General features: G+C 65.5%; 53 protein-coding genes and 1 other RNA gene (1 of these 54 running past the window's edge). 16 read left to right on the forward strand and 38 right to left on the reverse strand.

Features of this window, described 5'->3' with window-relative positions; genetic code table 11:
* The 3 genes from ACAD63_RS18105 to ACAD63_RS18115 all read right to left on the reverse strand — a co-directional run.
* The coding region (locus ACAD63_RS18105) for an ABC transporter transmembrane domain-containing protein (protein ID WP_434034017.1) at nt 1-564 on the reverse strand (564 nt) is incomplete at its 3' end.
* A 112-nt stretch (nt 565-676) separates the two neighbouring features.
* Nucleotides 677-1,450, reverse strand: coding sequence for a glycosyltransferase family 25 protein (locus tag ACAD63_RS18110; protein ID WP_133094040.1), 774 nt, complete (start codon nt 1,448-1,450; stop codon nt 677-679).
* The gene (locus tag ACAD63_RS18115) at nt 1,447-2,742 is read right to left on the reverse strand and encodes an O-antigen ligase family protein (RefSeq protein ID WP_240745933.1); all 1,296 of its coding nucleotides are present in this window, start codon (nt 2,740-2,742) and stop codon (nt 1,447-1,449) included. Before ACAD63_RS18115 ends, ACAD63_RS18110 begins: the two co-directional genes overlap by 4 nt.
* 211 nt (nt 2,743-2,953) lie before the next feature.
* Here ACAD63_RS18115 and ACAD63_RS18120 point away from each other — a divergent pair, with 211 nt between their 5' ends.
* Nucleotides 2,954-3,724 carry a glycosyltransferase family 2 protein gene (locus ACAD63_RS18120; RefSeq protein ID WP_133094038.1) on the forward strand — a complete coding sequence of 257 codons (771 nt, stop codon included), beginning with the start codon at nt 2,954-2,956 and terminating at the stop codon, nt 3,722-3,724.
* Between the two features lie 27 nt (nt 3,725-3,751).
* Nucleotides 3,752-4,822 (forward strand): glycosyltransferase family 4 protein, encoded by a 1,071-nt coding sequence (locus tag ACAD63_RS18125; protein ID WP_135704803.1) that lies wholly within the window; start codon nt 3,752-3,754, stop codon nt 4,820-4,822.
* Nucleotides 4,823-4,841: 19 nt separating this feature from the next.
* Here the strand turns inward: ACAD63_RS18125 and dnaE are convergent, their stop codons facing one another.
* Nucleotides 4,842-8,357, reverse strand: a complete 3,516-nt coding sequence (gene dnaE / locus ACAD63_RS18130; protein ID WP_135704802.1) for a DNA polymerase III subunit alpha — start codon at nt 8,355-8,357, stop codon at nt 4,842-4,844.
* A gap of 216 nt (nt 8,358-8,573) precedes the next feature.
* Between dnaE and ACAD63_RS18135 the strand changes: the two genes are divergently transcribed.
* On the forward strand, nt 8,574-9,419 hold the full coding sequence (locus ACAD63_RS18135; RefSeq protein WP_135704801.1) for a sulfurtransferase: 846 nt from the start codon (nt 8,574-8,576) through the stop codon (nt 9,417-9,419).
* A gap of 21 nt (nt 9,420-9,440) precedes the next feature.
* On the opposite strand, the gene ACAD63_RS18140 is transcribed toward ACAD63_RS18135, so the two are convergent.
* From ACAD63_RS18140 to rpsP, 5 genes are all read right to left on the reverse strand, one after another.
* The gene (locus ACAD63_RS18140; protein ID WP_133094034.1) at nt 9,441-10,121 is read right to left on the reverse strand and encodes a CoA pyrophosphatase; all 681 of its coding nucleotides are present in this window, start codon (nt 10,119-10,121) and stop codon (nt 9,441-9,443) included.
* Between the two features lie 150 nt (nt 10,122-10,271).
* Nucleotides 10,272-10,664, reverse strand: a complete 393-nt coding sequence (gene rplS / locus ACAD63_RS18145) for a 50S ribosomal protein L19 (RefSeq protein WP_133094033.1) — start codon at nt 10,662-10,664, stop codon at nt 10,272-10,274.
* Between the two features lie 75 nt (nt 10,665-10,739).
* On the reverse strand, nt 10,740-11,522 hold the full coding sequence (gene trmD / locus ACAD63_RS18150; RefSeq protein WP_133094032.1) for a tRNA (guanosine(37)-N1)-methyltransferase TrmD: 783 nt from the start codon (nt 11,520-11,522) through the stop codon (nt 10,740-10,742).
* 43 nt (nt 11,523-11,565) lie between these two features.
* Nucleotides 11,566-12,150: a ribosome maturation factor RimM gene (gene rimM, locus ACAD63_RS18155; RefSeq protein WP_434034018.1), complete on the reverse strand. Its 585-nt coding sequence runs from the start codon at nt 12,148-12,150 to the stop codon at nt 11,566-11,568.
* A gap of 139 nt (nt 12,151-12,289) precedes the next feature.
* Nucleotides 12,290-12,541 carry a 30S ribosomal protein S16 gene (gene rpsP, locus ACAD63_RS18160; RefSeq protein WP_133094031.1) on the reverse strand — a complete coding sequence of 84 codons (252 nt, stop codon included), beginning with the start codon at nt 12,539-12,541 and terminating at the stop codon, nt 12,290-12,292.
* A gap of 153 nt (nt 12,542-12,694) precedes the next feature.
* On the opposite strand from rpsP, the gene ACAD63_RS18165 reads away from it, so the two are divergent.
* From ACAD63_RS18165 to ACAD63_RS18180, 4 genes are all read left to right on the forward strand, one after another.
* Complete coding sequence (locus ACAD63_RS18165) at nt 12,695-13,813, forward strand: PQQ-dependent sugar dehydrogenase (RefSeq protein ID WP_135704799.1); 1,119 nt, start codon at nt 12,695-12,697, stop codon at nt 13,811-13,813.
* Nucleotides 13,814-13,995: 182 nt separating this feature from the next.
* Nucleotides 13,996-14,400, forward strand: a complete 405-nt coding sequence (locus ACAD63_RS18170) for a hypothetical protein (protein ID WP_135704797.1) — start codon at nt 13,996-13,998, stop codon at nt 14,398-14,400.
* 285 nt (nt 14,401-14,685) lie between these two features.
* Nucleotides 14,686-14,844, forward strand: coding sequence for a hypothetical protein (locus ACAD63_RS18175; protein WP_165971452.1), 159 nt, complete (start codon nt 14,686-14,688; stop codon nt 14,842-14,844).
* A gap of 123 nt (nt 14,845-14,967) precedes the next feature.
* Nucleotides 14,968-15,459, forward strand: coding sequence for an NINE protein (locus ACAD63_RS18180; RefSeq protein WP_195428355.1), 492 nt, complete (start codon nt 14,968-14,970; stop codon nt 15,457-15,459).
* Between the two features lie 414 nt (nt 15,460-15,873).
* Here the strand turns inward: ACAD63_RS18180 and ACAD63_RS18185 are convergent, their stop codons facing one another.
* Together ACAD63_RS18185 and ACAD63_RS18190 are read right to left on the reverse strand one after the other, a co-directional pair.
* Nucleotides 15,874-17,091 (reverse strand): PA0069 family radical SAM protein, encoded by a 1,218-nt coding sequence (locus ACAD63_RS18185; RefSeq protein ID WP_434033109.1) that lies wholly within the window; start codon nt 17,089-17,091, stop codon nt 15,874-15,876.
* A gap of 33 nt (nt 17,092-17,124) precedes the next feature.
* On the reverse strand, nt 17,125-17,628 hold the full coding sequence (locus ACAD63_RS18190; protein ID WP_133094028.1) for an Lrp/AsnC ligand binding domain-containing protein: 504 nt from the start codon (nt 17,626-17,628) through the stop codon (nt 17,125-17,127).
* 108 nt (nt 17,629-17,736) lie between these two features.
* Between ACAD63_RS18190 and ACAD63_RS18195 the strand changes: the two genes are divergently transcribed.
* A complete protein-coding gene (locus ACAD63_RS18195) occupies nt 17,737-19,041 on the forward strand; it encodes a D-amino acid dehydrogenase (protein WP_133094027.1) in 1,305 nt (434 codons plus the stop codon).
* Between the two features lie 184 nt (nt 19,042-19,225).
* Here the strand turns inward: ACAD63_RS18195 and ACAD63_RS18200 are convergent, their stop codons facing one another.
* The 7 genes from ACAD63_RS18200 to ACAD63_RS18230 form a co-directional block, all read right to left on the reverse strand.
* Complete coding sequence (locus tag ACAD63_RS18200; protein WP_029045693.1) at nt 19,226-20,161, reverse strand: electron transfer flavoprotein subunit alpha/FixB family protein; 936 nt, start codon at nt 20,159-20,161, stop codon at nt 19,226-19,228.
* 18 nt (nt 20,162-20,179) lie between these two features.
* Nucleotides 20,180-20,929, reverse strand: a complete 750-nt coding sequence (locus ACAD63_RS18205) for an electron transfer flavoprotein subunit beta/FixA family protein (protein ID WP_029045694.1) — start codon at nt 20,927-20,929, stop codon at nt 20,180-20,182.
* Nucleotides 20,930-21,167: 238 nt separating this feature from the next.
* Nucleotides 21,168-21,965 carry a MetQ/NlpA family ABC transporter substrate-binding protein gene (locus ACAD63_RS18210; protein ID WP_434033110.1) on the reverse strand — a complete coding sequence of 266 codons (798 nt, stop codon included), beginning with the start codon at nt 21,963-21,965 and terminating at the stop codon, nt 21,168-21,170.
* Nucleotides 21,966-21,998: 33 nt separating this feature from the next.
* Nucleotides 21,999-22,652, reverse strand: coding sequence for a methionine ABC transporter permease (locus ACAD63_RS18215; protein ID WP_434033111.1), 654 nt, complete (start codon nt 22,650-22,652; stop codon nt 21,999-22,001).
* Nucleotides 22,642-23,676, reverse strand: coding sequence for a methionine ABC transporter ATP-binding protein (locus ACAD63_RS18220; protein ID WP_133094023.1), 1,035 nt, complete (start codon nt 23,674-23,676; stop codon nt 22,642-22,644). Before ACAD63_RS18220 ends, ACAD63_RS18215 begins: the two co-directional genes overlap by 11 nt.
* 164 nt (nt 23,677-23,840) lie before the next feature.
* Nucleotides 23,841-24,644: an enoyl-CoA hydratase gene (locus tag ACAD63_RS18225; RefSeq protein WP_195428272.1), complete on the reverse strand. Its 804-nt coding sequence runs from the start codon at nt 24,642-24,644 to the stop codon at nt 23,841-23,843.
* A gap of 12 nt (nt 24,645-24,656) precedes the next feature.
* Nucleotides 24,657-25,580 (reverse strand): histone deacetylase family protein, encoded by a 924-nt coding sequence (locus ACAD63_RS18230; RefSeq protein WP_135704790.1) that lies wholly within the window; start codon nt 25,578-25,580, stop codon nt 24,657-24,659.
* A gap of 178 nt (nt 25,581-25,758) precedes the next feature.
* On the opposite strand from ACAD63_RS18230, the gene mltB reads away from it, so the two are divergent.
* The gene (mltB, locus tag ACAD63_RS18235; protein ID WP_434033112.1) at nt 25,759-26,865 is read left to right on the forward strand and encodes a lytic murein transglycosylase B; all 1,107 of its coding nucleotides are present in this window, start codon (nt 25,759-25,761) and stop codon (nt 26,863-26,865) included.
* A gap of 118 nt (nt 26,866-26,983) precedes the next feature.
* On the opposite strand, the gene cysM is transcribed toward mltB, so the two are convergent.
* From cysM to cmk, 11 genes are all read right to left on the reverse strand, one after another.
* Nucleotides 26,984-27,886, reverse strand: coding sequence for a cysteine synthase CysM (cysM, locus tag ACAD63_RS18240; RefSeq protein WP_133094019.1), 903 nt, complete (start codon nt 27,884-27,886; stop codon nt 26,984-26,986).
* Nucleotides 27,887-28,008: 122 nt separating this feature from the next.
* Nucleotides 28,009-29,310, reverse strand: a complete 1,302-nt coding sequence (locus ACAD63_RS18245) for a solute carrier family 23 protein (RefSeq protein WP_133094018.1) — start codon at nt 29,308-29,310, stop codon at nt 28,009-28,011.
* A 252-nt stretch (nt 29,311-29,562) separates the two neighbouring features.
* Nucleotides 29,563-29,943 carry a ComEA family DNA-binding protein gene (locus tag ACAD63_RS18250; protein WP_135704788.1) on the reverse strand — a complete coding sequence of 127 codons (381 nt, stop codon included), beginning with the start codon at nt 29,941-29,943 and terminating at the stop codon, nt 29,563-29,565.
* 171 nt (nt 29,944-30,114) lie between these two features.
* The gene (gene rfaD, locus ACAD63_RS18255; protein ID WP_135704786.1) at nt 30,115-31,110 is read right to left on the reverse strand and encodes an ADP-glyceromanno-heptose 6-epimerase; all 996 of its coding nucleotides are present in this window, start codon (nt 31,108-31,110) and stop codon (nt 30,115-30,117) included.
* 27 nt (nt 31,111-31,137) lie between these two features.
* A complete protein-coding gene (rfaE1, locus tag ACAD63_RS18260) occupies nt 31,138-32,082 on the reverse strand; it encodes a D-glycero-beta-D-manno-heptose-7-phosphate kinase (protein ID WP_133094015.1) in 945 nt (314 codons plus the stop codon).
* A 78-nt stretch (nt 32,083-32,160) separates the two neighbouring features.
* The gene (locus ACAD63_RS18265; RefSeq protein ID WP_434033113.1) at nt 32,161-33,564 is read right to left on the reverse strand and encodes a UDP-glucose dehydrogenase family protein; all 1,404 of its coding nucleotides are present in this window, start codon (nt 33,562-33,564) and stop codon (nt 32,161-32,163) included.
* A 37-nt stretch (nt 33,565-33,601) separates the two neighbouring features.
* Complete coding sequence (gene lapB / locus ACAD63_RS18270) at nt 33,602-34,813, reverse strand: lipopolysaccharide assembly protein LapB (RefSeq protein ID WP_133094013.1); 1,212 nt, start codon at nt 34,811-34,813, stop codon at nt 33,602-33,604.
* Nucleotides 34,814-34,816: 3 nt separating this feature from the next.
* Nucleotides 34,817-35,164, reverse strand: coding sequence for a LapA family protein (locus tag ACAD63_RS18275; RefSeq protein WP_133094012.1), 348 nt, complete (start codon nt 35,162-35,164; stop codon nt 34,817-34,819).
* 274 nt (nt 35,165-35,438) lie between these two features.
* Entirely contained in the window at nt 35,439-35,849 is a 411-nt protein-coding gene (locus ACAD63_RS18280) for an integration host factor subunit beta (protein WP_133094011.1), read from the reverse strand.
* Between the two features lie 30 nt (nt 35,850-35,879).
* Nucleotides 35,880-37,574 carry a 30S ribosomal protein S1 gene (gene rpsA / locus ACAD63_RS18285; protein WP_133094010.1) on the reverse strand — a complete coding sequence of 565 codons (1,695 nt, stop codon included), beginning with the start codon at nt 37,572-37,574 and terminating at the stop codon, nt 35,880-35,882.
* Nucleotides 37,575-37,744: 170 nt separating this feature from the next.
* Nucleotides 37,745-38,413 carry a (d)CMP kinase gene (cmk, locus tag ACAD63_RS18290; RefSeq protein WP_063237076.1) on the reverse strand — a complete coding sequence of 223 codons (669 nt, stop codon included), beginning with the start codon at nt 38,411-38,413 and terminating at the stop codon, nt 37,745-37,747.
* 125 nt (nt 38,414-38,538) lie between these two features.
* Between cmk and ACAD63_RS18295 the strand changes: the two genes are divergently transcribed.
* The gene (locus ACAD63_RS18295; RefSeq protein WP_434033114.1) at nt 38,539-38,775 is read left to right on the forward strand and encodes a DUF2061 domain-containing protein; all 237 of its coding nucleotides are present in this window, start codon (nt 38,539-38,541) and stop codon (nt 38,773-38,775) included.
* Here the strand turns inward: ACAD63_RS18295 and aroA are convergent.
* The 7 genes from aroA to gyrA all read right to left on the reverse strand — a co-directional run bounded on the left by aroA (nt 38,765) and on the right by gyrA (nt 48,196).
* Nucleotides 38,765-40,069, reverse strand: coding sequence for a 3-phosphoshikimate 1-carboxyvinyltransferase (aroA, locus tag ACAD63_RS18300; RefSeq protein WP_434033115.1), 1,305 nt, complete (start codon nt 40,067-40,069; stop codon nt 38,765-38,767). The two genes, ACAD63_RS18295 and aroA, sit on opposite strands and share 11 nt — an antisense overlap.
* Nucleotides 40,070-40,105: 36 nt before the next feature.
* Nucleotides 40,106-41,005, reverse strand: coding sequence for a prephenate dehydrogenase (locus tag ACAD63_RS18305; RefSeq protein ID WP_133094007.1), 900 nt, complete (start codon nt 41,003-41,005; stop codon nt 40,106-40,108).
* 105 nt (nt 41,006-41,110) lie between these two features.
* Nucleotides 41,111-42,238, reverse strand: a complete 1,128-nt coding sequence (gene hisC / locus ACAD63_RS18310) for a histidinol-phosphate transaminase (RefSeq protein WP_434033116.1) — start codon at nt 42,236-42,238, stop codon at nt 41,111-41,113.
* A gap of 42 nt (nt 42,239-42,280) precedes the next feature.
* Nucleotides 42,281-43,429 carry a prephenate dehydratase gene (pheA, locus tag ACAD63_RS18315; RefSeq protein WP_133094005.1) on the reverse strand — a complete coding sequence of 383 codons (1,149 nt, stop codon included), beginning with the start codon at nt 43,427-43,429 and terminating at the stop codon, nt 42,281-42,283.
* 103 nt (nt 43,430-43,532) lie between these two features.
* The gene (gene serC, locus ACAD63_RS18320) at nt 43,533-44,690 is read right to left on the reverse strand and encodes a 3-phosphoserine/phosphohydroxythreonine transaminase (protein WP_133094004.1); all 1,158 of its coding nucleotides are present in this window, start codon (nt 44,688-44,690) and stop codon (nt 43,533-43,535) included.
* 177 nt (nt 44,691-44,867) lie between these two features.
* A complete protein-coding gene (locus tag ACAD63_RS18325; protein WP_029045717.1) occupies nt 44,868-45,431 on the reverse strand; it encodes a DUF2059 domain-containing protein in 564 nt (187 codons plus the stop codon).
* A 113-nt stretch (nt 45,432-45,544) separates the two neighbouring features.
* On the reverse strand, nt 45,545-48,196 hold the full coding sequence (gene gyrA, locus ACAD63_RS18330; RefSeq protein WP_133094003.1) for a DNA gyrase subunit A: 2,652 nt from the start codon (nt 48,194-48,196) through the stop codon (nt 45,545-45,547).
* A gap of 433 nt (nt 48,197-48,629) precedes the next feature.
* On the opposite strand from gyrA, the gene ompA reads away from it, so the two are divergent.
* The 6 genes from ompA (at nt 48,630) to ACAD63_RS18360 (ending at nt 53,288) form a co-directional block, all read left to right on the forward strand.
* On the forward strand, nt 48,630-49,283 hold the full coding sequence (gene ompA, locus ACAD63_RS18335; protein ID WP_029045719.1) for an outer membrane protein OmpA: 654 nt from the start codon (nt 48,630-48,632) through the stop codon (nt 49,281-49,283).
* A gap of 110 nt (nt 49,284-49,393) precedes the next feature.
* A complete protein-coding gene (gene ubiG / locus ACAD63_RS18340; RefSeq protein ID WP_133094002.1) occupies nt 49,394-50,140 on the forward strand; it encodes a bifunctional 2-polyprenyl-6-hydroxyphenol methylase/3-demethylubiquinol 3-O-methyltransferase UbiG in 747 nt (248 codons plus the stop codon).
* The gene (gene gph / locus ACAD63_RS18345) at nt 50,137-50,811 is read left to right on the forward strand and encodes a phosphoglycolate phosphatase (protein ID WP_133094001.1); all 675 of its coding nucleotides are present in this window, start codon (nt 50,137-50,139) and stop codon (nt 50,809-50,811) included. Before ubiG ends, gph begins: the two co-directional genes overlap by 4 nt.
* 88 nt (nt 50,812-50,899) lie before the next feature.
* Nucleotides 50,900-51,258: a transfer-messenger RNA gene (gene ssrA, locus ACAD63_RS18350) on the forward strand.
* Between the two features lie 334 nt (nt 51,259-51,592).
* Complete coding sequence (locus tag ACAD63_RS18355; RefSeq protein ID WP_133094000.1) at nt 51,593-51,994, forward strand: hypothetical protein; 402 nt, start codon at nt 51,593-51,595, stop codon at nt 51,992-51,994.
* Nucleotides 51,995-52,394: 400 nt separating this feature from the next.
* A complete protein-coding gene (locus ACAD63_RS18360; protein WP_255519762.1) occupies nt 52,395-53,288 on the forward strand; it encodes a fimbrial protein in 894 nt (297 codons plus the stop codon).
* A 27-nt stretch (nt 53,289-53,315) separates the two neighbouring features.
* Here the strand turns inward: ACAD63_RS18360 and ACAD63_RS18365 are convergent, their stop codons facing one another.
* Entirely contained in the window at nt 53,316-53,822 is a 507-nt protein-coding gene (locus ACAD63_RS18365; protein ID WP_240745930.1) for a DUF1854 domain-containing protein, read from the reverse strand.
* Nucleotides 53,812-56,012, reverse strand: the 3' portion of a protein-coding gene (locus tag ACAD63_RS18370) for an ABC transporter ATP-binding protein (RefSeq protein WP_434033117.1). It continues 94 nt past the right edge of the window; 2,201 of the gene's 2,295 nt are visible here — the last part of the coding sequence; the start codon falls outside the window, past its right edge; the stop codon is at nt 53,812-53,814. Before ACAD63_RS18370 ends, ACAD63_RS18365 begins: the two co-directional genes overlap by 11 nt.

Genomic DNA, 56,012 nt, shown 5'->3' on the forward strand with positions numbered 1-56,012 from the left:
GTAGGTCTGGTGGTCGCGGTTGAGCTTGCGCAGCCGGCGGTTGATCTTGGACATCAGGTAGCCGATCACCGGCAGGATCACCGCCACGATCAGCGTCAGGCGCCAGTTGGTGTAGAAGAGGTAGATCAGCAGCGCCACGACCGTCAGCGAATCGCGCACCAGCGTGATGAACACGCTGGTCAGGATCTGCAGCACCTGGTTGACCTCGAAAATCACCGCATTGATCAGCGATGCCGCCGTGTTGCGGTGGAAGAACCCCGCCGGCGCATGCAGCAGGCGCTCGAACATCTGCATGCGCATCTTCAGCAGCACGCGGTTCGAGATCAGGTTCAGCAGATAGCCGGAAGCGAACTGCGCAACACCCCGGATCAGCGCCACGCCGGTCAGGATGGCAGGCACATGCCACAGCGTGCCGGCGTAGTCGCCACCGAAACCCTTGTCGAGCAGGTCGTTGACGACCTTGGGGATCACCCCTTCGCTGGCCGCAACCACCGCCATGGCTATGATGGCGCCGACAAAAACGCGCAACTCGGGGCGCAGGTAAGACCAGAGCCGGCTGGACATGCTGGAGGGCACGGTGGAGCCGGGCGAGATGGGCGGTTTGGATGTGGTCACTGAATGTCTTTCTGTATGGGTGCGGCGGCAGGGCTTGATGGCACCTGGCCCGGCGGCTCCTCTATCCCGCCCGCTTCTGCCGCGCTACGCGCAGGAAGGGCCGGACGAAGACCTGGAACAGGAATCGCTGGTAGACGTAGCGGCGCAGATAATAGCCGATGCTGCGCCGCGCCTTGTCGCTGGCATCGAGATCGGCACGATGGCCTTCCAGCGCGGAATCCTGCGCCAGTTCGGTCAGCCCGATGCAATACGGGACCACGGCACGGACCGTGACCAGGCCCTGTTTCTCGAAGGCGGACCAGTAGTCGGCAGCACACCAGACCGGCTGGAGCCCCGCCAGCATGCGCTCGGCCGCGGCCCGCGTCACCACGTAGCCATGCGCCCGCCACCATTCGCCGTAGCGCCGCACCAGCTTGCGCCCGTGGCCAAGGGGTCGCGTGCCCCAGCGGGTGTACTTGTCGACGTGGGACAGCAGCACCACTTCCGCGCGGTCCGGGTCCAGACGGGCCTCCAGGTCAGCGAGCACCGCCGGCAGGTCATCGCCAAGCAAGGCGTCGTCCTCCAGCACCAGCGCAAACGCCGCGTCGTCTTCCAGCATCTGGCGACAGACGCCGAGGTGGCTCAGCGCGCACCCGACTTCGCCGCGGCTCATGGGCCGGTACCGCACCGCGGCGGCGGCCGCATCATAACGTCTCGCCACGTCGTGTTCGGGAAGCGCGCGCCCGTCCACGGCAGCGAAGACCTGGAACGGGACGCCGAGGCGTTCGAGCTGCGCGGAGATGCGTTGCCGGCGCGAGCCCGCGCTCGCCAGGTTGATGACGTAGGCGCCGATCATGCCGCCACCGCCTGTGCGTCCGGCCGCGCCGGCAGCTCCGGCGCCTTGCGCTGTGCGACCACGATGGCGAAGCACGTCGCGATCATCAGCGTGTAGAAGGCATTGGTCATGGCGATGAAGAACATCGCTTCGGTCAGTCCGAACAGCAGGAAGCCGATGCTGATGGCCAGCCCCATGGTGGCAGCGGTGCGCGTGACCATGTCACGGCTGCGCAGATGGCGCAGGAAAAAGCCTGCCGGCACCAGGTATAGCGCAAGTACAGCAAGCACCCCGGGAATCCCCTGCGTTGCCGCGATGTACAGCACGTCATTGTGCGAGTGCGCGAACTGGGTGGTTGCGGGCGTGATAAATCCGCTTGCTGCCATGGCCTTGAGGTTGGCCGCAAACCCGTCTGGCCCCACGCCTGTCATCGGATGCGTTTCCAGCATGCGCAGCGAGGCCTTCCACAGTTGCAGGCGCCAGCCCTCCGACGTATCCAGCCCTCGCTGCGTTACTACCGCCGCATCGATGCCCGGTGACGAGACCGCGGCATTGAGATTGGCGACCGCTTCGCCCACACGCTTCCTGACGATATCGCTGCAGTATCCGGCCACCGCCATGCCTCCCACCAGGACCGCGAGCAAAGCGGCACGGGCGCGGATCGTCCATTTGCGCATGACGGTGATCGCGATCAGCAGCAGCACCGGGATGGCGAGCCAGCCGCCACGTGTCGCACTGGCATACGACGTATAGACACCGGCCGCGCCGGCCAGCAGTTTGGGCGCCATCGAAAGCCACCGGCCGCGCCGGTCCCATCCAATCGAAATCAGCGCCAGCATTCCCATCAGCAGAGACAGGTTGGAAAAGGGAATGATGTTGTTGACGCCGACATGGTCCGGCCGGCCGCCAGCGGTTGCGGCGTATATCCAGACCGCAGAAACGATCGCACCCACCACCAGTCCCCACTGCACGGCCTGCAGCGCACGCCGGTCGAGCAGTGCGAGGCCCCAGGCCAGCAGCCCGAACAAGGCGAAGCGCAGGTAGAGATACGGCAGGTCCATGCCATCGCCGCTGACAACCTGGCGCAGCAGGAAGGCCGCCGGCAAGGCCGCCATCGCCGCCGCCACCGCCCAATGCTCGCGCAGCATCGTCCCCCAGGCGCACAGGCTGGCGCGGGGCTGCACGGACAGCGCGACTACGCACCACAGCAGCAGGAAGCTGAAACCAGCATTGGCCGCCGAAGGATAGGTGAGCAGCAGGATGGGAAAGGAGATCAGTGCGGCACATGCCACCAGGGAGAAAACTTTTTCCATCCCTGTGAATCGGGACAAATGTGCTCTTATCATCAAACTCGCAATTGGAGAAAACGGCGCCGGGGCATTTCCCGCGGGCTGGCGGCAACCACCAGGCGGCGCCGGGACCACTGAGCCGGTGCGGTAGAATACGCGATCTTCCATCAGCACTCGGCTGTTGGCGGCGCCGGCGGCTTGTCGGTCTGCCCGACAGGCGTGCCGCCCATATTCCATGAAAGTCTCGGCCGTCATCATTACCAGGAATGAAGCTCACAATATCGGGGCTTGCCTCGACAGCGTGTCCTGGTGCGAAGAGGCGATTATAGTGGATTGGGCCAGCTCGGATGACACCGTGGCCATTGCGCGTGCTGCCGGCGCCACTGTGATCCAGACCGAGGACTGGCCGGGCTTCGGCCCGCAAAAGAACCGCGCGGTCAGTGCCGCCAGGGGCGACTGGATTCTCAGCCTGGATGCCGACGAGCGTGTCACGCCTGCGCTGCGCGATGAAATCCTGCAGCAAATCGCCCGGCCTGGTGCCCAGGCCCTGGCACTGCCGCGCCTGTCCGCGTTCTGCGGCACCTTCGTGCGCCATGCCGGCTGGTATCCCGACTATGTCACGCGCGTGTTCCGCAACGGCCGCGGCCGCTTCACCGAAGACCTGGTCCATGAACACCTGAAGGTGGACGATCCTGTGACCCGCCTGCGCGAGCCGCTGATCCACTACAGCTACCGATCGTTATCGGACGTGCTGCGCAAGATCGACAGTTACTCCAGCGCCGGCGCGCAGCAAGCCTACGCGCGCGGCAAGCGCAGCTCGGTGGCGTCGGCCGCCGGCCACGGACTGTGGGCGTTCATCCGCACCTACCTGTTCAAGCGTGGCTTCCTTGACGGCGGCGCGGGCTTTGGCGTCGCGCTGATGAATGCGCAGGCCAGCTACTACAAGTACGCGAAGCTGGCGCAGCTGCACGCCGCGGACAGCGCACGGGTGCGCGGTGACGCCTGACGCCCCATACTCTCCTTGCATCCACCGATGAAAATTGGCATTTCCTGCAACCGCTTCGGCGCCGGCGGCGGCCTGGAGCGCTATGCGCTCGACATCAGCCAGGCCATGGCCGGCCGCGCGGGCACCGAGGTGTCGGTCTACGCGCGCCGCTTCGATGCCGGCGTGGCGGAAGCATCCGGCATCGAGCCGCAGCGGATCGTGGTGTCGTGGCTGCCGGGCAAGTTGCGCGACCGCTATTTCTCCTGGCGCCTGCAGGCGCGCCTGCCTGCCGATGCGGTGCTGATCGGCTGCAACCGCGTGCGGGGGTCCGACATCGCCATCTGCGGCGGCACCCATCGCGGCTACCTGGCCGCGCGCGGCACGCCGCCGCGCCGCTCCGATCGCTGGCAGATCGACCTCGAAAGCGCGCAGTACACCGGCGCGCATTGCGTGGTGGCGCACTCGGCGCTGATGCGGCGCGAAGTGGTCGAGTTGTACGGGATCCCGGAAAACCGGGTGCACTTGCTCTACCCGCCGGTCGACACGCAGCGCTTTGCGCCGGTCGACGACGCCACGCGCGCGTCGCTGCGCCGCGAGTTCGGTTTTGGCGACGATGAGGTCGTGTTCCTGTTTCCGTCGTCGGGACATGCCCGCAAGGGGTTCGACCTGCTGGCCGATTACTTCTCGAAATCCAGCCTGCCGATCACGCTTGCGGTGGCCGGCCGGCCGGTGGGACGCACCATCCCGCGCGTGCGCGAACTCGGCTACAGCAGCCGCATCGACGCGCTCTACCGCGCCGCGGACTTCACCATCCTGGCATCGGGCTATGAACCGTTCGGGCTGGTCGGGGTGGAATCCGTGCTGTGCGGCACGCCGCTGGTGTTTGCCGACAATATCGCCTGCCTGGAAGTGATCCGGCCGCAGGCCGTCCATGCGTTCGCTCGCGAACGCGCCGATACGCTCGACCAGGCCATCCGCGCCGCCGTGCAGGCCGCGCAGTCCGGCCAGGCGAGGCTGGCGCAGCCGATGACCATGCTGGACTACGATCCGCGCATCGGCACCCACGTCGATAGCCTGCTGGCGCTGGCGGCGCAGGCAATGGCCGCGCGGCGCGCCTGAGCACGCCGCCGCTGCGACGTTATTCGTAGACCGTATTCACGCTCTCCGCCGACAGCGCCTGGCGCAGCGCGCCCAGCGCCTCGTCGGACGGCACCACCTGCCACTCCGGCCCCAGCACGGCTTCGCACGACGCGGTCCGGGCCTGGTAGCCGATCCGCACCGGCAGACCCTGGGCACCCGTGGCGCGTGCCAGGTGCGGCATCAGCAGTTCGCGCAGCAACCCGGTCGAAGAATTGCCGTTCATCGCCAGCCGCACGGCCGTCGCAAAGCGGATCCGTGCCGCGGTCAGGTCCATCACCGACTCCGCGGTAAAGCGCACGCCGCCGGTAAAGGTATCGTGCCGCGCATTGCCGGTGGCGATCAGCAGTTCATCCTCGCGGAACATCTGCCGGTTGGCGTCGAAGACCTCGTTGAACACCGTCATCTCGACCAGGCCGGTGCCGTCGTCCAGCGTCACGATCAGCATCTTGCCGCGCTGGGTCATCTGGGTGCGGATGCCGGAGATCACGCCGGCGATGGTCTTGCCGCGCACGTCGCGGCCGAAGCCGCCGCCGTTGCCCTGCACTTCCTTTTCCAGCGAGGCCAGCGTGCCCTTGTTGAAGCGGCGCACCTCGTCGCGATAGGCGTCGAACAGGTGGCCGGAGAAGTAGTAGCCGAGCGCCTGCTTTTCTTCCTGCAGCGTGCGCTTGGGGCTCCAGCGCGGTTCGTCGAGCAGTTCGGGGCGGTGCGCTTCGCCGGCATCGCCCATCAGGTCGAACAGCGACACCTGGTTGGCGGACTCGGCCTTCTGCTCCGCGGCTTCCATGGCGATCGGCACCGAGGCCAGCAGCTGGGCGCGGTTGTCGTTCAGGCTGTCGAAGGCGCCGGCGCGGATCAGCGCTTCCATGGTGCGGCGGTTGACCTGGCGGCGGTCGACGCGCTCGCAGAAGTCGAACAGGTCCTTGAACGCCCCGCCCTCTTCGCGCGCGCGCAGGATGTCTTCGATCGCGCCCTGCCCGCTGCCCTTGATGCCGCCCAGGCCATAGCGGATGGTCTTGGGGTCGGTCGGCGCGAAGCGGTACTCGCTGGCGTTGACGTCAGGCGGCAGCACCGCGATCTTGTTGAGCTTGCAGTCCTCGTAGAGGATCTTGACCTTGTCGGTGTCGTCCATGGCCAGCGACATGTTGGCTGCCATGAATTCGGCCGGATGGTGGGCCTTGAGCCAGGCGGTGTAGTACGCCAGCAGCGCATACGCGGCCGCGTGCGACTTGTTGAAGCCGTAGCCCGCGAACTTCTCCATCAGGTCGAAAATGTCGTCGGCCTGCTGCGCGTTGAGGCCGTTCTTGTCCGCCCCCTCGCGGAACATGACGCGATGCTGCGCCATCTCCTCGGGCTTCTTCTTGCCCATCGCGCGGCGCAGCAGGTCGGCGCCGCCAAGCGAGTAGCCGCCGATGATCTGCGCCATCTGCATCACCTGCTCCTGGTAGACCATGATGCCGTAGGTCTCTTTCAGGACGGGTTCGACGCGCGGATCGGGATACTCCACCTTCTCGCGGCCGTGCTTGCGCGCGCAGAAGCTGGGGATCAGGTCCATCGGGCCCGGGCGGTAGAGCGCCACCAGCGCGATGATGTCCTCGAAGCGGTCAGGCTTGGCGTCCTTCAGCATGCCCTGCATGCCGCGGCTTTCCAGCTGGAACACGGCGACCGTGTTGGCGGTCTTGAGGATGTCGAAGGCGGGGCCGTCGTCGAGCGGGATCTGGCTGCAGTTCCAGTCGGCCTTGCTCGGGTCGAGGCGGCGGATATAGCGCTCGGCCCAGTCCAGGATGGTGAGCGTGGTCAGGCCCAGGAAGTCGAACTTGACCAGGCCGGCGGCCTCGACGTCGTCCTTGTCGTACTGGCTGACGACGCCGCTCATGCCGTCGTTCTGCGCGCCCTGCGTGTACAGCGGGCAGAAATCGGTCAGCCTGCCGGGCGCGATCAGCACGCCGCCGGCGTGCATGCCGACGTTGCGCGTCATGCCTTCGACGCGCTGCGCCAGCTCCAGCAGCTGGCGCACTTCTTCCTCGTTGTTCTCGCGCTCGGTCAGTAGCGGCTCTTCTTTCTTCGCTTCCTCGATGGTGACCAGCTTGCCCGGCTTGAACGGGATCAGCTTGGCGATGCCGTCGACAAAGCCATAGCCCAGGTCGAGCACGCGGCCCACGTCGCGCACCGCGGCCTTGGCGGCCATGGTGCCGAAGGTGGCGATCTGCGACACCGCGTCCTTGCCGTACTTCTCCTTCACGTACGTGATCACGCGATCGCGGCCGTGCTGGCAGAAGTCGATATCGAAGTCGGGCATCGATACCCGTTCCGGGTTCAGGAAACGCTCGAACAGCAGCGCGTACTTGAGCGGATCGAGGTCGGTAATGCCCAGCGCATACGCGACCAGCGAACCGGCACCGGAACCCCGGCCGGGCCCGACCGGCACGCCGTTGTTCTTGGCCCAGTTGATAAAGTCCGCCACGATCAGGAAGTAGCCGGGAAAGCCCATCTTGATGATGGTGCCGGTCTCGAACTCCAGCCGTGCGTAATATTCCGGGCGCTTCGCTTCGCGTACCGCTTCGTCCGGAAACAGCACCGCCATGCGCTTCTCGAGGCCGTCCTTGGCCATGAAGACGAGGTAGTCGTCCAGCGACATGCCGTCCGGCGTCGGGAACAGCGGCAGGCGCGGCTTGCCCAGTTCCAGCGTCAGGTTGCAGCGGCGCGCGATCTCGACCGCGTTCTCCAGCGCCGAGGGGATATCCGCGAACAGCGCGCACATCTCGTCCTGGGTCTTGAAGTACTGGTCGGTGGTAAAGCGCCGCGTGCGGCGCGGGTTGGCCAGCAGCTCGCCCTCGGCGATACACACGCGCGCCTCGTGCGCGGTGTAGTCGTCCGGCGTCATGAACTGCACCGGATGCGTGGCGACCACCGGCAACTGCAGTTCGGCCGCCAGTTGCACGGCCTGCTGCACGTAGGCATCGGTGCCGGCATGGCCGGCGCGCTGCAGTTCGATATAGAAGCGCTGTGCGAACACCGATGCCCAGTGCTGCGCGGCACGGCGCGCGCCGTCGGCATTGCCGTTGGCCAGCGCCATGCCGATATCGCCGCCCATTGCGCCGGACAGCGCGATCAGGCCGGTGGCGAGCGGCATGTCGTCTTCGCCCGGCTCCAGGAACCACGACGGATCGATCTCGGCGCGGCCACGGTGCTGGTTGCCCAGCCACGCGCGCGACAGCAGCATGCACAGGTTCAGATAGCCGCGCCGGTCCTGCACTAGCAGCAGCAGGCGTGCGGGCTTGTCGCGGTCTTCGGCATTGGTCAGCCAGACATCGGCCCCGACCACCGGCTTCACGCCCTTGCCGCGCGCTTCCTTGTAATAGCGGATCAGCCCGAAGGCGTTGGCAAGATCCGTCAGGGCGAGCGCGCCCATGCCATCGGCGGCGGCGGCCTTGACGGCGTCGTCGAGGCGGACGATGCCGTCCACGACGGAGTATTCGGAATGCAGGCGGAGGTGGACGAAGCGGGGTGCGGACATGGGCGACATTGTACCGGCTCGACCCGCCTGCCGGCCTCCAATATTGCGTGCAGGCGACGCGTGCCGGCCGCTGCGCAAAGCTGATCGGGGTGCTTGGGAATGAGCGGCAGAAGCGCCCGCTCGCGTTATAATTTCGCCTTTCCTATCAGGCAGTTATCGCAAGCCGCCAACGCCCTTCCCGCCCTCCCGGGTGCGGCCGTGCAGGCGCCGTCCCTCATGCAGATCGTAAATATTTCCGCTTACAAGTTCGTCTCGCTGGACGACATCGAGACCCTGCGCCCGGCCATGCGCGAGCGCTGCGAAGCGGCCGGCCTGAAAGGCACGATCCTGCTCGCGCCCGAGGGCATCAACATGTTCCTGGCCGGCCCGCGCGAAGCCATCGACGGCTTCATGGTGTGGCTGCATGCCGACGCGCGCTTCGCCGATATCGCGCCCAAGGAAAGCCTGTCGGAGAACCAGCCCTTCAAGCGCATGCTGGTGCGTGCCAAGAAGGAGATCATCACCATGAAGATGCCGCTGATCCGCCCCGAAGACGGCCGCGCGCCGTCGGTGCGACCGGTGGACCTGAAGCGCTGGCTGGACCAGGGGCATGACGACGAAGGCCGCCCGGTGGTGATGCTCGATACGCGCAATGACTTCGAGGTCGCGGTCGGCACCTTCGCCGATGCGGTCGAGTACGACATCGCCAAGTTCAGCGAATTCCCCGAGGCTGTCGCCGCGCACAAGGCAGAGCTGGAAGGCAAGACCGTGGTGTCGTTCTGCACCGGCGGCATCCGCTGCGAGAAGGCGGCGATCCACATGCAGGAAGTCGGCGTCGAGCGCGTATACCAGCTCGAGGGTGGCATCCTGAAGTATTTCGAGGAAGTCGGCGGCAGCCACTATCGCGGCGACTGCTTCGTCTTCGACTACCGCACCGCGCTAAACCCGAACCTGGAGCCCGCCGGACCCAAGCAGTGCTTCGCCTGCCGTGCCGTGGTCACGCCGGAAGAACAGCAGAGCCCGCACTACGTGATCGGCAAGAGCTGCCCGCACTGCATCGGCACGAAACAGGCCGCAGCCTGACAGAACGCCGGCGGCGGCCGCTCAGGCCGCCAGCAGGTGGTAGAGATTGCGCAGCATGCCCGCGGTGGCGCCCCAGATAAAGCGGTGGCCGCCGCTCTCGCGCGGATAGGGCATGGCGTAGAACAGGCGTTCGCCGTCGACCCAGCGGAACAGGCGCCGCTCATGGTGTAACGGGTTCATCAGGAAGGCGAGCGGCACTTCGAAGACATCGGCCACTTCCGAGGCATCCGGGCGCAGCGTGAATCCATCGCGCACCAGGCCGACCACCGGACTGACGTGGAATCCCGTGCCAGTGATGTAGTCAGGCAGTGCGCCCAGCACTTCCACGTAGTCGCGCGCCAGACCCACCTCTTCTTCCGTCTCACGCAGCGCCGTGTCGATACGGTTCTTGTCCCACTGCTCCTGCCTGCCGCCCGGGAAGCTGATCTGCCCCGCATGCGCACTCAGGTTGGCATTGCGCTGGGTCAGCAGCACGGTCAGGCCATCGCGGCGTTCCACCAGCGGCACCAGCACGGCGGCATCGCGCAGGCCGCGGCTGCGGTCGTAGACGCGCGATTCGTCGGTCAGCTCCGGCGCCCAGGCCGGCGGCACCTCGAAGCGGTGGCGGATGAAGTCGACCTGCAGGCGCGGCTCGCTCAATGGCGCATTGCGCAGGTCGGTGTCGACGACGGGAAGGGATTCGGGATCGAAGGCGGGACGCATAGCAACCGCAAGTATGACAGAAGCGCGCGATTCGGCGCCGCAGCAAAATCGGATGTTGCCCGAACGCCAATGCAGCATGCAAAAAGGGCACCCATGGGGTGCCCTTCCTGGGGAAACGCTGGCCGGGTCGCCCCGGCCGGCATGTCCGGCTTACTCCGCAGCCTTGGCAGCGGCAGCAGCCTTCGACACCAGCTTTTCCTTGATACGTGCGGACTTGCCCGAACGCTGGCGCAGGTAGTACAGCTTCGCGCGACGCACGTCGCCGCGACGCTTCACTTCGATGGCAGCGATCAGCGGCGAGTACAGCTGGAACGTACGTTCCACGCCTTCACCCGACGAGATCTTGCGCACGATGAAGGACGAGTTCAGGCCGCGGTTACGCTTGGCGATCACTACGCCTTCGTAGGCCTGCACGCGCTTGCGGTTACCTTCCACCACGTTCACGCTGACGATCACGGTGTCGCCGGGTGCGAATGCGGGGATGGTCTTGTTCGCGGTCAGACGCGCGATCTCTTCCTTCTCGATCTGCTCGATGAGGTTCATCGTTTTTTCTCCGTAACCATCGTGCCGGCGTTGTATGCCCCAGGCATGTCCCGGGCCCCGGCAGAGGATGGGGTTTTACCTGGCGGGAGTTGCCTCCCGCCCTTCCTTCGCCGCCCATTCCGACAAGAATTTCTCGTCGGCGCGGGACAGCAAACCTTGTTCGCGAGCCGCCTCGATCAGGTCGGGGCGCTTTCTCGCGGTATTGGCCAGCGCCTGCTGGCGCCGCCATTTCTCGATCTCGGCGTGATGGCCCCCGAGCAATATCTCGGGCACCCGCACGCCTTCATATTCTTCCGGCCGCGTGTAGTGCGGACAATCCAGCAGGCCGTTGACAAAGCTGTCCTGCACCGCGGACTGCGCGTCGCCCAGCACGCCGGGCAGGTGGCGCACCACCGCGTCGATCAGCGCCATCGCCGGCAGTTCACCGCCTGACAGCACGAAGTCGCCGAGGCTGATTTCCTCGTCCACGCGGCGGTCGATCAGCCGCTGGTCGATGGCCTCATAGCGGCCGCACAGCAGGACCAGGCCCGGCCGTTCGGCCAGTTCCATCACCTTGGCGTGCGACAGCGTCTTGCCTTGCGGCGACATCAGCACCACGTGCGGCTGCGGCACGCCGGCCTGCGCCTGCGCTGCCACTGCGGCATCGATCGCATCGTCCAGCGGCTTGGCCAGCATCACCATGCCGGGGCCGCCGCCATAGGGGCGATCGTCGATGGTGCGGTAATTGTCGACCGTGAAATCGCGTGGATTCCAGCTGCGCAACGCATACCGCTGTTGCTTGGCTGCCCGGCTGGTAATGCCCCAGTCGGTCAGCGCGCGGAACATCTCGGGAAACAGCGTGATCACATCGAACTGCATCCGCTCTCCCCTCCTGGGCACAATGCCGGGCCTGGCCCCGGGCTCAGTAATCGAGTCCCCAGTCCACCACGATGCGCTTGTCGGCGGTATCGACCGTGCGCAGGAACGCATCGACAAACGGGATCAGCCGTTCGCCGGCCTTGCCGTCCGGCAGCGCGTACGCGACCTGCAGGATCTGGTGGGCACCGTTATCGATCAGGCCGGATACTTCGCCCAGCAACTCGCCTTGCTCGTTGCTGACGCTGCAGCCGATCAGGTCGACCCAGTAAAACTCGTCTTCTTCCGGCGCCGGAAAATCCGCACGCCGGATCCACACGCGACGGCCCCGGAGCGCTTCCGCAAGATTGCGGTCGGCAACGCCGGCGGCATTCGCCACCACCGTACCGCTGTGCTCGCGCGACTGCGCGATCTTCACGCAGACCGGCTGGGCCTGCTGCGCCCCGGCGGCAACCAGCCCCGCCTGCGGCGGCGCCAGCAACCACCAGCGACGCGCATGCAGCAGGGCGGATGCGTCATTGGCATGCGGCTGGACCTTGATCCAGCCACGGATGCCGTAGGCCGCGCCGACATAGCCGACTTCCACCAGGTCTTCCGGCAGGGCGTCGGCATACAGCAGCGCCGTGGGCATCTTGGGGGCCTTGGGGGCCTCACCCTGCGGGCCCTGCGGCCGGTTCAGCGGCCGCTGCTTGCGTTCAGTCACGTGCGCAACGAAGAACGTGCCCTTGCGGGCACGCTATAGTTCGCTCAGTCCGATGGACCGGCGGCAATCAGGCAGCAGCCTTGGTGCCTTGCTTGACCAGGCGGGCAACGGTCGGCGACAGCTGGGCGCCAACGCCTTGCCAGTAGGCCAGGCGGTCTTGCGCCAGGCGCAGGCCTTCTTCGCCTTCCGAAGCCAGCGGGTTGTAGAAGCCAACGCGCTCGATGAAACGGCCATCGCGACGGTTGCGCGAATCGGTAGCGACGATGTTGAAGAACGGGCGCTTCTTGCTGCCGCCGCGAGCCAGACGGATAACGACCATGGGATGATTCCTCAGAAAACGGGTGTCCGGGTGTTCAAACGAACACGAAACGCAAGAGTATAGCCCAGTTTCCGAGGCCAAACAAACACTTAGGTGATTGACGTGCCGGTGCCGTGCAGGCATCGTGGCAAAAACCGCGACGGGAGGCCTGCCATGCGTCCGCATCTGCACTTCTTGCTTCGTACTGCAAGGCAGTCCGCCCTGCTCGCCGTGGTTCTGCTGGCAGGCAGCGCGGCGGCGGCGCTGCCGCTCGAGCAGATCAAGCTGCCGGCCGGCTTCCGCATCGACGTGTTAACGCAGGAGGTGCCGGGCGCGCGCGCCATGGCGCTGTCGCCGTCGGGCACGCTCTTCGTGGGTTCGTTGCGCGAGGGCAAGGTCTACGCGGTCACCGACGCGCTCGGCGGCCGACCGCGCGTGCGCACTGTTGCCAGCGGGCTGCGCATGCCGGCCGGGGTGGCGCTGCGCGATGGCAGCCTGTACGCCTCGTCGGTGTCCAGGATCGTGCGCATCGACAATATCGAAGCGCGGCTGGACAACCCGCCGGCACCGGTGGTGGTAAGCGACCGCTTTCCGTCAGACGATCACCACGGCTGGAAATTCATCGCCTTCGGGCCGGACGGCTACCTGTACGTCCCGGTCGGCGCGCCCTGCAATATCTGCGCGCCCGACGAGAACCGCTACGCCAACATCATGAAGATGAAGCCCGATGGTAGCGACCTGCAGGTGGCGGCCCGCGGGGTGCGCAATACCGTCGGCTTCGACTGGCACCCGGCCACGCGCGAGCTGTGGTTCACCGACAACGGCCGCGACCGCATGGGCGACGATGTTCCCGACGACGAGCTGAACCGCGCGACGGCGAACAACCAGCATTTCGGCTATCCGTATTGCCACGCCGGCAACGTCGCCGACCCGGAATACGGCAGCAAGCGCCCCTGCTCGGAATTTGTCCCGCCGGTGGCGCGGCTGGGCGCGCACGTGGCCGCGCTCGGCATGCGCTTCTATACCGGCAGCCAGTTTCCGGCGGCATACCGTAACAATGTCTTCATTGCCGAGCATGGCAGCTGGGACCGTAGCCAGCCATCCGGCTACCGCGTGGTGCGCGTGGTGCTGGACGAGTCCGGCAAGGCCGTCCGGCAGGAGGTGTTTGCCCAGGGCTGGCTGCGCGGCAGGCCGTGGGGCCGCCCGGTCGACGTGCTCGTCGCCCCTGACGGCTCGCTGCTGGTCAGCGACGACCTGGCTGGCGCGATCTACCGGATCCGCTACGCACCGTAGCTGGAGACGGCACAAGCGCAGCCCGCAAAGAGCCGCCAAAACACCAGGAATGGCAAGGCCATGTGTCCGAAACAATCCGTTACACCGGTAACTCGCTTGGCATAGCGCGACCTGATGGCCGATGCGTACCATGAACCCATCTTCCAACAGCAACTTAGCGCGACAGGAACCTGGGAATCCGCATGATCACCCGCTCTCTCCTGCGCGACCTGGTGGCTGGCATCCTGGTGGCCTCGGGCCTGGTCGGCGCGGTAGCCGCCAGTCATGCCCAGGTCGCGTTCTGGCAACAAAGCCGTGCTGATGCCCGGCCGGTGCGGCTGCAGGCTGGCGATGGCTGGCAGGTCGCCAGCGTGCGCGCCGAAAGCCGCGACCACGTACAGGCGCAGATCGACCGCATGGAAGCTCGCGCCCGCGCAGACGACCGCCTGAGTGGCCGCCGCGCCGCCGCCATGCAGGGCGCTCGCGACGACAACCGTGTGCGCGCCCAGGATCAGCGCAGCAACCCTTCCGACGCCCGCAACGACTCGCGCCCCACCAGCGTCGGTCCCGGCTGGCAGGCACACGGCCGCGACAACGGCGGACGCTGAATCCCCATGCGGCTGGCGCTCGCGTGGCGCCGGCGCCCTGGGAAGCGCGCCGAGGAACTCGCTGCGGAACTCGCCCCGCGCCCCCATTGTCTTTATCTGAGTGTGTGCCCCACTTTCCGGGTGCCACACACAGGCTGCCGCCCGGCGCTGCCCGGGGCTCACAGCGTGCCGTCCAGTGCAGACGGCAATCGAACTGACCTGCCTCTGCCCGACACCTCCTGTCGGACCCGATCACGACAGCTCGGGCGCAGCCTCCAGAATGACAATAATTCCGTGAGGTTTGTCATGTCACCCCTTCTAAGCGACCTGGTCGAACACGCCGGCCAGTTATCGCTGTCCGTCCTGTTCATGGGTATCCTTACCCTGGTCCTTTACGGCGAAACGCATATCAGCGAACACGCCGCCACCTTTATCAAGAGCCTGCTTACGGGCGGCTGGCATTAGCGTCGCCCTGCGCGTCTGCTGATGCACTTCCACTCCCTGGCCGTAACCGCCGGCGTACAATGACTGCCGGCTGGCACGCGTGTGCCGCCGTTTTTCCCGAACCGCCACGCACGCCCCTACGCCATGCCTGCCGCCACGCCAGCCAGTCCCGCAACCACTCGCGCCACCACCCCGGCACGCGGCAAGTCCAAGCTGCTGACGGTCGCGCTGGCGTTCCTGTTCGGCAGCCTCGGGGCGCACCGCTTCTACCTGGGCGGGCTGCGCGACGTGTACGGCTGGGTTCACCTGCTGGGGCTGCTGGCCGGCGTCGTCGGCATTGCCTCGATGGCGACCGATGCCGGGACGCCCGCGCTCAACTGGACGTTCGCCGTTGCCGGCGGAGTCTCGGTCATCAGCGCCTTCCTTGGCGCCATCGTCTATGGCCTGCGCCCGGACGACAAGTGGGACGCGCGCTTCAATCCCCATGGCAAGCCCACGCGCTCCGGGTGGCCGGTCGTGATCCTGGTGATCCTGTCGCTGCTGATCGGCACCGGCCTGCTGATGGCGGGGCTGGCCATCAGCTTCCAGACCTTCTTCGAATCGCAGGTCGAGGCGGCGCGCGAGCTGTCGCAATAGCCGCGCCGGCGGCATTCACTGCGACCTGATCGACCACGTACGCGGCAACCTGCGGGCGGATGATGGCAGGTGATCCGCGATGCCCACCCTGCCGGCATTCGCTTGAGCACCGCGGCGGGCGCCAAAAGCTGCCTGCATTTGCGCGTGGTCAATGCGGCCGCAATCGGCAATTCCCCTTTCGCGCAAATCGCCCATACTGGAAAGACCGTCCGATCCTGGCGGCGACATGCGCGGCAGAGCGTGGCTCTGGCGGCGCAAAGGAGCACCAATCGACATGCCAACGTATGACGAAGGACGCCTGGCAGCCATCGCCGTCAGGCTGGCGCTGTCCTCCGGACTGCCGCCATCGAGCGCGAAGGCCGCGCTGGACCTGGCCAGCCGCATGATCGGCGACCAGCAGGCCACTGAAGCAGCTCAGAACAAGGAGCCTTGCGGATCGTCCTTGCCGCGTGGTCCCGCGGGCGGCCGGAATCGCGAAGTATCCAGTTCGAACCGGTTATAGCGGAAGCCGAGCCGGTCGGCGGCCTTGTAGAAGCGCTGACGTAGCAAGTCCGCCCACACGCCCGTGCCCCGCATGCGCGTGGCAAAGCTGGCATCGTAGGCTTTGCCTTCGCGCATGTCGCGAACGCGGTTCATGACCCGCTCGGCGCGATCGGGGAAATGCGCCAGCAGCCATTCCTCGAACAGCGGCCGCACCTCCCAGGGCAGCCGCAGCACGATGTAGTTCGCATAGACGGCGCCCGCCTCTCGCGCCGCTTCCAGCACACGCTCAAGGTCAGGCTCGGTGATGAACGGGATCACCGGGGCAATGCTTACGCCTACCGGAATGCCGGCGTCGGTCAGCGTGCGGATGGTACGCAGTCGGCGTGACGGCGTCGCCGCGCGTGGCTCGAGCGTGCGCGCGATGTCCGCATCCAGCGTGGTGATGGTGACCGCCGCCACCGCGAGCCGCTTGGCGGCCATCGGCGCCAGCAGGTCAATATCACGCTCGATCAGTGAAGACTTGGTGATCAGTGCGACCGGATGGTCGTGTTCGCTCAGCACCTCGAGGATGCCGCGGGTAATGCGCTGCTCGCGCTCGATCGGCTGGTAAGCGTCGGTGTTGACGCCCAGCGCGATGGTCTCGCAGCGGTACGAGGGCCGCGCCAGCGCCTCGCGCAGCTTCTCGGCAGCGTTGGACTTGGCGAACAGCCGGGTCTCGAAGTCGAGCCCCGGCGACAGGTCAAGGTAGGCGTGCGTGGGCCGCGCAAAGCAGTAGATGCAGCCGTGCTCGCAGCCGCGGTACGGGTTCAGCGACACGTCGAACGGGATATCCGGCGACGCGTTGCGGGTCAGGATCGTGCGCGCGCGTTCGATGCGTACCTGCGTACGCAGCGGCGGCAATGGCGCTTGCGGTGACGGAGTGGTGTTGGAGGCAGCCTCCGGATGCGCCTGCCCGACGGCAGTCGCCGGCTCTTCCATTGCCGGACTACCCCAGCCGTCGTCGAAGGTCTCGCGCTGGTCTCGCTCGAAACGTCCCTGCAGGTTGCTGACCGCGCCGCGTCCCTTGCGCGCGACGGGCGCCCGCGGGCCCGCCTGCGTATCGGCGGCGGCGGTGGACGTGTCTTTGAAGGGATTGGTGGGGCGCTTCATGATTGCCCGGCTTCGTTGGCCTGGCGTGGGTGGTCAGGTCGGCTGGCTCTTGTCCTCGACCGAGATTGCAAGCGTTTCCTTGATTTCTTCCATGACGACATAGCTTTTCGACTGCGCGGCACCGGGCAGTTGCAACAGGATGTCGCCCAGCAGCCGCCGGTATTCGCCGATCTCGCGGATGCGCGCTTTGATCAGGTAGTCGAAATCGCCCGACACGAGGTGACACTCCAGCACTTCCGGGATGCGCAGCACCTCGCGCCGGAACTGCTCGAACATATTGCCCGATTTGTTGCCGAGCGAGATCTCCACGAACACTAGCAGTGCACTGCCCAGCAGGGTCGGATTCAGCCGCGCGTAGTAGCCCATGATGACACCATCGCGCTCCAGGCGCTTGACCCGCTCGATGCACGGCGTGATGGTCAGGCCGACCGCCTCCGCCAGGTCTTTCATCGAGATCCTGCCGTCTGCCTGCAGCAGCGTCAGGATCCTGCGGTCGAGCCGGTCGAGCGTGCGTACGGGCTGGCGGCTGGTTCTCATTAGTTTTTCCTGTTTTACTGAGAAATTCGGTAACTATGACTGGATTGTATTCAATAGTATAGAGACAAATCCTTCTTCAACCTGAGATCGTAGTTGGGAGCCCCCGAAATGCGTGTTCTCGTACTTGGCAGTGGCGTCATCGGCGTCACCAGTGCGTGGTATCTGGCCAAGGCCGGTCATGAAGTGACCGTCGTCGATCGCGAAGCCGGACCCGCGCTGGGCACAAGCTTTGCCAACGCGGGGCAGATCTCCCCGGGCTACGCGTCGCCGTGGGCGGCGCCCGGCGTGCCGCTGAAGGCGATCAAGTGGATGTTCCAGGACCACGCTCCGCTGTCCATCCGTCCGGACGGCACGCTGTTCCAGCTGCAATGGATGTGGCAGATGCTGCTGAACTGCAGTGCCGAGCGCTATGCCGTGAACAAGGAGCGCATGGTGCGGCTGGCCGAATACAGCCGCGACTGCATCCGCGCATTGCGCGCGGAAACCGGCATCGCTTATGAAGGCCGCCAGCAAGGCACGCTGCAGGTGTTCCGCACCGACGAGCAGCTGCAAGGCGCGGCCAAGGACATCGCCGTGCTGGAAGAAGCCGGCGTGCCCTACCAGTTGCTTTCGCGCGAAGAACTCGCCGCGAGCGAACCGGCGCTGGCCGCTGTCAGCCACAAGCTGAGCGGCGGCCTGCGCCTTCCCAACGATGAAACCGGCGACTGCCAGTTGTTCACGACGCGGCTTTCGCAGATGGCCGAGCTGCTGGGCGTCAGGTTCCTGTACAACCGTTCGATCGACAGCCTGCTGACGCGGGGCGATGCCGTCACCGGCGCCATCGTCAACGGCGAGCCGATCTCCGCCGACCTGGTGGTCGTGGCGCTGGGCAGCTGGTCGACGCAGCTGGTGAAGCCGTTCCTGTCGGGCATGTCCAACCTGCCGGTGTACCCGCTCAAGGGCTTCTCGATCACGGTGCCGCTCAGCGACGCCTCGCGCAGCCCGGTGTCGACGGTGCTGGATGAAACCTACAAGGTCGCCATCACCCGCTTCGACGACCGCATCCGCGTCGGCGGCATGGCGCAGATCGTCGGCTATGACCGCAGCCTCGACCCGGCCAAGCGCCGCACGCTCGAACACGTGGTCACCGACCTGTTCCCCGGTGCCGGCGATGTCAGCCAGGCCACCTTCTGGACCGGCCTGCGCCCGATGACGCCGGACGGCACGCCGATCGTCGGCCCGACGCAGGTACGCGGCCTGTGGCTGAACACCGGACACGGCACGCTCGGCTGGACCATGGCCTGCGGCTCCGGCAAGCTGCTGTCGGACCTGGTCTCCGGGACTTCGCCGGCGATCCGTGCCGATGACCTGTCGGTGGGACGCTATCTCAAGCCCACGCGCCATCACCTGGCACCGCGGCCGGCGCATGCCTGACAACGGCGACACACAGGCAATACAAGGGCGGCCCTACAGGCCGCCCTTTTTGTTTGCTGATATCGCCTACCCCCGTAGCTATCAATAGACGCAAAAAAGCCGTTCGCGGGAAATCCCGGGAACGGCTCCTTTTGCGAACATGGCCGGCCGTATCATCCACCTCACGGCCGGCAAGCTGACGGCATCAGCCCAGCGCGGCCACCAGTTCCGGCACCACGGTATTCAGATCGCCCACCAGGCCGTAGTCGGCCACGGAGAAGATCGGGGCCTCGGCATCCTTGTTGATCGCGACGATCACCTTGGAGTCCTTCATGCCGGCCAGGTGCTGGATCGCGCCGGAGATACCGACGGCGATGTACAGCTGCGGCGCGACGATCTTGCCGGTCTGGCCGACCTGGTAGTCGTTCGGCACGAAGCCGGCGTCAACGGCGGCGCGCGAGGCACCCAGCGCGGCGCCCAGCTTGTCGGCCAGCGGCGTCAGCACCTTGGTGTAGTTCTCGCCCGAACCCACGCCACGGCCACCCGAGACGATGATCTTGGCGGCGGTCAGTTCCGGACGGTCGCTCTTGGCCACTTCGCGCGAAACGAACTGCGAAACGCCCGCGTCGGCCACAGCCGGCAGGGTCTCGACGGCGGCCGAGCCACCTTCGGCAGCGGCGGCGTCAAACGCGGTGCCGCGCACGGTGATCACCTTGATCTTGTCTTCCGACTTGACCGTGGCGATGGCGTTGCCGGCGTAGATCGGACGCTCGAAGGTGTCCGGGGCGTCGACCTTGGAGATTTCCGAGATCTGGGCCACGTCCAGCTTGGCGGCCACGCGCGGCAGGATGTTCTTGCCGTACGGGGTGGCCGGAGCCAGGATGTGCGAGTAGTCGTTGGCGATGGCCAGCGCCTGCTCGGCCACGTTTTCGGCCAGGCCGTCGCCAAAGTAGGCGGCGTCGGCCAGCAGGACCTTGGTCACGCCGGCGATCTTGGCGGCGGCGTCGGCCGCGGCCTTGGCGTTGGAACCGGCCACCAGCACGTGCACGTCGCCGCCGCATTGGGCTGCGGCGGTCACGGTGTTCAGCGTGGCGCCCTTGATCGATTGATTGTCGTGTTCAGCAATGACGAGTGCAGTCATGTTCTATCTCCCCGGCGCTCAGATAACCTTGGCTTCGTTCTTCAGCTTCTGCACCAGCGTCGCGACGTCCGGCACCATCACACCAGCGCTGCGCTTGGCAGGCTCGACCACCTTCAGGGTCGACAGGCGCGGCTTCACGTCGACGCCGAGGTCTTCCGGCTTGACGGTATCCAGCGGCTTCTTCTTCGCCTTCATGATGTTCGGCAGCGTGACGTAGCGCGGCTCGTTCAGGCGCAGGTCGGTCGTCACCACGGCCGGCAGCTTCAGCGATAGCGTTTCCAGGCCGCCGTCGACTTCACGGGTCACCGACGCCTTGCCGTCGGCAACCACCACCTTCGAGGCGAACGTGGCTTGCGGCAGGCCGGCCAGCGCGGCCACCATCTGGCCGGTCTGGTTGGAGTCATCGTCGATCGCCTGCTTGCCCAGGATCACCAGCTGCGGCTGTTCCTTGTCGATCAGCGCCTTCAGCAGCTTGGCCACGGCCAGCGGTTGCAGGTCTTCGTTCGACTCCACCAGGATGCCGCGGTCGGCACCGATGGCCATCGCGGTGCGCAGGGTTTCCTGGCACTGCGTGACACCGCACGACACGGCGACGACTTCGGTGACGACGCCGGCTTCCTTCAGGCGCACGGCCTCTTCCACGGCGATTTCGTCGAACGGGTTCATGCTCATCTTGACGTTGGCCAGATCGACGCCCGTGCCGTCCGCCTTGACGCGGACCTTGACGTTGTAATCCACCACCCGCTTGACTGCGACGAGTACTTTCATGCGCTCACTCCACTGATAGCTGATAGTCAGAAATTTTGTTCGCTCGTCATTATAACCACCGGGTTGGCGGCTCTCCTGTTTTTCGAACGATCGTACTATTTTATCGGCAAAATGATGCCGGGCATAGCCCGGCAGCCACCAGCCGTCAGGAGATTGTGCCGGAAATTGAGGCTTACGCGCATCGTCTGATTGGACGGAAGCCTCAAAGTGACCGGTACATAACCGCGATTGCCAAGGATTACCAGGCGGTGATCACGGATTCCTTGAAGGTCGAATTCACGTATTGCTTGATTTCGGGCGAGTGGTACGCCTTCACCAGCTTGGCCACCCACGGCTTGCCCTTGTCGGCCTCACGGATCGCGATCAGGTTGGCGTACGGACCCTTCGGACCTTCCATGGCGATCGCATCCTTGGTCGGCGACAGGCCGGCCGATTCCGCGTAGTTGCCGTTGATCGCGGCGGCATCCAGATCATCCAGCGAGCGCGGCAGCTGCGCGGCGTCCAGCTCGACGATGCGGACCTTCTTCGGATTCTCGGCGATGTCCAGCGGGGTCGCCTTCAGGCCGGCGTTAGGCTTGAGCTTGATCACGCCCTTGCTCTGCAGCAGCAGCAGGCCGCGGCCGCCGTTGGTCGGATCGTTGGGCACGCCCACGCGCGCGCCCTGCTTGAGCTGGTCGAGCGACTTGATCTTCTTGGAGTACACGCCCATCGGGAAGGTCACGGTGTAGGCGATGTGCGTGAACTTGTAGCCGCGGTCCTTGATCTGGGCTTCCAGGTAAGGCAGGTGCTGGTAGCTGTTGGCATCCAGGTCGCCGGCGGCCAGCGCGGCGTTGGGCTGGATGTAGTCGCTGAACTCGACCACCTGGATGTTCAGGCCGTCCTTGGCGGCGACCTTCTTCACCTGTTCCATGATCTGGGCGTGCGGGCCGCCGGTCACGCCGATCTTGATCGGCTTTTCCTGGGCGATCGCGCCGGTGGCGAGCGACGCGCCGAGCGCGGCGCCGAGCATCCATTGCAGCAGGTTGCGACGTTGCATGATGTACGTTCCTATCTCTAGAAGTAGTTTGGTTCAGCGGTGGCTGATGCGCCGGACCAGCCAGTCGCCGAAGCTCTGCACGGCCTGCACGAAGATGATCAGGATCACCACCACCGCCACCATCACCTCGGTGATGTAGCGCTGGTAGCCATAGCGGATGCCCAGGTCGCCCAGGCCGCCGCCGCCGATCGCGCCGGCCATGGCCGAGTAGCCGACCAGGCTGACAAAGGTAATGGTCAGGCCGGCGACGATGCCGGGCATGGCCTCGGGCAGCAGCACCTTCCACACGATCTGGCCAGTGGTGGCACCCATCGACTGGGCGGCCTCGACCAGGCCCTTGTCGACTTCACGCAGTGCGCTTTCGACCAGACGGGCAATGAACGGGACCGCCGCGATGGTCAGCGGCACGATCGCCGCGGTGGTACCGATCGACGAACCCACGATAAAGCGCGTGAATGGAATCACCACTACCAGCAGGATGATGAACGGGATCGAGCGCACCGCGTTGACCACCACGCCGATGGTGCGGTTGAACAGCGGGTGCGACAGCACGCCGCCGCGGTTGGTCAGGTGCAGCAGCACGCCCAGCGGCACGCCCAGCAGCGAGCCGACCACGCCGGAGATCGCCACCATCAGCAGGGTCTCGTTGAACGAGGTCAGGAACAGGTCAAACATTTCAGACCACATGCTCGAACTCCTCCACCACGACGCCTTGCGCCTGCAGGTATTCCATTGCTGCCTTCACGTCGGCCAGCTCGCCAGTGGCCATGATCGCCAGCGAGCCGAAGGCCTGGCCCTGGATCTCGTCGATGTGGCCGTGCAGGATGTTGAAATCCAGCCCGTAGCGGCGGATCGCCTGCGCCAGTACCGGCTGGTCGACGCCCTCGCCGGTGAAGGCGAGGCGGTAGACGTGGTCGCGGCCATTGCCGAGCCGGCTTTCGACGCGCTTGAGCACGCTCGCCGGCAGCTCCTGCGAAATGACATCGCCGATCATGGCGCGCGTGACGTCGTGCTGCGGACGCAGGAACACGTCGATCACGCGGCCCTGCTCGACCACCTGGCCGGCCTCGAGCACGGCGACGCGGTCGCACACCTGCTTGATGACCTCCATCTGGTGCGTGATCATCACGATGGTCAGGCCCAGTTCGCGATTGATCTGCCTGAGCAGTTCCAGGATGGAACGCGTGGTTTCCGGATCCAGCGCCGAAGTGGCTTCGTCCGACAGCAGCACCTTGGGCTTGCTCGCCAGCGCGCGCGCGATACCCACGCGCTGCTTCTGCCCGCCGCTGATCTGCGCCGGGTGGCGGTCCTTCAGCGCCGACAGGCCGACCAGCTCCAGCAGCGGCAGCACGGTTGCGGCGATTTCCGCCTTGGGCTTGCCCGCCAGTTCCAGCGGCAGCGCCACATTGTCATAGACGGTGCGCGACGACAGCAGGTTGAAATGCTGGAAGATCATGCCGATCTCGCGCCGGGCCAGGCGCAGCGCGCCGTTGTCCAGCGCGGTCAGGTCCTGGCCGTCGACGACGACGCGGCCGCTGCTGGGCCGGTTCAGCAGGTTGATGGCGCGAACCAGCGTGCTCTTGCCGGCGCCGCTGCGGCCGATGATGCCGAAGACTTCGCCCGCTGCAATCGACAGGCTGACGTCCCGCAATGCATGCACGTCGCCAGACGCGCCCGGGAAGCGCTGCGACAGTCCTTGCAGTTCGATCATGTAAAGGTGACCAAAAGAAAACGGCAACAGGCGAGTTTGTCTCGAGCGCTGTTGCCGCACTTATTTTTGTGAAGCCGGTATTTTATGCGATTCGCTTCATACCATAAACGAATTTTTATCGATGTCTTTATGCACACCCAGCATAAAGAACCACAATAAGTCGACTATTCGCCACGCCACGACGGCGTGCGCTTGTCGAGAAAGGCCTGCACGCCTTCCAGCGCCGAGTCATCCATCATGTTGCAGGCCATGGTCTGGCCGGCGAGCTGGTAGGCGGCCTCGATACCCATTTCAAGCTGGCGGTAGAACAGCCCCTTGCCGGCGGCGACGGCCGCTGCCGGCTTGGCGCAGATACTGGCGGCCAGCCGCGCCACCTCGTCGTCCAGTGCGGCGGCCGGCACCACGCGGTTGACCAGCCCGCGCTCGCGCGCGGTGGCGGCATCGATCATATCGCCGGTCAGCAGCATTTCCATGGCCTGCTTGCGGTGCAGGTTGCGAGACAGCGCCACGCCCGGCGTCGAGCAGAACAGGCCGAGGTTGACGCCGGACACCGCAAAACGCGCGTCGTCGGCGGCGACCGCGAGGTCGCACATCGCCACCAGCTGGCAGCCGGCCGCGGTGGCGATACCTTGTACCCGCGCAATCACTGGCTGCGGCATCTTCTGGATCGCCATCATCACGCGCGTGCAGCGGTCGAACAGGCGCCGGTAGTAGTCGTGCGACGGCGTCGCGCGCATCTCGCGCAGGTCATGGCCGGCGCAGAAGGCCTTGCCCGCACCGGCCAGCACCACCACGCGCACGGCGTCGTCGGCGGCTAGCCGGCGGAAGGTCTCGGCCAGCGCGTCCAGCAGGCCTTCGGACAAGGCGTTGAAGGCCTGGGGCCGGTTCATGGTCACCCGCACCACGCCGGCGGCATCGCGCGTTTCGGTCAGCAGCGGCGCGTCCACGCGCGCATCGTTCTCGGCCATGGCGGATGCCTCCTATCGTTCCAGCAGGACTTTCAGGTGGGCCAGTACGCTGCGGCCGAGCGCGCTCAGGTTATAGCCGCCTTCCAGGCAGCTGACGATACGCCCCTGCGCGTGCGTGCGCGCCACGTCGACAAGCTGGCCGGTGATCCACGCATAGTCCTGCTCCACCAGGCCCATCTGCCCGAGGTCATCCTCGCGGTGCGCGTCGAAGCCGGCCGAGATAAACAGCATCTGCGGGCGGAACTCGTGCAGGCGCGGCAGCCAGATGGTCTCGACCACCTCGCGCACGGCCATGCCGTTGGTGTAGGCCGGCAGCGGGATGTTTGCCATATTAGCCGCCAGGTGCTCGGTGCCGCTGTACGGGTAGAACGGGTGCTGGAAGAAACTGCACATGAGCACATGCTCGTCGCCGCGGAAAGCCGCCTCGGTGCCGTTGCCGTGGTGGACATCGAAATCGATGATGGCGACGCGCTCCAGCCCATGCGCCTGCAGCGCGTGGCGTGCGGCAATGGCCACGTTGTTGAAGAAGCAAAAGCCCATGGCGCGGTCCGGCTCGGCATGGTGGCCAGGCGGGCGCACGCAGCAGAAAGCGTTCTCGAACTCGCCCGAGATCACCGCATCGGTCGCTGCCACCGCGGCGCCGGCGGCCAGCTTGGCCGCGCTCAGGGTGTGGGCGTTCATCGATGTATCCGGGTCGATCGGGTAGTAGCCGCTGGCCGGGCTGGTGCTTTCCAGCGAATCGACATAGTCGGGCCGGTGCACGCGCTCGATCTGCTCGCGCGTGGCCGGCGTGGGCTCGCGGCGCTCCAGCAGCCCGTCCAGGCCGTGCGAAATCAGGTGATCCTCGATCGCCTGCAGGCGTTCCGGACACTCGGGATGAAAATGACCCATCTCGTGCCGCTGGAACTCGGGGTGCGTGTAATAGCCTGTCGGCATCTCTTATCGTCGCTCGGTTGTCTCCATTCGCTACGTTAGCACAGGGCGGGCCTTGCCACCCAATGCGCGTCCTCGCTGGCGAGCCCGGGTTAGCCGGTTCGCGCGCCGGGTCGCGCAAGCTGGCGCCGGGTTGCTGCAGTGGCATCCGCTATACTCGGTGCGACTTGCAAAGGACACCATGACCGACCCCCAGCGCTCACTGCGACGCCCCCTGCTGGGCGCCGCGCTTTCCGCTGCCGCACTCGGACTCTGCGGCCTCTCCCCCAGCCTTCTCGCCGCCGGCAAGCGCCGCGTCAGCGTGCGTGAAGAAGAAATCGAACCCGGCCGCTACCGCGACAACCCGCAAACCCGCGCCTTTATCGATGAAATGGTGGCGCGCCACAGCTTCGACCGCGGCGCGCTGCAGGACTGGTTCGGCCAGGCGGTCTATTCCTCGACCGTGGTGCGGCTGATCATGCCGCCCGCCACCACCGGGCGCAAAAGCTGGCGCGCGTACCGCTCGCGCTTTATCGAGCCGATCCGCATCAATGCCGGCGTGCGTTTCTGGCAGGACAACCGCGACACGCTGCGCCGCGCCGAGGCCGAATTCGGCGTGCCGGCATCGGTGATCGTCGGCATCATCGGCGTGGAGACCATTTATGGGCGCGACATGGGCACGTTCCGCGTGCTCGATTCGCTGTCGACGCTGGCCTTCGACTATCCCGACACGCCGAACCGCCCCGCGCGCTCCACGCTGTTCCGCAACCAGCTGGCCGACTACCTGCTGTGGTGCCGCGATACGCGCACCGATGTGTACTCGGTGCTGGGCTCATACGCCGGCGCGATCGGGATCCCGCAGTTCATGCCGACCAGCCTGCGCGAATACGCCATCGACTACGACAACAATGGCCGCATCGACCTGCGCAACAGCCCGACCGATGCGATCGGCAGCGTGGCGCGTTTCCTGCAGCTGCATGGCTGGGAACCGGGCCGGCCGGTGGTATGGCGCATTGCCGGCGACAGCGGCAGCCTTGGCGTCGCCACCGCGGCCGCGGATGGCGAACCGTGGCCGACGCGCACGCTCAACCAGCTGACCCGCGCCGGCCTGCGCGTGGACGAGCCCATCGACACGGCGCGCGAAGGCGAGACCGGCGTGCTGGTGGTGGACCTGCCCACGCCGGACCAGCCGACTGAGTACCTGCTGGGCCTGCGCAACTTCTATGTGCTGACGCGCTACAACCGCAGCTTCTTCTACGCACTGGCGGTGTACCAGCTGGGCGAAGCGGTCAAGGCGGCAATGGGCTGAGCCACGCCTGACACCCAGACGCAAAAAAACCTCGCTTGCGCGAGGCTTTCTTGTCTGCGGCCGCCGCCCGGATCAGGCCCGGATCAGGCCCGGATCAGGCCGGGAGCAGGCGGGAACATCAGGCCGGAAACACGCCGGTCGACAGGTAGCGGTCGCCGCGATCGCACACCACGAAGACGATGGTGGCGTTCTCCACTTCCTCGGCGATCCGCAACGCCACGCACAATGCGCCGGCCGCCGAGATGCCGCAGAAGATACCCTCCTCAGCCGCCATGCGGCGTGCCATGTGCTCGGCATCGGCCTGGCTCACCGGCTCGGTGCGGTCGATATGCGCGGGATCATAGATCTTGGGCAGGTAGGCTTCCGGCCACTTGCGGATGCCCGGGATGCGCGAGCCTTCGGCCGGCTGGGCACCAATGACCTGGATCGCCGGGTTCTGCTCCTTCAAATAGCGCGACACGCCGGTGATGGTTCCGGTCGTGCCCATCGCCGAAACAAAATGGGTGACACGCCCGTCGGTATCGCGCCAGATCTCGGGGCCGGTGCCTTCGTAGTGGGCTTGCGGGTTGTCGGGGTTGGCGAACTGGTCGAGGATCACGCCCTTGCCTTCGCGCTCCATCGCGTCCGCCAGGTCGCGGGCGTATTCCATGCCGCCCTTCACCGGCGTCAGGACAATCTCCGCACCGTAGGCCGCCATGCTCTGCCGCCGCTCCAGGCTCAGGTCCTCGGGCATGATCAGCACCATCTTGTAGCCGCGGATGGCGGCCGCCATGGCCAGCGCAATGCCGGTATTGCCCGAAGTGGCCTCGATCAGCGTATCGCCCGGCTTGATGCGGCCCCGCGCCTCGGCGCGGGCAATCATCGATACCGCCGGGCGGTCCTTGACCGACCCGGCGGGGTTGTTGCCTTCCAGCTTGCCGAGAATCACATTGCCGCGCGCGTCGTTGGCGGCACCGGGAATGCGCTGCAGTCTGACCAGCGGCGTATTGCCGATGGTGTCTTCAATTGTCTTGTAAGCCATGGGGGAGGGGGTGGGCGATGGTAGGTCAGGTTCGCCGGCCATTGTAATCCAGTCACCTTTCCCTCGCCGACAGGCGGGATTTGCGCAAACGCGCCCCGCCTCGCTCCCCTTCCCTGCGCTACTCAGTCGGCCTCGTGGTTGCCTTCGCCCAGCAGGTGGTACAGCAGAATGCAGCCAAAGGTTGCGGTACCGATGCCACCCAGCGTCATGCCGCCCAGCTTCAGCGTCAGGTCGCCGGCGGCCACCGTCAAGGTGGCGCCGACCGTGATCAGGTTGCGCGAGCTGGAGAAGTCCACCTTGTTCTGCACCCAGATCCGGCCCGCGGTCGCGGCGATCAGGCCGAACACCACGATGGTCAGCCCGCCGATCACCGGCCCCGGGATGGTCAGGATCAGCGCACCGAACTTGGGCGAAAAGCCCAGCAGGATGGCCACCGCCGCCGCCACCACGAAGATCAGCGTGGAGTAGATCTTGGTGACCGCCATCACGCCCATGTTCTCGGCATAGGTGGTCACGCCAGTGCCGCCGCCGCTGGCCGACAGCATGGTCGCGATGCCGTCGCCGATAAACGCGCGGCCGATATACGGATCGAGGTTGCGGCCCGTCATCACGCCAATCGCCTTGATGTGGCCAAGGTTCTCAGCCACCAGCACGATCGCCACCGGCGCGATCAGCAGCATGGCGCTGACCTCGAACACCGGCGCGCTGAACGCAGGCAGGCCGAACCAGCTCGCCGCGGCAACGCCGGAGAAGTCGATCGGCTTGCCGAGGCCCATCACGCTGGTGCCCACGTAGTAGGCAAGGTACCCCGCCAGTCCGCCGATCAGTACCGGCAGGCGGCCAAGCATGCCCGGCGCGCGCACCGCAACCAGGCCCACGGCAAGCACCGTCAGCAGGCCCACCCAGGTATCGAGCGACGAGCCGCTGACCGCCTTGACCGCAACCGGGGCCAGGTTCAGCCCGATGGCCGCGACGATCGCGCCGGTGACCACCGGCGGCATCAGCTTTTCCACCCAGGCGTAGCCCACTGCCTGCACCACCAGGCCGATCACTGTGTAGAGCGCGCCCGCTGCAATGATGCCGCCCAGTGCCACCGGGATATTGGGGTTGGGGCCGCTGCCGGCATAGCCGGTGGCGGCGATCACCACGGCGATAAAGGCAAAGCTGGAGCCGAGATAGCTGGGCACCCGGCCACGCACGCACAGGAAAAAGATCAGCGTGCCGATACCGGAAAACAGGATGGCGATATTGGGATTGAAGCCCATCAGGATCGGCGCGATGGCGGTCGAGCCGAACATCGCCACCACGTGCTGGATGCCGGCCAGCAGCGTCTGGCCGGCCGGCAGCCGTTCGTCGGGCCCGATTACCCCTTCGGTCTTGAGCCGCCATTTCGGCAGGAAACCCGCGTCCTCGCCATTCGCCATATGTTGTGCTCCCTGTGTCCGGGCGGGCCGCTGCGTCAGCGGCCGCCGCGATTGTGGTTGGTGATCGCCGCCAACCGGCTGCATATTGCCGGCCGGCGCGCGCGCGCGGCAGATCCTGCCGGCGCGGCGTCCGCATGATACTCCGCAGCCGGATGGCTGCGAAGCCGCACAGGTGTAGCACGAGACGTACCAGCAACGACGAGCCCGGACGCATCCGGAGCCGGCACAGGGAGACAGGCTCCGGTTGAAGCTTCAGCGCGCTGCCTTGGCGGCACCGGCTGGCGGCGCGGCAGCCGCCTTGGCGGGCTTGGCAGCGGGAGCCGAGGGTGCCGGTGCAGCAGCGGCGGCGGCGCCGAATACCAGCCCCCCTTCCTGCAACCTGGCCACGGACTTCGGCCCTACGCCGCTGACACGCTCGGCAAGATCGGCGGCATCCTTGTACGGACCGCGCTTGTTGCGCTCGTTGACGATATTGCGTGCGGTGGCGGGGCCGACGCCCTTGACCGACGTCAGCGCGGCCTCGTCGGCCGTATTGACGTCGATGGCGGCATGCGCCGCGCCGCCCGCGCACAGGCACATCGCAGCCAGCAGGGAAAAACGACGGACGAGTTGCCAGACCCAATGCTTGAACATGAAAGCTCCTTTGCTGTGGATGGTGTGAAGTACCACCCCGCCATCGCGGCGAGGCCAGCTCAGGATAGGTTCAGCGCGCCACGACGGCGCATACGGCAACACAAGTTGACACCGGCCGCACGAAAACGTGTCGGCCGGTCATCGGGATCGAGGAAATGCTGGATGCGGTCGTCAGCCGTTGCGCCCGATCAGCCAGCGGCAGTAGCGCGCCACGCCTTCCTCGACCGTCAGAAAGGCCTCACCGTAGCCGGCGCCGCGCAGCTTCGACACATCGGACTGCGTAAAGCACTGGTACTTGCCGCGCAGCGCGTCGGGGAACTTGACGTACTCGACCAGGCCTTCCTGTACCAGCTCTTCCAGCGACAGGCTCGGCTTGCCTTCCGCCTCGCGCAGCGTATTGACCACGGTGACGGCGATGTCGTTGAACGGCTGCGCCCGGCCGGTGCCCAGGTTGAAGATGCCGGACTTCTCGGGATGGTCAAGGAAGTACAGGTTGACCTTGACCACGTCCTCGACCGAGATGAAGTCGCGGCTCTGCATGCCGGGACCATACCCGCCGTAGTCGCCGAACAGCTTCACGGTACCGTCGGCGCGGAACTGGTTGAAATTGTGGAAAGCCACCGACGCCATGCGGCCCTTGTGGTTCTCGCGCGGGCCATACACGTTGAAATAGCGGAAGCCGACGATCTGCGACAGTGCAGACGGCAGCCTGCGCCGCACAATCTGGTCGAACAGGAACTTGGAGTAGCCGTACACGTTCAGCGGACGCTCGAACTCGCGGTCCTCGCGGAACACCTGCGAGGCGCCGTAGGTCGCGGCCGACGAAGCATAGAGGAACTGCGCGCCCTGCTCCAGGCAACTCTCCATCAGCGACACCGTGTAGCGGTAGTTGTTCTCCATCATGTAGCGCCCGTCGCTCTCCATGGTGTCGGAGCAGGCGCCTTCGTGGAACACCGCGCGGACCTTGCCGAACTGTCCCTTTGCAAAGCGCTCGAGGAAGTCCTCCTTGTCCAGGTAGTCGGAGATCTCGCAGTCGACGAGGTTGTGGAACTTGTCGGCGCGGGTCAGGTTGTCGACGGCGATGACATTGGTCTCGCCCCGTTCGTTCAGGCCCTTGACGAGGTTGCTGCCGATAAAGCCGGCGGCGCCGGTCACGATGATGGTCATGGTTGCTTCAGTAATGGGCGCCGCGCGTCACGGGGCGGTGCCGAACAATTCAGGGTAGGTAACGACGGCGGTGCCGAGCTTGCCGACCACGATGCCGCCGGCGCGGTTGGCATGCTGCACGGCTTCCTTGAGCGTCACGCCCGCGCCCAGCATGGTCGCCAGCGTGGCGATCACGGTATCGCCGGCACCCGATACATCATAGACCTCGCGCGCCTGGGCCGAGACGTGCAGCACTTCGGCTTCCGTGTAGAGCGTCATGCCCTCCTCCGAGCGCGTCAGCAGCAGCGCCTCCAGTTGCAGTTCGCGGCGCAGGTTCTGCGCGCGGATGGTGAGGTCGGCCTCGGTCTTCCAGGCGCCGACCACGGCACGCATCTCGGAGCGGTTGGGGGTGATCAGCGTGGCGCCGCGGTAGCGCGAGTAGTCGTCGCCCTTGGGGTCGATCAGCACCTTGCGGCCGGCTGCGCGGCCGGCGTCGATCATGCGGGAAACGTGCGTCAGGCCGCCCTTGCCGTAGTCGGACAGCACCAGCACCTGGTAGTCGTTGATCAGGCCCTGGAACCGGTCCTGTACCGCGGCCAGCACTTCGTGCGCCGGGGCGTTTTCGAAGTCCACGCGCAGCAGTTGCTGCTGGTGGGCGACTACGCGCAGCTTGATAGTGGTATTTAGCTTGGAGTCGCGGTGCAGGTAGGGCTCGACGTGGCTCTCGGCGAGCAGCGCCTCGAGCGTGCGCGCCGGCTCGTCGTCGCCGACGACGCCCAGCATGCCCACGCGCGCGCCCAGCGCAGCGGCGTTGCGCGCCACGTTGGCGGCGCCGCCCAGGCGCTCGTCGCTGCGCTTGACCTGCACCACCGGCACCGGGGCTTCCGGCGAGATGCGTTCGACGTCGCCGAACCAGTAGCGGTCCAGCATCATGTCGCCGACCACCAGGATATGGGACTGCCGGATCTGTTCCTGCGGGATGGTCTTGTTCATGAAGATCCTTGGCGATTGCGAGGCAGCCAGCGCCGCCTCGTCAGCATGTCGTTGATCAGTCGTTGACCCGTGCACGCTCTATTTGTTCGCGGAATCGTGCGCCGCCTGTTGTCCGGGCCGGGCCGCGCGGCCGATGGCGTGGTACTCGACGCCGCTCTCGGCCATCGCCTGGGGCTCGTACAGGTTGCGCCCGTCGAAGATCACCGGCGTCTTCAGCCGCCGCTTGATCTGGCCGAAATCCGGGCTGCGGAATACCTTCCATTCGGTCACGATGGCCAGCGCGTCGGCATCGTCCAGCGCATCCATCTGGTTGTCGTGGAAGCTGACGCGCGCCATCGCGTCCGGCAGGTCGGACAGGTCGGACTCCAGTGCGCGGCGTGCTTCAACCATCGACACCGGGTCGTGCACGCGCAGCGCAGCGCCGCGAGACACCAGCTCCCGCGCCAGGACCCGCGACGGCGCCTCGCGCATATCGTCGGTATTGGGCTTGAAGGCCAGCCCCCACATGGCAAAGGTGCGGCCGGCAAGGTCGTCGCCGAAGCGGCGCACGATCTTCTCGCCCAGCACGCGCTTCTGCGCACCGTTGACCGCTTCCACCGCCTCGAGCACGCGCATGGACTTGCCATGGTCGGCCGCGGTGCGCATCAGCGCCTGCACGTCCTTGGGAAAGCACGAACCGCCGTAGCCCGCGCCGGCATACAGGAAACTGTAGCCGATGCGGGGATCCGAGCCGATACCCATGCGCACAAGTTCGATATCGGCGCCGACCTCGTCGGCCAGGTTCGCCAGTTCGTTCATGAACGAGATCCGCGTGGCCAGCATCGAATTGGCGGCGTACTTGGTGAACTCGGCGGAACGCACATCCATGTAGAACGTGCGCTCATGGTGCCGGTTGAACGGCGCGTACAGCGTGCGCATGGTGGCCTGCGCATGGCGGCCGGCGGCGTCCGGGTTACAGCCCAGCACGATGCGGTCGGGGCGCATGAAGTCCTCGACGGCGGCGCCCTCCTTCAGGAACTCGGGGTTCGACACCACCGAGAACTGCAGGTCTTCCAGCCCGCGCGCGGCCAGTTCCTCGCGGATCGCGGCCGTGACGCGGTCGCCCGTGCCCACCGGCACGGTGGATTTGTCGACCACGACCTTGAAGCCGGTCATGTGCCGGCCGATATTGTGCGCCGCGGCCAGCACGTACTTCAGGTCCGCCGAGCCGTCTTCGTCCGGCGGCGTGCCGACGGCGATGAACTGCACGTCGGCATGCTCGACGCTGGCGGCGACGTCGGTGGAAAAAACCAGGCGGCCGGCGGCGCGGTTGCGCTGGATCAGCTCCTGCAGGCCCGGCTCGTAGATCGGCACGCCGCCCGCATTGAGCAGCGCGATCTTCTTTTCGTCCAGGTCGAGGCAGAACACATCGTTGCCCAGCTCCGCCAGGCAAGCGCCGGTGACGAGGCCGACGTAGCCGCTGCCGATAATGGTGACTTTCATGGCTTCAGGTCAGATTCTGTGGTGCTGCGCGCCGGGCTCAGCCGAGCGTCTCGGAACGCCGCGGGGCGTAGGTTTCCCAGCGGTTGCAACCCGGGCATTGCCAGTAGAACAGGCGGGCGCGGAAACCGCATTCGCGGCAGGTGTAGCGCGCCAGGTTGCGCGTGCGCGCCTGCAGCAGGTCGCGGATCGCGCCGGTTTCCTGATCGCGCTCGCTGGCGCCGTCCTCGGCGGGGGCATCGGCACCTGCCGGCACTTCGGCCGAGGTGACGGCGGCCTGCGCCTCAAAGTACTTTGTCAGCGCCAGCAGCGTGGGCTGGCGCCGCAATTGCTCGCGCATCAGGCGCGCCGCGGCCTCGGGGCCGTTCGTTTCGAGCTCGGCCTTGTAGGCGGTGTCGAGCAGTTCCGGCGCGAGCTTGCCCTTGAGCAGGCCGTGCAGCCACTCCAGCGCCGTACCTTCCTGCTGCAGGCTGGCGTAGGCCTTGACCACGCGGTCGGCGACCAGCGGCAGATAAGAGGCGTCCTGTCGTTCGATGCCCAGCCAGTGGCCGAGCGCGGCACGGGCGTCGCCAGCGGCGGCCGCCACGTCGCCCAGCAGGATGGGCGCGCGCACATTGGCCGGATTTTCTTCGATGGCCTGGTTCAGCCACTTCACCGCATCTTCGGGACGCTTGCGCTGCAGCGCATCCTGCGCCAGTTCGCAGCAGAACTGGGCGATCTGCAGGCTGTAGCTCTTCTGCTCCAGCGTCTGCAGTTCGCGCGCGGCGTCGATGGCCTTCTGCCACTCTTTCTCGACCTCGTACAGCTCGAGCAGCACGCGCTTGGCCGAGGCTGCGTACGGGCCGGACATCAGCCGGCGCAGCGACTCTTCGGCGCGGTCCAGCAGGCCGGCGCGCAGGAAGTCCTGGCCCAGTTCGTAGAGCGCATGTTCGCGCTCCGGCTCGGGCAGGTCGGGACGGGTTGCCAGGTTCTGGTGCACGCGGATGGCGCGCTCGGTTTCGCCGCGGCGGCGGAACAGCGCGCCAAGGGCAAAGTGAAGTTCGGTGGTCTCGGGATCAAGGCGGGCCACCTCGATAAAGGCGTCGATGGCCTTGTCGGGTTGCTCGTTGAGCAGGAAGTTGAGGCCCTTGAAATACGAACGCGGCAGCGCGCCCTGCTCGCTGATAAGCTGCCGCACGTCGAAGCGCGCCGCCATCCAGCCGAGGCCAAAGACAAGTGGCAGCGCCAGCAACCACCAGGTTTCAAACATCATGGATCAGACTTTCGGGCCGACTACGTTGTAAGGGACCGGCTTGGCGTCGCGCGGCGTGGCCGTGCTTGCAGCGGCCGGCTGCGGCGATGCTGAAGCGGCGGCCGCCTGCACCTGCGTCAGCGCGCGGCGCAGCTTGGCGACCTCCATGCGCTGGCGCATCAGGCCGGGCGCCACCGAGGCCAGCGCCGCGACCGCGCCAAGCACGAAGGCGGCGAACAGGATCAGGATCAGCGGGGCGTGCCAGACGGCGTTGAAGAACAGCTGCAGCGAAGCGTCGGCGGTATTGCGCAGCGCCAGCACGAACAGCAGCACGAATACGACGATACGGACGATCCAGGCGAACAGTTTCATGCAGGTAGGCAGCTTGGCAGCGTGACGTTTAAGCGGCGCCGGCGCTTGCGCGCGGGCCGGCAATGACCCCGGCATTGTAGCGGAATCACTTCCTCGATTCGGTAACGCGGCGGTTACGGGAGGCTAACGCGCGTGGCTCTGCGGGCGCTGACACGTATTGCGCGGCGATGCCTCATCGGGCGCGAGCAGCAGGCATAGCGCTGCAGAATAAAAAAAAGCGCCCTTTGGGGCGCTTTTTTTTGACTTGCCAGACAACTGGGCAGGCAGCCGATGCTCAGGGCCGGACCAGGTTCAGTCCGCCCTCGTGCAGCGCCGCTGCAGCGGCGCCAGTGCTTGCCTTGCCCGGCACGGCCTGGGCCGTACCGACGGAATGGCCGTTGCCATTGACGCCCGCAGGCGCCGGCTGGCTGCGGTCAACCCGTTCGCGCAACTCCTTACCCGCCTTGAAGTGCGGCACCCGTTTTTCAGGTACCAGCACCCGTTCGCCGGACTTGGGATTGCGCCCCACGCGAGGCGGACGCTTGTTCAGACCAAAACTGCCGAATCCGCGGATCTCGATGCGATGGCCATCGGCCAGCGCCTCGGACATCGCGTCGAGTATCGTTTTGACCGAGATGTCCGCATCCCGCAGCAGCAGCTGCGGGAAGCGGGCAGCCAGTTTTTCGACGAGCTCCGACTTGGTCATGGGCATACGCGCAAGCGCGGGGGCCTGCGATTACTGGTTGTCCTGGCCGAGCTTGGCCTTCAGCAGGGCGCCGAGGTTGGTCGTGCCAGCCGTGCCGGTGTCAGCCTGGAACTTCTGCATCGCTTCTTGCTGCTCTGCGCTGTCCTTGGCCTTGATCGACAGGTTGATATTGCGCGACTTGCGGTCGACGTTCACCACCAGGGCGGTGATCTGCTCGCCTTCCTTCAGCACGTTGCGGGCGTCTTCCACACGGTCAGCGGAGATTTCCGAAGCACGCAGGTAGCCTTCCACGTCGTCAGCCAGCTGGACCACGGCGCCCTTGGCGTCAACGGCCTTGATGGTGCCGGTAACGATCGAGCCCTTGTCGTTGGCCGAGATGAAGTTGTTGAACGGATCGCCCGACAGCTGCTTGATGCCCAGCGAGATGCGCTCCTTGTCGACGTCGATGCCCAGAACCACGGCTTCGACTTCGTCGCCCTTCTTGTACTTGCGCACGGCGTCTTCGCCGGACTCTTGCCAGGACAGGTCGGACAGGTGCACCAGGCCATCGATGCCACCAGGCAGGCCGATGAACACGCCGAAGTCGGTGATCGACTTGATCTGGCCGCTCAGCTTGTCGCCCTTCTTGTGGTTGCGCGAGAAATCGTCCCACGGGTTGGCCTTGCACTGCTTCATGCCCAAGCTGATACGACGCTTGTCTTCGTCGATATCCAGGACCATGACTTCCACTTCGTCGCCCAGCTGGACAACCTTCGACGGAGCCACGTTCTTGTTGGTCCAGTCCATTTCCGACACGTGCACCAGGCCTTCGATGCCGGCTTCGATCTCGACGAACGCGCCGTAGTCGGTCAGGTTGGTCACCTTGCCGAACAGGCGGGTGCCTTGCGGGTAGCGGCGCGAGATGCCGACCCACGGATCTTCGCCCAGCTGCTTCACGCCCAGCGAGACGCGGTTCTTTTCCTGGTCGAACTTGAGGATCTTGGCGGTGATTTCCTGGCCAACCGACAGCACTTCGCTCGGGTGGCGGACACGGCGCCAGGCCAGGTCGGTGATGTGCAGCAGGCCGTCGATGCCGCCCAGGTCAACGAACGCACCGTAGTCGGTGATGTTCTTGACGATACCGTTGACGATGGCGCCTTCCTTCAGGGTTTCCATCAGCTTCTGGCGCTCTTCGCCCAGGGTCGCTTCGACCACGGCGCGGCGCGACAGCACAACGTTGTTGCGCTTGCGGTCCAGCTTGATGACCTTGAATTCCAGGGTCTTGCCTTCGTACGGGGTGGTGTCCTTGATCGGACGCACGTCAACCAGCGAGCCCGGCAGGAACGCGCGGATGCCGTTGACCATGACCGTCAGGCCGCCCTTGACCTTGCCGGTCACGGTACCCGAGATGATCTCGCCGTCTTCCAGCGCCTTCTCGAGGTTCAGCCACGATGCCAGGCGCTTGGCCTTGTCGCGGGACAGGATGGTGTCGCCATAGCCGTTCTCGAGTGCGTCGATGGCCACGGAGACGTAGTCGCCGGCCTGCACTTCGAGTTCGCCCTGGTCGTTCAGGAACTCCTCCACCGGCACAAATGCCTCGGACTTGAGGCCGGCATTGACGACCACGAAGTTGTGGTCGATGCGCACGACTTCAGCGGAGATCACTTCGCCAGCCTTCATATTGGAGCGGGCGATCGATTCCTCGAACAGTGCGGCAAAGGATTCGTTAGTTTGCAGGTCGGACATAAACGTAAGGTGAAATCCGCAGTACGCTGGCCGGCGCGACTATCGCGCTCAGTCTGCCAGTGCAGCGGGGTCAGGTTTTACACAAGCCAGCGTCGGGCCGATCAGGCATGTCCGGGCTGGCCCCATCTGGTGCGGGCGAGGTCCGTTCGCTTGTCATGCGTCCGATGCATTCATGCACCGGACCGCACAGCGGCAAACCACTCCAGCACCTGCGCCACTGCCTGATCCACCGTCATGTCGGAGGTATCCAGCAGCTTTGCATCCTCGGCGGGACGCAGCGGTGCGGCGGCGCGGTTGCGATCCCGCGCGTCGCGCGCCTCGAGGTCACGCAAAAGGTCTTCGATATTAGCAGAAATTCCCTTATCAATCAATTGTTTATAGCGCCTGCGAGCACGCGCTTCAACACTTGCCGTGAGGAACACTTTCAACTGGGCGTCCGGAAAGATCACGGTGCCCATGTCCCGGCCGTCGGCGACCAGGCCTGGCAGCTTGCGGAAGTCGCGCTGCAGCTGGGTCAGCGCGTCGCGCACCGGCTGGTGCACGGCGATGGCCGAGGCGCGGTTGCCGATGGCCTCCGCACGGATCGCCAGGCTGACTTCCTCTCCCTGCAGCCAGACCCGGTCCGGGCCGAACTTCACTTCAAGGCGCGAGGCGACCTTTGCCAGGGTGTCCACGTCGGCCAGGTCAACGCCGGCGCGATCGCTGGCCAACGCCACCAGCCGGTACAGGGCCCCGCTGTCGAGCAGATGGAATCCCACCGCGTCGGCGACCTTGTGTGCGACCGTTCCCTTGCCCGAGGCGGTCGGCCCGTCAATGGTGATGACGTTGACAATAGTCATTGGTTATGAAACTCAAAGAAACGATTTATTGTTAAGCCAACTGAGAATCATTATCATTTGATTCATGGCGCTTCGCCGCAATCGCGGCCAGCACCCTCCAGTTTTCAGTTGCGAGGCAATCTACCATGGCAAAAACCCTGACGTTCGGCATCATGCACCTCGGCATCGCTTTCAGCGTGACGTATGCGCTGACCGGCAGCCTTGCCATCAGCGGTGCCATCACGTTCATCGAACCGGCCGTCAATACCGTGGCGCACTACTTCTTCGATCGCTACTGGGAACGGCGCGAGCGCCGCCAGGCTCCTGCCAGCGGCGAAGCAACCAGGACCCGCGCCACGACCGGCGACCTGGTCAGCGTGTAACGCCGGCAAATACGCCGAAGTAGTCCGGGAACGTCTTCGCCACGCAACCCGGGTCGTTGATCCGCACCGGCAGCGGCCCGAATGCGGCCAGCGAGAAACACATCGCCATGCGATGGTCATCATAGGTGCCAATGCCGTCCGCCGGGGTCTGCCAGGCGGGCGGCGGCGTCACACGCAGATAGTCCGCCCCTTCTTCCACGACTGCGCCCAGCTTGCGCAGTTCCGTTGCCATCGCGGCGATCCGGTCGGTTTCCTTGACGCGCCAACTGGCGATATTGGTCAGGGTCGTGGTGCCTTCGGCAAACAGCGCCGCCACCGCCAGCGTCATGGCCGCGTCGGGGATGTGGTTGCAGTCGAGCTCGATGCCGTGCAGCCGGCCATCGTCGCGTTCCGTACCGCGCACTTCGATCCAGTTGTCGCCCGCCATGATGTTGGCGCCCATGCGGTTGAGCGCATCGGCAAAACGCACGTCGCCCTGGATGCTGGTCATGCCCACGCCCTCGACCCGCACCGGCCCGCCGCCGATCGCCCCGGCCGCCAGGAAATACGATGCCGAGGACGCATCGCCCTCCACATAGATCTCGCCGGGTGACTCGTAGGCCGTGCCGGCCGGCAGCACGAAGCGTTCCCAGCCCTGCCGCTCGACCTGGATGCCGAAACGCGCCAGCAGGTTCAGCGTGATCTCGATATAGGGCTTGGAAATCAGCTCGCCCACCACCTCGATCTCGATCCGTCCGCTGTCGCTCTGCGCCATCGGCAGGCTCATCAGCAGCGCGGTCAGGAACTGGCTCGACACATCGCCGCGCACGCGGATCGGCGCGTCGATGCGGATGCCGGCGGGCTGGATATGCAGCGGCGGGAAACCTTCATTGCCAAGGTAGTCGATCACCGCGCCGACCTGGCGCAGGCCGTCGACCAGGTCGCCGATCGGCCGCTCGTGCATGCGCGGCACGCCCGATAGCTTGTAGCTGCCGCCCTGCAGCGCCAGCGCGGCCGTCAGCGGGCGGATCGCCGTGCCGGCGTTGCCCATGAACAGCTCGGCCGACTTGTTCGGGAAATTGCCGCCGGCGCCGGCCACGATGTAATCGGCGCCGTCCTGCCGCCACGCCACGCCCAGCGTGCGCAGCGCCTGCAGCATCACGCGGGTGTCGTCGGAATCGAGCAGGTCGCGCACGCGGGTTTCGCCGGTGGCCAGCGCGGCCAGCAGCAGCACGCGGTTGGAGATGCTCTTCGAGCCCGGCAGCCGCACGGTGCCGGTGGCGCGAGTCAGGGGGCCAAGCGTCAGGTGTTCCATGGTCTCGGTAGGCGCCGGGGCGCCTCGGGGTTCGTATTACGGTTCGATATGGTTGTTGCCCGCGGCGCGTTCGGCGCCCCAGGCCAGCCGGGTCTTGCTGGCGCGCGTGAAGATGCGTTCAAGCGCGTCGCCGTCGCCCTTCTCGATCTGCGTCTTCAGGTGCGCAAGCACCGACTGGTAGGTGCCCAGTTCACGCAGCAGCGCCTCGCGGTTGGCTACGCAGATGTCGCGCCACATTTCCGGCGACGAGGCCGCGATGCGCGTGAAATCGCGGAACCCGCCACCGGCAAAATCCAGCTTCAGCGCAGCGTCTTCGGCATTGGCCACTTGCGCCACCAGCGCGTACGACAGCACGTGCGGCAGGTGGCTGACCGACGCGAACACCGCGTCGTGCTGCACCGCCGACATCACGTGGCATTGCGCGCCGGCTTGCTCCCACATTGCGCGGACCGCCGCGACATCGGCGCGCGAATTCTCCTGCAACGGGCACAGCACGGTTTTCTTGCCGACATACAGGTCGGCGAGCGCGGCTTCCACGCCGTTGAGCTCGCGCCCGGCGATCGGATGCGCCGGCACGAACTGCGCGACCTTGTCGCCCAGCGCGGTCTTGGCCGCCATGATCACGTCGGACTTGGTGCTGCCCGCATCGGTGACGATGGTGCCGGGCTGCAGGTGCGGCTCCAGCGCATGCAGCAGCGCAAAGTTCTGCGCCACCGGCGCGCACAGCACGATTACGCTGGCGCCGCGCGCGGCATCGGCGAGCGTCGCCGCCTCGTCGATCACGCCAAGGTCCAGCGCCTTCTGCAGCGACGCGGGCGAGCGGCCCACGCCGACCACCGTGCCCGCCACGCCGGCACGCTTGAGCGCCAGCGCGAGCGAGCCGCCGATCAGGCCGACGCCGACAATGACAACACGGGAAAAATGCAAAGCACTCACGATTTCAGGCCCGACGGGCAGTGGCTCGGCCGGGCCGAGCGATAGCAAAAAGGCACGGCGCCGGGCACAGCGGCCCGGCGCGAATCGCCGCGATTGTAGCGGGGCTTACGCCAGCGCCCGCTCCAGTGCCGCAATGAAGGCCGCGTTTTCCTCGGGCAGGCCGATGGTCACGCGCAGCCAGCGCGGCAGGTTGTAGTTGCCCACCGGGCGCACGATCACGCCCTGCTTGAGCAAGGCCAGGTTGACACGTGCACCGGCACCGTCGTCGTCGCCGACGCGGACCAGCACGAAGTTGCCCGACGACGGCACGTATTCGAGCCCGAGACGATCGCAGGCCTCGATCAGCTGCGCCTTGCCCGCACGGTTCAGCTCCGCGCTACGGCGCAGGAACTCGGCATCGCCCAGCGCCGCGATCGCCGCGGCCTGCGCCACGCTGTTGACATTGAACGGCTGGCGGATGCGGTTAAGCAGATCGGTCAGCGCCGGCTGTGCCACTGCATAGCCGATGCGCAGCCCCGCCAGGCCATACGCCTTGGAGAAGGTGCGCGACACCATCAGGTTGGGATAGCGGCGCACCCACTCGATCGAATCGTATTGCTGGTGGGCATCCAGGTATTCGTTGTAGGCCTCGTCCAGCACCACCACCACGTTCGGCGGCACCGAGCGCAGGAAGGCCTCGACCTGCGCAGCCGGCAGGAAGGTGCCGGTGGGATTGTTGGGGTTGGCGATAAAGACCAGCCGCGTATCCGGCGCGATCGCCGCGCCCATGGCATCGAGATCGTGGCCGAAATCGCGCGCCGGTACTTCGATGGCCCGGGCGCCGATCTCCTGTGTCGCCAGCGCATAGACCGCGAACGAGTACTCGGCATAGACGATCGACTGGCCGGGCTCGACCAGCGCATGTGCGGCCAGCTCAAGGATGTCGTTGCTGCCGTTGCCGAGCGTGAGCCAGTCCTCCGGCACGCCGAAACGCGCCGACAAAGCGGCCTTCAGCGCAAAGCAGTTTGAATCAGGGTAGCGCCCCAGGTCGGCGACGGCGGCAGCCACGGCGCGCTGCGCCGACGCCGGCATGCCCAGCGGATTCTCTTTGGAGGCGAGCTTGACGATGCCGGCCTCGTCCAGGCCGAACTCGCGCGCGACTTCGGAAATCGGCTTGCCGGCCACGTACGGCGAGATCGCCCGCACATAGTCCGGTCCGAACACCGTGCCGCCATGCTTACCCTGTTCTGCCATCTTGTCTCCTTGCTCCGGTTGCGCTGGCCTTGGTTATTCACCTTACTTGCTCGACGGATACGAGCCCAGCACCTTCAGATAGGCCGCGTTGCGGCGCAGTTCGTCGATGGCGCGTGCCACCGCCGGCTCATGCTGGTGCCCTTCGACGTCGACGTAGAAGTAATACTCCCACGCACCGCTGCGCGCCGGACGCGATTCGAAGCGGCACATCGACACGCCGTTCTCGGCCAGCGGCGCCAGCAGCTGGTACACCGCGCCGGCCTTGTTCGGCACCGACAGGATCATCGAGGTCTGGTCGCTGCCCGACGGCTCGGTCTCGTAGCGGCCGATCACGGCGAAACGCGTGCGGTTGTGCGGATCGTCCTGGATATGCGTGCGCACCAGGTGCAGGTGGTAGCGGTTCGCAGCCGATTCGCCGGCGATCGCCGCGACGGTGGGGTCCTCGCTGGCCATGCGCGCGGCTTCGGCATTGCTCGACACCGCCTGGCGCTCCAGGTGCGGATAGTTGGCCGTCAGCCAGTGCTGGCACTGCGCCAGCGCCTGCGCGTGCGCGCGCACCACGGTCACGCCCTTCATGTCGGGCGTCGACGCCATCAGGTTGTGATGCACCTTCAGCGCGATCTCGCCGCTGATCTTCAGCGACGTCTGCAGGAACAGGTCGAGCGTGCGCGACACCGCGCCCTCGGTCGAGTTTTCCACCGGCACCACGCCGTATTCGACAGTGCCTGCCTCGACCGCTCGGAACACTTCGTCGATGCTGGGGCAAGGCACGCCGCTCACCTCATGGCCGAAGTGCGCATACAGCGCCTGCTCCGAGAACGTGCCGGCCGGGCCCAGGAAAGCGACTTCCAGCGGCTTCTCCAGCCCGCGGCAGGCGGACATCACCTCGCGCCAGATCGCGGCCACGCTCTCGCCCAGCAGCGGACCCGGATTGGCACCCTGCACCTTGCGGATGACCTGCAGCTCGCGCTCCGGGCGGAACACGGGCGCGCCGTACTTCTTCTTGACCTCGCCAACCGCGAGCGCGAGCTTGGCCCGCTGGTTCAGCATGGCCAGCAGTTCGCGGTCCACCGTGTCGATCTGCTCTCGCAGCGGCGCCAGCTCGACCGACAGGTTGCGTTCGGCCTCGCTCAGGTGGTTGCCGTTGGGCTGCGTCTCCTCGTGCGCAGGGGTGCTGTCTTGACTTGTCATTGTATGAATCCGGTGGGCCGCCGGGGCGCGGCGGCCGGGGAAAAACCTGTCCGCGACAGCCCGCGCGCGCGATGGCGCGTGGGCTGTGTCGCGGACACGCGCCTCAGGCCGAGGTGCGTTCGAACTCGCGCATGAAATCGATCAGCGCCGTCACACCTTCCAGCGGCATCGCGTTGTAGATGCTGGCGCGCATGCCGCCCACGGTCTTGTGTCCCTTGAGTTGCACCAGGCCATTGGCGCGTGCCTGCGCCAGGAAGGCATCGTTGCGCGATTCGTCGCCGAGGAAAAACGGCACGTTCATGCGCGAACGGCAGCCCGGAGCGATCTCGTTGCGGTAGAAGTCGCTCTGGTCCAGGAAGTCGTACAGCGCCGTAGCCTTGGCGATATTGCGCTGTTCGATCGCCGGCACGCCGCCCTGGCGCTTGAGCCATTTGAAGACCAGTCCGGCGATGTAGATGGCGTACGTCGGCGGCGTGTTGTACATCGAATTGTTCTCGGCCACCTGGCGCCAGTTGAATGCCGACGGGCACAGCGGATGCGCGTGGCCCAGCAGGTCCTCGCGCACGATCACGATGGTGACGCCGGCCGGGCCGATATTCTTCTGCGCGCCGCCGTAGACCACCTGCACGCGCGACCAGTCGATCGGGCGCGACAGGATATGGCTGGAAGCATCGGCCACCACCACGCGCTTGCCCTTGACCTGGCCGATATCGGGAATGTCCTGGAACTCGACGCCAACAATGGTCTCGTTGGTGCACAGGTGCACGTAGGCGGCGTCATCCGACAGCTTCCAGTCGGCAACAGCGGGAATGCGGTGGAATTTTTCCGCCTCGTTGGACGCGGCGATATTGACCGTACCGTAGCGGCGCGCTTCCTGCTCGGTCTTGATCGACCAGGTGCCGGTGACGACGAAGTCGGCCTTGGGCTGCTCGGCATTGCGCAGGCGCATCAGGTTCAGCGGCACGATGCCGTTTTCGCCAATGGCCCCGCCCTGCAGGAACAGCACGCGGAAATTGTCGGGGATATGCAGCAGCTCACGCAGGTCGGCGATGGCCTCGTTGTGGATGCCCTCGAACTCGCGGCTGCGATGGCTCATCTCCATCACCGAAACCCCGGTCCCGCGCCATGACAGCATTTCCTCGGCAGCCTGTTGCAGCACTTCGGCCGGCAGCATGGCCGGGCCCGGGGAGAAGTTGTAGACGCGTTCGGCCAATGCACGCTGCATCATGCCGGCAAGAGCGGGATTCTGGGGATCGTTCATGAGACGGGGAAAGGAAAAATGGCTGCCGGAGTTACCCAAGCAGCCATTATCCCTCAAACCCGTGCCCGGTTGGGCGCCCGGGGTTGGACCCCGGTGCAGCGCCGGCCCGCGCGAGGCGGCCTTAGCGACACATTACGGCGCATTGCGGCGCAATGCCTCAGGCCCCTGCGGCGAAGATCACTTCGACGCGGCGGTGATTTCCTTCTCGGCCGCGTCGCGCATCGACTTGCCGACCTGCGGGCCGTACTTCTGCATCATCGAGCCCCAGATCTCCTGGGTCGCCTTGCCCTGGTTGGCCATGAACTTCTGGCCGGTCGGCGACTTCAGGAACGTGGTCAGATCCTTCAGTTCCTGCGTGGAGTAGTACTTGCCGAAGGCGTCGTAGTGGGCCTGGATGGCGTCCTTGCGGAAACCATCGGTGTTGAATGCCGTGCCGGCGCCGTCAACCATGCGCTGGACCGCGCCGTTCTTCTTCAGCTTTTCAACCGCGGCCTGCTTCTGCTTGTCGCTCAGGGTCTTGTTCTCGACCAGAACCTGCTCCAGCACCAGCGGGGCTTCCTGCTTGGCGCCTTGTTGCCAGTTTTCTGCCTGGCCCTTGACGGCCTGGTCAGCCTGCATGACGGAAAGCAGTTCCTTGATGGCTGCCGTCTTTTCCGCGTCCTGTGCATGGGCATGCTGCGCCACCATGAAGGTCGGAACGAAAGCGGCCAGAACAGCGATACGTCGATAGGTTTTGAGCATTGTGACTCCCTGGTAAATACGTCCGTTTTAGTCCGGACAGCCGCAAGTCGAGTTCCGGCTGACGTCCTGTTGTTGCAACAATTTACGTTTTAACGCGCGATGGGGGCAATTGGTTACGAATTGGCGTCGGCATCGGCGTTACCGCCCGCCTCTTCCGTCTCTTCCGGGCCGGCGCCATTGTCGGCGTCGCTCTCGACGATGCGCTGCAGGCCGGACAGCTTGGTACCCTCGTCGACGTTGATCAGCGTGACGCCCTGCGTGGCCCGGCCCATTTCACGGATTTCACCGACGCGGGTACGGATCAGCACACCGCCGGTGGTGATCAGCATGATTTCGTCTTCCGGCGAAACCAGCGCCGCCGCCACGACGCGGCCGTTGCGCTCGCTGGTCTGGATCGCGATCATGCCCTTGGTGCCGCGGCCGTGTCGAGTGTACTCGGCGATCGGCGTGCGCTTGCCGTAACCGTTCTCGGTCGCGGTCAGAACGCTGCCACGCCCGCCCGCCTCCGCTTCCTCGGCGGATTCGGCGGGCGCAACCAGCATGGCGATCACGGCCTGGCCGTCCTCCAGGTTCATGCCGCGCACGCCTCGTGCCTGGCGGCCCATGGGGCGCACGTCGTTTTCGTCGAAACGCACCGCCTTGCCGGCATCCGAGAACAGCATCACGTCATGCTGGCCGTCGGTCACGGCAGCACCGATCAGGTAGTCGCCCTCGTCCAGGTCGACGGCAATGATGCCGGCCTTGCGCGGGTTGGAGAACTCGGTCAGCGCGGTCTTCTTGACCGTGCCGCGTGCGGTGGTCATGAAGATAAAGTGCTCGGCGTCGAACTGGCGCACCGGCAGGATCACGTTGATCTTTTCGCCGTCAGACAGCGGGAACATGTTGACGATCGGACGCCCGCGCGAGTTGCGGGAACCCTGCGGCACTTCATAGACCTTCAGCCAGTACAGCCGGCCGCGGTTCGAGAAGCACAGGATGTAGTCGTGGGTATTGGCCACGAACAGGGTGTCGATCCAGTCGTCTTCCTTGGTTGCCGTCGCCTGCTTGCCGCGCCCGCCGCGCTTCTGCGCGCGATACTCGGAGATCGGCTGGCTCTTCATATAGCCGCTGTGCGACAGGGTGACCACCATGTCCTGCGGCGTGATCAGGTCCTCGGTGTCCAGCTCGGTCGCGTTCAGTTCGATCTGCGAACGGCGGTCATCGCCGAACTCGGCGCGGATAGCGGTGAGTTCATCGGTGATGATTGCAGTAATGCGCTCGGGACGGGCCAGGATATCCAGCAGATCGGCGATTTCCGCCATGATGTCGCGGTATTCCTGGACGATCTTGTCCTGCTCCAGCCCGGTGAGGCGTTGCAGGCGCATTTGCAGGATTTCCTGCGCCTGGCCGTCTGACAGCTTGTAGAGGCCGTCGGCCTGCATGCCGAACACCGCCGGCAGGCCGTCCGGCCGGTACGATGCGCGCCCCCCGGGGGTCTCGCTCTCGGCACGTGCAAGCATCTCGCGCACCAGGCCGGAATCCCAGGCCTTGGACATCAGCTCCTGCTTGGCGATCGGCGGCGTGGGCGCGGCCTTGATGATGGCGATGAACTCGTCGATATTCGCCAGCGCCACGGCCAGGCCTTCCAGCACATGGCCGCGTTCGCGCGCCTTGCGCAGCTCGAACACGGTGCGGCGGGTCACGACCTCGCGGCGGTGCGCGAGGAAGTACTCCAGCATCTGCTTCAGGTTCAGCAGGCGCGGCTGGCGGTCGACCAGCGCCACCATGTTCATGCCGAAGGTGTCCTGCAGCTGGGTGTTCTTATACAGGTTGTTAAGAACGACCTCGGGGACCTCGTTGCGCTTGAGCTCGATCACCACGCGCATGCCCGACTTGTCCGACTCGTCGCGGATATCCGAGATGCCTTCGATCTTCTTTTCCGTAACCAGCTCGGCGATGCGCTCAAGCAAGGTGCGCTTGTTCACCTGGTAGGGCAGCTCGTCGACGATGATCGCCTGGCGCTGGCCCCGGTCGATATCCTCGAAGTGCGTCTTGGCGCGCATGACCACGCGGCCGCGGCCGGTGCGATAACCTTCGCGCACACCCTGGATGCCATAAATAATGCCGGCGGTCGGAAAATCCGGAGCCGGAATCAATTCAATCAGTTCATCCACCGTCGCCTGCGGATTGCGCAGCAGATGCAGGCAGCCGTCGACGATTTCATTCAGGTTATGCGGGGGGATATTGGTGGCCATACCCACTGCAATACCCGAGGAACCATTGATTAGCAGATTGGGAATACGGGCCGGGAGAATAGAAGGCTCTTTTTCGGAGCCGTCATAGTTGCTGTCGAAATCGACGGTTTCCTTGTCGATGTCATGCAGCATCTCGTGGGCGATTTTCGACAGGCGGATTTCGGTATAACGCATGGCCGCGGCGTTATCGCCATCGACCGAACCGAAATTGCCCTGCCCGTCCACCAGCATGTAGCGCAGGGAGAAGTCCTGCGCCATGCGGACAATGGTGTCGTATACAGCAGTGTCACCGTGCGGGTGATACTTACCAATCACATCCCCGACAATACGGGCCGACTTCTTGTACGGACGGTTCCAGTCGTTGTTGAGCTCGTGCATCGCAAACAGCACGCGCCGGTGCACCGGTTTCAGGCCGTCCCGCACATCGGGAAGCGCGCGCCCGACGATCACGCTCATGGCGTAGTCGAGATAGGAGCGGCGCATTTCCTCTTCGAGGGAGACCGGAAGGGTTTCTTTTGCGAATGGATCCATTGCGGCGTGGTTTATGCGGCAGGTTTAAGCGAATGACAGGCCCTTTTGCACGTGGCGCCGGCAGGCGCCTGACGGCTGGGCAACGTGCCATTCTAACATGCCGGCATCCCCGACTTACCGCCCTCGGACAGCCTCGCCGGAGCCAGCCGGCGGCCTTGCCCGAATCCCGGAAACCCTGATGCCACAAGGCTTTGCGGGCGACACAAGACCTATGTTGCACAAACACCACAGGCCCAAAACCCATGGGGCGAATCGAATATATTTACTTCTTAGGAAACGACCCTTGTGGCACAATTCCCCAGCGAAGAGCCAGACATTGTTCGAAGTGGAGCATACACCACATCGAGAATGTTATACTCCGAAGAATGTATGACTTGTTTTCGTCCATTTGCTCGCAGTAACCCTGCGGTGATCTCATCCTGAGAGGAGAAATATGAAAAAATTTGCCAAGCTCGCGCTCGTTGCAGCTACCGCAGTAATGGCTGCATCCGCTCAAGCCCAGTCCGTCCCCTACGAAAAGAAGGCAGTGAACGATAACTGGGGCAACGGTACGAGCGAGTACGTGTGGAAGAATGGCACGAACGAGCTCTGCTGGCGCGACAGCTCCTGGACTCCGGCCACCGCCAACGCCCTGTGCGACGGCGCGCTGGCTCCCGCAGCCCCGGCACCGGCACCGGCCCCGGTGGCTCCGCCGGTCGTGTCGAGCGAGAAGGTCACTTTCGCTGCTGACACCCTGTTCGACTTCGACAAGGCTGTCCTGAAGCCGGAAGGCAAGGCCAAGCTGGACGACCTGGTCTCGAAGCTGCAAGGCATCACCCTGGAAGTCATCATCGCCGTTGGCCACACCGACTCGTTCGGCTCGGACAAGTACAACGATCGCCTGTCGATCCGCCGTGCTGAATCGGTCAAGGCTTACCTGGTGAGCAAGGGCGTTGAAGCCAACCGCGTCTACACCGAAGGCAAGGGCAAGCGCCAGCTGAAGGTCGACCCGAAGTCGTGCAAGGGCAACCGCAAGGCCCAGATCGCCTGCCAGCAGCCGAACCGCCGCGTGGAAGTCGAAGTGGTCGGCACCCGCAGCGCACGTTAATCGGATCCTTTCCGATCAAGAAAGCCCAGCGCAAGCTGGGCTTTTTTTTTGATACAGTTGCCCACACACCTCCTCCGCCGGCGTGGGCAGTTGCCGCCGGCCCGCATACGATGACGTTGCCCTCCCAGACCCTGTCCACCCATCCCGATCCGCTGCGCCGGAACGCCGACCCCAAGGAAATCGACAAGTTCAGCGAGCTCGCCCACCGCTGGTGGGATCCCGAGAGCGAGTTCAAGCCGCTGCATGAACTCAATCCGCTGCGCCTGGGCTGGATCGACGGCATTGCCGGACTGGCGGGCAAGCGCGTGGTCGACGTGGGCTGCGGCGGCGGCATCCTGTCCGAGAGCATGGCGCGCCTCGGTGCGACCGTGCGCGGCATCGATCTCTCCGGCAAGGCGCTCAAGGTCGCGGACCTGCACAGCCTGGAGTCCGGCGTTGCCGTCACCTACGAGGAAATCGCGGCGGAAGCGCTGGCGGCGCGCGAGCCGGGCAGCGTGGAGGTCGTGACGTGCATGGAGATGCTCGAGCACGTACCGGATCCGGCCTCGATCGTGCAAGCCTGCGCGACGCTGGTAAAGCCGGGCGGCTACGTTTTCTTCTCGACCATCAACCGCAACCTGAAGGCCTACCTGCTGGCCATCGTGGGCGCCGAGTACGTGCTGAACATGCTGCCGCGCGGCACGCACGATTATGAAAAATTCATCACTCCGTCGGAACTGGCGCGCTTCGCCCGCAACGCAGGGCTTGACCTGATCGAGATGCGCGGCATGACCTACAACCCGCTGTCGCAGGTCTATGCGCTCGGCCGCGACACGGATGTGAATTACATGATGGCGTTCCGCCGGGTGTCGGCATGAGCGGGGGCATCGCAGGCGTCTTCTTCGACCTCGACGGCACGCTGGCGGACACGGCGCCCGACCTGGCCGCCGCCGCCAACCGGCTGGTCGTCGAGCGCGGCCGCCCGCCGGTGGCGTATGAGAAGCTTCGGCCCGTCGCCTCGCATGGCGCGCGCGGCCTGCTCGGCGCGGCGTTCGGGCTGGTGCCCGACGATGCCGACTTTCCGGCGTTGCGGGATATCTTTCTCGACTATTACGAAGCCGACATCGCCGTGCACACGCGCCTGTTCGACGGCATGCCGCAAGTGCTGTCGGCGCTCGAAGCAGCGGGCATCCCCTGGGGTATCGTCACCAACAAGATTGCGCGTTTCACGGTGCCGCTGGTCGCCGCCATCGGGCTGGCGCCGCGCGCCAGCGCAGTGGTCAGCGGCGACACCACGGCCCACGCCAAGCCCCACCCCGCCCCGCTGCTGCACGCCGCCGCGAGTGCCGGTGTCGACCCACGCCGCTGCGTGTACGTCGGCGACGACCTGCGCGACATCCAGGCGGGCAAGGCCGCCGGCATGATGACGGTCACGGCCGCCTATGGCTACTGCGGCGACGGCGAGCCGCCGGAGGCATGGGGCGCCGACCACCTGGTGCGCCATCCGGCCGAACTGATCCCGCTGCTGGTCCCCGTCGCGGTCGGCTAGCGGCGTGGCGGCCAGCGCACAGCTGGCGGCCATGGAACTCCCCGAGACACTTTCCATCCAACCGGGTACAATCCAGCTTCTTCTCACTGGGGCCGACCTGGTTTCGACGTGGGTTACAAAGCAGTGGAGGGCATACCGAGGACCCGTCACCTCGTTAATCAATGGGAATGCAATAACTGCTAACGACGAACGTTACGCACTGGCAGCCTAAGGGCCGCCGTCCTCGCACTGGCTCGCTGACGGGCTAGGGTCGCAAGACCACGCGAGGTCATTTACGTCAGATAAGCTCCGGAAGTGTCACGGGTCCGGGGACGAAAATTTAGTGACTCGCCGTCGTAGAGCGTGTTCGTCCGCGATGCGCCGGTTAAATCAAATGACAGAACTAAGTATGTAGAACTCTCTGTGGAGGGCTTGCGGACGCGGGTTCGATTCCCGCCGGCTCCACCAGTCAACACTTCGGAGACCTCCATCTCCGAAGCCCGGGAAACCCGTGATGACCAGCGTCTTCACGGGTTTTTTGTTTCCGGCGCACGCGGCGCGGCATGATCGGTTTCCGAGGTGACAACCGGGCGATCAGCCATTCCCATGACTGCGCGATACTACGAGACCAGCCCGGTGGCATCGAGCGGACTCGCAAATATCGTCGCAACGTTCTCGATGAACTACCATTAGCGTTCGCCGAACCGGGAAAGGCGACCGCCGCGCATTGGCGGCGGCACAGCGTTTCCTCGGGCATCCGGACGATTACAATACCCCGCCGAAGTCCTCCACATCTCTCCCCATGTCCGACTATCCCCGCTATACCATCAACCGCGCCATGGTCGCGCTGGTTCCGGAACAGCCGTTCCTGGACTGGATCCAGGCGGTCGATCCACAGCCGGTTGCCGGTCTCACGCTAGAGCAGGTGCGCGAGGACCAGAGCGTGTTCCTGCTGCCCGAAGAACTCGCGGATACGCACGCCAACGCGGTCCACTGGGTCGAGAAGCGCTGGCAGGAGTTCTTCGAATTCATGCTGGGCGAATGGTTCGACGATTCGCTATGGCCCGAGACCCTGACGCTGGAGATGTTCCGGGAGTGGTTCAGCGTACGCTACCACTCCATGGTCTTCGACATGGCGCCAGATGCGCCGATGATGCACGATGATTGGGACGAGGACGACGACTCGTCGGAGATGTTGCATTAGTCCTGCCCGCGCAGGGCACGGGTATTGCATCAACGGGCCGCCGTGGCCCGTTTTTCGTGTCCGCAAGCTGCTGAGCAGCGGTGACATTGTCAGCCTGGGCGCCGCAACTGCCGAAATTTTCCTAACGCATTCGGAATTTTCCGGTCATGGGCACAGAGCGGTACGACTAAAGTTGGCTCGTCCTTCAACCGCAAGGCAGCGCCGACTGCAGCGAACCCGAACTTCGCGCGGTCACAGCCGGCCTCCGCTACTGCCGACACCTATGCACATAGCCCTACCCATCGCCGCTCGCCTGCTCCGTGCGCTCAAACGCGGGCTAATGCTCGCCGCCTGCCTGGCAGCCCCGAGCCTCGCTCATGCCGACTGCACTGCCACGCCTGCCATGCCCTACCTCCAGACCATGAACAACATGGCGGTAGCGGTTAACCTGCCGGTGGGGAGCACCATTCCCGGCACGACGCGCTACTACACATTCACCGGCGCCTGTACCGAGAAACCGCCTGCCGTGGTAGCCGGCGCGCCCATCATCTCCTGCTACTACGGATCAGGCAGTGAAGTCATGCCTGGCGTCTATTCGACCGGTGTGGCCGGCATCGGCATCCGCTTGCGCAACGCCGCAGGGCAGCCGATGACCAATGCGAAAGGCATCAACTGCGATACGCGGACGGCCAACCTTGGCAGCCTGAATAACGACTTGACCTATTCCGTATCGGTATCGGTTGAGTTCGTCAAGACGGGCCCAATCGCAGGCGGCGATCTTGACCCAACCCAGACACGCTTTGGCTTCGGCGTGTACCAAGGCTCGCTTTCAGGCGCGCTCGGTGGCGGCTACGTCAACTACATCGGCTTTTCGGGCAATGCCTCGCCACGTGAGATTGCCTGCACAGTCAACTACCCCGCCGTGGTGACGTTGCCCAATGTCAGCGCCCGCACGCTGGCCACACAAGGCGCCGCCGGTAATACACCCTTCTCGATCCAACTGACCTGCAGCGGGGCTGCCATCGTCGGCCTGACGCTGGACGGCGGGGGGAGCACGCCGGTGCAGTCGGCACCCAATGGCATCCTCGGCATCGCTGGCGCCGGCACAGGCGGCGTGGCCAGCAACGTGGGCGTGCAGATCGTCGACGCCATCGGCAGCGCGCCCGTGCCGCTGCAAGTACGGAATGCCATGGGCAACGTTGCCGCCAACGTGCCTTCCACCTACCGCTTCGGTGCGCGCTATGTCTCGCTGGGGGGCGCGCCATCGCCTGGCAGCGTGTCGAGCGCCATGATATTTACGCTCGACTACCAGTAAACGAAACGCTGCGTCGCCAGCCTGCCGTCAAAGGAACCGGTCCAGCAGCTTGCGGCTGTGCTTGTCCAGCGCCATCAGGTCACGGATCAGGTAATGAATGCCGTGGCTGTCGGACACCATCAGCGTGTTGCCTGACAGGCGACGGATCGCTTCTTCCCCGCGCAGCACGAGAGAGGTACGCCCGCGATCAGTCTGCACGGTCCATACGCTCGGCGTGGCAAAGGTCGACACCTCAACGATGCGCTCGATCTCCGGCATGAACTCGCGCGATGCGAGTTCTTCTTCGATCATCCTGCGCTCGTTGGCGGGAAGGGCCTCAAGCCGCGGAATCCACACCACCTCGTGCCCATCGGCGCTCATCATGCCGATGCCGCCTTGCGGCGCGGAGATCGGAAAGGCCCGCACCGGCACCACCCCTTCATAGATCGTGCCGTCGCCATGGTTCAGCGTCAGGCGGCCAAACGGATTGCGCGACAGCGTGAAGGCCGCGCTGGCTGCGGCATTGGTGTCCGCCAAGGTCATATCAGTGGGCATTGGCCACCTCCGGCAGTTCGGTCACGGCTTCGCGCTCGTCGTCATCCTCGGTATCGACGTTACGCGCCTGCGCCTGGTACAGCTTGAAGTAAGCGCCCTCGCGCAACAGCAGTTCGTCGTGGCTGCCGACTTCGACGATCTTGCCGCGGTCCATCACCACCAGGCGGTCGGCCTTGCGCAGCGTCGACAGGCGGTGCGCGATGGCGATGGTGGTGCGGCCTTGCACCAGGTTGTCGAGCGCCTTCTGGATTTCCTTCTCGGTCTGCGTGTCCACCGATGACGTCGCCTCGTCCATGATCAGGATGCGCGGGTTGATCAGCAGCGCACGCGCGATCGAGATGCGCTGGCGTTCGCCACCCGACAGCGCCTGGCCGCGCTCCCCTACCAGCGAGTCGTAGCCGTGCGGCAGGCGCAGGATGAACTCGTGCGCATGCGCGGCGCGCGCGGCAGCGATGATCTCCTCGCGCGTGGCATCCGGCTTGCCGTAGGCAATGTTGTCGGCGATGGTGCCGAAGAACAGGAACGGCTCCTGCAACACCAGGCCGATATGGCGGCGGTACTCGGACACCGGCAGCGAGCGGATGTCGACGCCGTCGACACGGATCGCCCCCTCGGAAACATCGTAGAAGCGACAGATCAGGTTGACCAGCGTGCTCTTGCCCGAGCCGCTGTGCCCGACCAGCCCGATCATCTCGCCCGGTGCGATCGACAGGTCCAGCCCGCGGATCACCGCCCGGTTGCCGTAGCGGAAGCCCAGGTCGCGCATGTCGATGGCGCCTTCGACCTTGTCGAGCTTGGTCGGACGCACCGGCTCCGGCACGCTCGAGACGTGGTCGAGGATGTCGAAGATCCGCTTGGCCCCCGCCGCGGCCTTCTGCGTCACCGAAACGATGCGGCTCATCGAATCGAGGCGCGTATAGAAGCGGCTGATATAGGTCAGGAAGGCAACCAGCACGCCCACGGTGATGGCGCTGTGCGATACCTGCCAGATGCCGAACACCCATACGATCAGCAGCCCGATCTCGGTCAGCAGGGTCACGGTCGGCGTGAACAGCGACCATACCGCGTTGACGCGGTCGTTGATGGCCAGGTTGTGCTTGTTGGCCTCGCGGAAGCGCGTCACTTCGCGCTTTTCCTGCGCGAAGGCCTTGACCACGCGGATGCCGGGGATGGTGTCGGCCAGCACGTTGGTGATCTCCGACCAGATACGGTCGATCTTCTCGAAGCCGTGCCGCAGGCGGTCACGCACCAGGTGGATCATCCAGGCGATGAACGGCAGCGGCACCAGCGTCACCAGTGCCAGCCACGGGTTGATCGAGACCAGGATCACGGCCGTCATCACGATCATCAGCACGTCGGTGGCGAAGTCCAGCAGGTGCAGGGACAGGAACACGCAGATGCGGTCGCTTTCCGAGCCGATGCGCGCCATCAGGTCGCCGGTGCGCTTGCCACCGAAATATTCCAGCGACAGCTTAAGCAGATGTTCGTAGGTCGTTGTGCGCAGATCCGCACCGATGCGCTCCGACACGCGTGCCAGCAGATAGGTACGCGCCCATCCCAGGCTCCATGCCACCAGCGCGGCGCCAAGCAGGCCCCCCAGGTACATGCGCACGCGGTCGTAATCGATCGGTACCCCGTTCTGGTACGGAATCAGCACCTTGTCCATCAGCGGCATGGTCAGGTACGGCGGTACCAGCGTGGCGCCGGTGGACAGCACCGTCAGCAGGAAACCGGCCAGCAGCTGCCAGCGGTAGGGCCGGGCAAAGCGCCACAGGCGCAGTAGCGCCCAGGTCGACGGTGGCGTTTCCAGCTCGCGGTTGCACTGCGGGCACTCCTCTTCATCCGGGGGCAGCGGCGCCTTGCAGGTCGGGCACGCCACTTCGCCAGGCTCGCCAATTTCGGTAGCGGAGGTGGCATCGCGGCGCATCTCGAACTGGTCGGCCAGCCGCAGCGCGGCAGGATTGTAACCAAGCGTATATCGCCAGCTGGCCAGCCGACCCTTTGGGCCGGCCAGTTCGAGGGTGCCGACCCCCGCATGATCGGTATGGGAAAGGCGCAGTTCGGGCGAGATGTTCCATTCCCGCACATTTTTTTCACCTGGCGGGCGGGCAACGATGCGCTGGTCCGTCACAACCAGCCACCCTTGGGTAAAATGCAGCCTCGCGTCGAGGTCCAGCACCAGTCCGGCCA

It is taken from the genome of Cupriavidus sp. a3, assembly GCF_051015765.1.
In the GTDB taxonomy this organism is placed as follows: Bacteria; Pseudomonadota; Gammaproteobacteria; order Burkholderiales; family Burkholderiaceae; genus Cupriavidus; species Cupriavidus oxalaticus_A.

Bases quoted from the DNA above. Each gene is read 5' to 3' on its own strand.
- ACAD63_RS18110 (WP_133094040.1), bottom strand. From the start codon at position 1,450: ATGATCGGCGCCTACGTCATCAACCTGGCGAGCGCGGGCTCGCGCCGG.
- ACAD63_RS18115 (WP_240745933.1), bottom strand. From the start codon at position 2,742: ATGGAAAAAGTTTTCTCCCTGGTGGCATGTGCCGCACTGATCTCCTTT.
- ACAD63_RS18120 (WP_133094038.1), top strand. From the start codon at position 2,954: ATGAAAGTCTCGGCCGTCATCATTACCAGGAATGAAGCTCACAATATC.
- ACAD63_RS18125 (WP_135704803.1), top strand. From the start codon at position 3,752: ATGAAAATTGGCATTTCCTGCAACCGCTTCGGCGCCGGCGGCGGCCTG.
- dnaE (WP_135704802.1), bottom strand. From the start codon at position 8,357: ATGTCCGCACCCCGCTTCGTCCACCTCCGCCTGCATTCCGAATACTCC.
- ACAD63_RS18135 (WP_135704801.1), top strand. From the start codon at position 8,574: ATGCAGATCGTAAATATTTCCGCTTACAAGTTCGTCTCGCTGGACGAC.
- ACAD63_RS18140 (WP_133094034.1), bottom strand. From the start codon at position 10,121: ATGCGTCCCGCCTTCGATCCCGAATCCCTTCCCGTCGTCGACACCGAC.
- rplS (WP_133094033.1), bottom strand. From the start codon at position 10,664: ATGAACCTCATCGAGCAGATCGAGAAGGAAGAGATCGCGCGTCTGACC.
- trmD (WP_133094032.1), bottom strand. From the start codon at position 11,522: ATGCAGTTCGATGTGATCACGCTGTTTCCCGAGATGTTCCGCGCGCTG.
- rimM (WP_434034018.1), bottom strand. From the start codon at position 12,150: ATGCCCACGGCGCTGCTGTATGCCGACGCCCTGCCGGAAGACCTGGTG.
- rpsP (WP_133094031.1), bottom strand. From the start codon at position 12,541: ATGGTCGTTATCCGTCTGGCTCGCGGCGGCAGCAAGAAGCGCCCGTTC.
- ACAD63_RS18165 (WP_135704799.1), top strand. From the start codon at position 12,695: ATGCGTCCGCATCTGCACTTCTTGCTTCGTACTGCAAGGCAGTCCGCC.
- ACAD63_RS18170 (WP_135704797.1), top strand. From the start codon at position 13,996: ATGATCACCCGCTCTCTCCTGCGCGACCTGGTGGCTGGCATCCTGGTG.
- ACAD63_RS18175 (WP_165971452.1), top strand. From the start codon at position 14,686: ATGTCACCCCTTCTAAGCGACCTGGTCGAACACGCCGGCCAGTTATCG.
- ACAD63_RS18180 (WP_195428355.1), top strand. From the start codon at position 14,968: ATGCCTGCCGCCACGCCAGCCAGTCCCGCAACCACTCGCGCCACCACC.
- ACAD63_RS18185 (WP_434033109.1), bottom strand. From the start codon at position 17,091: ATGAAGCGCCCCACCAATCCCTTCAAAGACACGTCCACCGCCGCCGCC.
- ACAD63_RS18190 (WP_133094028.1), bottom strand. From the start codon at position 17,628: ATGAGAACCAGCCGCCAGCCCGTACGCACGCTCGACCGGCTCGACCGC.
- ACAD63_RS18195 (WP_133094027.1), top strand. From the start codon at position 17,737: ATGCGTGTTCTCGTACTTGGCAGTGGCGTCATCGGCGTCACCAGTGCG.
- ACAD63_RS18200 (WP_029045693.1), bottom strand. From the start codon at position 20,161: ATGACTGCACTCGTCATTGCTGAACACGACAATCAATCGATCAAGGGC.
- ACAD63_RS18205 (WP_029045694.1), bottom strand. From the start codon at position 20,929: ATGAAAGTACTCGTCGCAGTCAAGCGGGTGGTGGATTACAACGTCAAG.
- ACAD63_RS18210 (WP_434033110.1), bottom strand. From the start codon at position 21,965: ATGCAACGTCGCAACCTGCTGCAATGGATGCTCGGCGCCGCGCTCGGC.
- ACAD63_RS18215 (WP_434033111.1), bottom strand. From the start codon at position 22,652: ATGTGGTCTGAAATGTTTGACCTGTTCCTGACCTCGTTCAACGAGACC.
- ACAD63_RS18220 (WP_133094023.1), bottom strand. From the start codon at position 23,676: ATGATCGAACTGCAAGGACTGTCGCAGCGCTTCCCGGGCGCGTCTGGC.
- ACAD63_RS18225 (WP_195428272.1), bottom strand. From the start codon at position 24,644: ATGGCCGAGAACGATGCGCGCGTGGACGCGCCGCTGCTGACCGAAACG.
- ACAD63_RS18230 (WP_135704790.1), bottom strand. From the start codon at position 25,580: ATGCCGACAGGCTATTACACGCACCCCGAGTTCCAGCGGCACGAGATG.
- mltB (WP_434033112.1), top strand. From the start codon at position 25,759: ATGACCGACCCCCAGCGCTCACTGCGACGCCCCCTGCTGGGCGCCGCG.
- cysM (WP_133094019.1), bottom strand. From the start codon at position 27,886: ATGGCTTACAAGACAATTGAAGACACCATCGGCAATACGCCGCTGGTC.
- ACAD63_RS18245 (WP_133094018.1), bottom strand. From the start codon at position 29,310: ATGGCGAATGGCGAGGACGCGGGTTTCCTGCCGAAATGGCGGCTCAAG.
- ACAD63_RS18250 (WP_135704788.1), bottom strand. From the start codon at position 29,943: ATGTTCAAGCATTGGGTCTGGCAACTCGTCCGTCGTTTTTCCCTGCTG.
- rfaD (WP_135704786.1), bottom strand. From the start codon at position 31,110: ATGACCATCATCGTGACCGGCGCCGCCGGCTTTATCGGCAGCAACCTC.
- rfaE1 (WP_133094015.1), bottom strand. From the start codon at position 32,082: ATGAACAAGACCATCCCGCAGGAACAGATCCGGCAGTCCCATATCCTG.
- ACAD63_RS18265 (WP_434033113.1), bottom strand. From the start codon at position 33,564: ATGAAAGTCACCATTATCGGCAGCGGCTACGTCGGCCTCGTCACCGGC.
- lapB (WP_133094013.1), bottom strand. From the start codon at position 34,813: ATGATGTTTGAAACCTGGTGGTTGCTGGCGCTGCCACTTGTCTTTGGC.
- ACAD63_RS18275 (WP_133094012.1), bottom strand. From the start codon at position 35,164: ATGAAACTGTTCGCCTGGATCGTCCGTATCGTCGTATTCGTGCTGCTG.
- ACAD63_RS18280 (WP_133094011.1), bottom strand. From the start codon at position 35,849: ATGACCAAGTCGGAGCTCGTCGAAAAACTGGCTGCCCGCTTCCCGCAG.
- rpsA (WP_133094010.1), bottom strand. From the start codon at position 37,574: ATGTCCGACCTGCAAACTAACGAATCCTTTGCCGCACTGTTCGAGGAA.
- cmk (WP_063237076.1), bottom strand. From the start codon at position 38,413: ATGACTATTGTCAACGTCATCACCATTGACGGGCCGACCGCCTCGGGC.
- ACAD63_RS18295 (WP_434033114.1), top strand. From the start codon at position 38,539: ATGGCAAAAACCCTGACGTTCGGCATCATGCACCTCGGCATCGCTTTC.
- aroA (WP_434033115.1), bottom strand. From the start codon at position 40,069: ATGGAACACCTGACGCTTGGCCCCCTGACTCGCGCCACCGGCACCGTG.
- hisC (WP_434033116.1), bottom strand. From the start codon at position 42,238: ATGGCAGAACAGGGTAAGCATGGCGGCACGGTGTTCGGACCGGACTAT.
- pheA (WP_133094005.1), bottom strand. From the start codon at position 43,429: ATGACAAGTCAAGACAGCACCCCTGCGCACGAGGAGACGCAGCCCAAC.
- serC (WP_133094004.1), bottom strand. From the start codon at position 44,690: ATGAACGATCCCCAGAATCCCGCTCTTGCCGGCATGATGCAGCGTGCA.
- ACAD63_RS18325 (WP_029045717.1), bottom strand. From the start codon at position 45,431: ATGCTCAAAACCTATCGACGTATCGCTGTTCTGGCCGCTTTCGTTCCG.
- gyrA (WP_133094003.1), bottom strand. From the start codon at position 48,196: ATGGATCCATTCGCAAAAGAAACCCTTCCGGTCTCCCTCGAAGAGGAA.
- ompA (WP_029045719.1), top strand. From the start codon at position 48,630: ATGAAAAAATTTGCCAAGCTCGCGCTCGTTGCAGCTACCGCAGTAATG.
- ubiG (WP_133094002.1), top strand. From the start codon at position 49,394: ATGACGTTGCCCTCCCAGACCCTGTCCACCCATCCCGATCCGCTGCGC.
- gph (WP_133094001.1), top strand. From the start codon at position 50,137: ATGAGCGGGGGCATCGCAGGCGTCTTCTTCGACCTCGACGGCACGCTG.
- ACAD63_RS18355 (WP_133094000.1), top strand. From the start codon at position 51,593: ATGTCCGACTATCCCCGCTATACCATCAACCGCGCCATGGTCGCGCTG.
- ACAD63_RS18360 (WP_255519762.1), top strand. From the start codon at position 52,395: ATGAACAACATGGCGGTAGCGGTTAACCTGCCGGTGGGGAGCACCATT.
- ACAD63_RS18365 (WP_240745930.1), bottom strand. From the start codon at position 53,822: ATGCCCACTGATATGACCTTGGCGGACACCAATGCCGCAGCCAGCGCG.